51 protein-coding genes (1 of these 51 running past the window's edge) are annotated in these 57,671 nt (G+C 44.7%); 43 read left to right on the top strand and 8 right to left on the bottom strand.

Annotation, left to right across the window (positions count from 1 at the left end; all coding sequences use genetic code 11):
- Positions 1–142: 142 nt before the first annotated feature.
- Both GPK88_RS12760 and GPK88_RS12765 read right to left on the bottom strand, forming a co-directional pair.
- Positions 143–433, bottom strand: a complete 291-nt coding sequence (locus GPK88_RS12760; protein ID WP_148448778.1) for a BMC domain-containing protein — start codon at positions 431–433, stop codon at positions 143–145.
- A gap of 16 nt (positions 434–449) precedes the next feature.
- Positions 450–749: a BMC domain-containing protein gene (locus GPK88_RS12765; RefSeq protein WP_119238896.1), complete on the bottom strand. Its 300-nt coding sequence runs from the start codon at positions 747–749 to the stop codon at positions 450–452.
- Positions 750–984: 235 nt separating this feature from the next.
- Between GPK88_RS12765 and GPK88_RS12770 the strand changes: the two genes are divergently transcribed.
- The 6 genes from GPK88_RS12770 (at position 985) to yedF (ending at position 6,308) form a co-directional block, all read left to right on the top strand.
- Positions 985–2,379, top strand: coding sequence for an MATE family efflux transporter (locus GPK88_RS12770; protein ID WP_148448782.1), 1,395 nt, complete (start codon positions 985–987; stop codon positions 2,377–2,379).
- A 23-nt stretch (positions 2,380–2,402) separates the two neighbouring features.
- A complete protein-coding gene (gene bsh, locus GPK88_RS12775; protein WP_148448784.1) occupies positions 2,403–3,377 on the top strand; it encodes a choloylglycine hydrolase in 975 nt (324 codons plus the stop codon).
- Positions 3,378–3,467: 90 nt separating this feature from the next.
- A complete protein-coding gene (locus GPK88_RS12780) occupies positions 3,468–4,715 on the top strand; it encodes a DUF1015 domain-containing protein (protein ID WP_173761738.1) in 1,248 nt (415 codons plus the stop codon).
- A gap of 122 nt (positions 4,716–4,837) precedes the next feature.
- Positions 4,838–5,482, top strand: a complete 645-nt coding sequence (locus GPK88_RS12785) for a GTP pyrophosphokinase (protein ID WP_148448788.1) — start codon at positions 4,838–4,840, stop codon at positions 5,480–5,482.
- Positions 5,483–5,484: 2 nt separating this feature from the next.
- Positions 5,485–5,676, top strand: a complete 192-nt coding sequence (locus GPK88_RS12790; RefSeq protein ID WP_148448790.1) for a hypothetical protein — start codon at positions 5,485–5,487, stop codon at positions 5,674–5,676.
- Between the two features lie 20 nt (positions 5,677–5,696).
- On the top strand, positions 5,697–6,308 hold the full coding sequence (gene yedF / locus GPK88_RS12795) for a sulfurtransferase-like selenium metabolism protein YedF (protein ID WP_173771208.1): 612 nt from the start codon (positions 5,697–5,699) through the stop codon (positions 6,306–6,308).
- 55 nt (positions 6,309–6,363) lie between these two features.
- Here yedF and GPK88_RS12800 read toward each other — a convergent pair whose 3' ends face one another.
- Entirely contained in the window at positions 6,364–7,584 is a 1,221-nt protein-coding gene (locus GPK88_RS12800; protein WP_173761736.1) for a dicarboxylate/amino acid:cation symporter, read from the bottom strand.
- 81 nt (positions 7,585–7,665) lie between these two features.
- On the opposite strand from GPK88_RS12800, the gene GPK88_RS12805 reads away from it, so the two are divergent.
- The 3 genes from GPK88_RS12805 (at position 7,666) to GPK88_RS12815 (ending at position 10,455) form a co-directional block, all read left to right on the top strand.
- Entirely contained in the window at positions 7,666–8,820 is a 1,155-nt protein-coding gene (locus tag GPK88_RS12805; RefSeq protein WP_173761735.1) for an aminotransferase class V-fold PLP-dependent enzyme, read from the top strand.
- An 18-nt stretch (positions 8,821–8,838) separates the two neighbouring features.
- Positions 8,839–9,867 (top strand): XdhC family protein, encoded by a 1,029-nt coding sequence (locus tag GPK88_RS12810; protein WP_173761734.1) that lies wholly within the window; start codon positions 8,839–8,841, stop codon positions 9,865–9,867.
- A 99-nt stretch (positions 9,868–9,966) separates the two neighbouring features.
- The gene (locus tag GPK88_RS12815) at positions 9,967–10,455 is read left to right on the top strand and encodes an SH3 domain-containing protein (protein ID WP_173761733.1); all 489 of its coding nucleotides are present in this window, start codon (positions 9,967–9,969) and stop codon (positions 10,453–10,455) included.
- A 124-nt stretch (positions 10,456–10,579) separates the two neighbouring features.
- On the opposite strand, the gene GPK88_RS12820 is transcribed toward GPK88_RS12815, so the two are convergent.
- The gene (locus tag GPK88_RS12820; protein WP_173761732.1) at positions 10,580–11,059 is read right to left on the bottom strand and encodes an S-ribosylhomocysteine lyase; all 480 of its coding nucleotides are present in this window, start codon (positions 11,057–11,059) and stop codon (positions 10,580–10,582) included.
- 495 nt (positions 11,060–11,554) lie between these two features.
- Here GPK88_RS12820 and GPK88_RS12825 point away from each other — a divergent pair, with 495 nt between their 5' ends.
- The 4 genes from GPK88_RS12825 to GPK88_RS12840 all read left to right on the top strand — a co-directional run bounded on the left by GPK88_RS12825 (position 11,555) and on the right by GPK88_RS12840 (position 14,909).
- Entirely contained in the window at positions 11,555–12,172 is a 618-nt protein-coding gene (locus GPK88_RS12825) for a peptidylprolyl isomerase (protein ID WP_334297578.1), read from the top strand.
- 14 nt (positions 12,173–12,186) lie between these two features.
- A complete protein-coding gene (coaBC, locus tag GPK88_RS12830; protein WP_173761730.1) occupies positions 12,187–13,383 on the top strand; it encodes a bifunctional phosphopantothenoylcysteine decarboxylase/phosphopantothenate--cysteine ligase CoaBC in 1,197 nt (398 codons plus the stop codon).
- Between the two features lie 96 nt (positions 13,384–13,479).
- Complete coding sequence (locus GPK88_RS12835; protein ID WP_148448805.1) at positions 13,480–14,112, top strand: ECF transporter S component; 633 nt, start codon at positions 13,480–13,482, stop codon at positions 14,110–14,112.
- Between the two features lie 32 nt (positions 14,113–14,144).
- Positions 14,145–14,909 carry a type III pantothenate kinase gene (locus tag GPK88_RS12840; protein WP_148448807.1) on the top strand — a complete coding sequence of 255 codons (765 nt, stop codon included), beginning with the start codon at positions 14,145–14,147 and terminating at the stop codon, positions 14,907–14,909.
- Positions 14,910–15,003: 94 nt separating this feature from the next.
- Here GPK88_RS12840 and GPK88_RS12845 read toward each other — a convergent pair whose 3' ends face one another.
- Positions 15,004–15,897, bottom strand: coding sequence for an RluA family pseudouridine synthase (locus GPK88_RS12845; protein WP_173761729.1), 894 nt, complete (start codon positions 15,895–15,897; stop codon positions 15,004–15,006).
- A gap of 227 nt (positions 15,898–16,124) precedes the next feature.
- Between GPK88_RS12845 and GPK88_RS12850 the strand changes: the two genes are divergently transcribed.
- From GPK88_RS12850 to GPK88_RS12905, 12 genes are all read left to right on the top strand, one after another.
- Positions 16,125–17,465 carry an MATE family efflux transporter gene (locus GPK88_RS12850; protein ID WP_148448811.1) on the top strand — a complete coding sequence of 447 codons (1,341 nt, stop codon included), beginning with the start codon at positions 16,125–16,127 and terminating at the stop codon, positions 17,463–17,465.
- A gap of 628 nt (positions 17,466–18,093) precedes the next feature.
- A complete protein-coding gene (gene cbiD / locus GPK88_RS12855; protein WP_148448042.1) occupies positions 18,094–19,275 on the top strand; it encodes a cobalt-precorrin-5B (C(1))-methyltransferase CbiD in 1,182 nt (393 codons plus the stop codon).
- A gap of 73 nt (positions 19,276–19,348) precedes the next feature.
- The gene (cobI, locus tag GPK88_RS12860) at positions 19,349–20,050 is read left to right on the top strand and encodes a precorrin-2 C(20)-methyltransferase (protein WP_148448040.1); all 702 of its coding nucleotides are present in this window, start codon (positions 19,349–19,351) and stop codon (positions 20,048–20,050) included.
- Between the two features lie 2 nt (positions 20,051–20,052).
- Entirely contained in the window at positions 20,053–20,811 is a 759-nt protein-coding gene (gene cobM / locus GPK88_RS12865) for a precorrin-4 C(11)-methyltransferase (protein WP_148448038.1), read from the top strand.
- Between the two features lie 30 nt (positions 20,812–20,841).
- The gene (locus GPK88_RS12870; protein WP_252197772.1) at positions 20,842–21,903 is read left to right on the top strand and encodes a cobalt-precorrin 5A hydrolase; all 1,062 of its coding nucleotides are present in this window, start codon (positions 20,842–20,844) and stop codon (positions 21,901–21,903) included.
- On the top strand, positions 21,896–22,627 hold the full coding sequence (gene cobJ / locus GPK88_RS12875) for a precorrin-3B C(17)-methyltransferase (RefSeq protein ID WP_148448034.1): 732 nt from the start codon (positions 21,896–21,898) through the stop codon (positions 22,625–22,627). Before GPK88_RS12870 ends, cobJ begins: the two co-directional genes overlap by 8 nt.
- Positions 22,620–24,596 (top strand): precorrin-6A reductase, encoded by a 1,977-nt coding sequence (cobK, locus tag GPK88_RS12880; protein WP_148448032.1) that lies wholly within the window; start codon positions 22,620–22,622, stop codon positions 24,594–24,596. Before cobJ ends, cobK begins: the two co-directional genes overlap by 8 nt.
- Positions 24,593–25,996: a cobyrinic acid a,c-diamide synthase CobB gene (locus GPK88_RS12885; RefSeq protein ID WP_148448030.1), complete on the top strand. Its 1,404-nt coding sequence runs from the start codon at positions 24,593–24,595 to the stop codon at positions 25,994–25,996. Before cobK ends, GPK88_RS12885 begins: the two co-directional genes overlap by 4 nt.
- Positions 25,983–26,957 (top strand): adenosylcobinamide-phosphate synthase CbiB, encoded by a 975-nt coding sequence (cbiB, locus tag GPK88_RS12890; RefSeq protein WP_148448028.1) that lies wholly within the window; start codon positions 25,983–25,985, stop codon positions 26,955–26,957. The genes GPK88_RS12885 and cbiB overlap by 14 nt, the downstream gene beginning before the upstream one ends.
- A 65-nt stretch (positions 26,958–27,022) precedes the next feature.
- The gene (gene cobD, locus GPK88_RS12895; protein ID WP_148448026.1) at positions 27,023–28,075 is read left to right on the top strand and encodes a threonine-phosphate decarboxylase CobD; all 1,053 of its coding nucleotides are present in this window, start codon (positions 27,023–27,025) and stop codon (positions 28,073–28,075) included.
- Complete coding sequence (locus GPK88_RS12900) at positions 28,060–29,580, top strand: cobyric acid synthase (protein WP_148448024.1); 1,521 nt, start codon at positions 28,060–28,062, stop codon at positions 29,578–29,580. The genes cobD and GPK88_RS12900 overlap by 16 nt, the downstream gene beginning before the upstream one ends.
- A gap of 2 nt (positions 29,581–29,582) precedes the next feature.
- Positions 29,583–30,224 carry a precorrin-8X methylmutase gene (locus GPK88_RS12905; RefSeq protein ID WP_148448022.1) on the top strand — a complete coding sequence of 214 codons (642 nt, stop codon included), beginning with the start codon at positions 29,583–29,585 and terminating at the stop codon, positions 30,222–30,224.
- 25 nt (positions 30,225–30,249) lie between these two features.
- On the opposite strand, the gene pdxR is transcribed toward GPK88_RS12905, so the two are convergent.
- Positions 30,250–31,587 carry a MocR-like pyridoxine biosynthesis transcription factor PdxR gene (gene pdxR, locus GPK88_RS12910; protein ID WP_148448020.1) on the bottom strand — a complete coding sequence of 446 codons (1,338 nt, stop codon included), beginning with the start codon at positions 31,585–31,587 and terminating at the stop codon, positions 30,250–30,252.
- 89 nt (positions 31,588–31,676) lie between these two features.
- Between pdxR and GPK88_RS12915 the strand changes: the two genes are divergently transcribed.
- Both GPK88_RS12915 and GPK88_RS12920 read left to right on the top strand, forming a co-directional pair.
- Complete coding sequence (locus GPK88_RS12915) at positions 31,677–32,546, top strand: pyridoxamine kinase (RefSeq protein WP_243278968.1); 870 nt, start codon at positions 31,677–31,679, stop codon at positions 32,544–32,546.
- A gap of 20 nt (positions 32,547–32,566) precedes the next feature.
- Positions 32,567–33,340: an inositol monophosphatase family protein gene (locus tag GPK88_RS12920; RefSeq protein WP_148448017.1), complete on the top strand. Its 774-nt coding sequence runs from the start codon at positions 32,567–32,569 to the stop codon at positions 33,338–33,340.
- On the opposite strand, the gene GPK88_RS12925 is transcribed toward GPK88_RS12920, so the two are convergent.
- Both GPK88_RS12925 and GPK88_RS12930 read right to left on the bottom strand, forming a co-directional pair.
- Entirely contained in the window at positions 33,335–35,947 is a 2,613-nt protein-coding gene (locus tag GPK88_RS12925; RefSeq protein ID WP_173761728.1) for a YfhO family protein, read from the bottom strand. The genes GPK88_RS12920 and GPK88_RS12925 overlap by 6 nt on opposite strands.
- Before the next feature lie 38 nt (positions 35,948–35,985).
- Complete coding sequence (locus GPK88_RS12930) at positions 35,986–37,902, bottom strand: ABC-F family ATP-binding cassette domain-containing protein (protein ID WP_148448013.1); 1,917 nt, start codon at positions 37,900–37,902, stop codon at positions 35,986–35,988.
- Positions 37,903–38,116: 214 nt separating this feature from the next.
- On the opposite strand from GPK88_RS12930, the gene GPK88_RS12935 reads away from it, so the two are divergent.
- The 16 genes from GPK88_RS12935 to GPK88_RS13010 form a co-directional block, all read left to right on the top strand.
- Positions 38,117–38,764 carry a redox-sensing transcriptional repressor Rex gene (locus GPK88_RS12935; protein WP_148448011.1) on the top strand — a complete coding sequence of 216 codons (648 nt, stop codon included), beginning with the start codon at positions 38,117–38,119 and terminating at the stop codon, positions 38,762–38,764.
- Between the two features lie 60 nt (positions 38,765–38,824).
- Positions 38,825–40,342: an NAD(P)H-hydrate dehydratase gene (locus GPK88_RS12940; protein ID WP_173761727.1), complete on the top strand. Its 1,518-nt coding sequence runs from the start codon at positions 38,825–38,827 to the stop codon at positions 40,340–40,342.
- Entirely contained in the window at positions 40,339–41,508 is a 1,170-nt protein-coding gene (gene alr, locus GPK88_RS12945) for an alanine racemase (protein WP_173761726.1), read from the top strand. The genes GPK88_RS12940 and alr overlap by 4 nt, the downstream gene beginning before the upstream one ends.
- Positions 41,509–41,663: 155 nt before the next feature.
- The gene (locus GPK88_RS12950; protein ID WP_021977735.1) at positions 41,664–42,011 is read left to right on the top strand and encodes a type II toxin-antitoxin system PemK/MazF family toxin; all 348 of its coding nucleotides are present in this window, start codon (positions 41,664–41,666) and stop codon (positions 42,009–42,011) included.
- A gap of 158 nt (positions 42,012–42,169) precedes the next feature.
- Positions 42,170–42,913, top strand: a complete 744-nt coding sequence (locus GPK88_RS12955; RefSeq protein WP_118064285.1) for a YebC/PmpR family DNA-binding transcriptional regulator — start codon at positions 42,170–42,172, stop codon at positions 42,911–42,913.
- 66 nt (positions 42,914–42,979) lie between these two features.
- Positions 42,980–43,693: a ClpP family protease gene (locus GPK88_RS12960; RefSeq protein ID WP_173761725.1), complete on the top strand. Its 714-nt coding sequence runs from the start codon at positions 42,980–42,982 to the stop codon at positions 43,691–43,693.
- A gap of 165 nt (positions 43,694–43,858) precedes the next feature.
- Complete coding sequence (locus GPK88_RS12965; protein ID WP_148448001.1) at positions 43,859–44,746, top strand: sulfide/dihydroorotate dehydrogenase-like FAD/NAD-binding protein; 888 nt, start codon at positions 43,859–43,861, stop codon at positions 44,744–44,746.
- The gene (gltA, locus tag GPK88_RS12970) at positions 44,746–46,140 is read left to right on the top strand and encodes an NADPH-dependent glutamate synthase (protein WP_173761724.1); all 1,395 of its coding nucleotides are present in this window, start codon (positions 44,746–44,748) and stop codon (positions 46,138–46,140) included. Before GPK88_RS12965 ends, gltA begins: the two co-directional genes overlap by 1 nt.
- Before the next feature lie 188 nt (positions 46,141–46,328).
- The gene (locus tag GPK88_RS12975; protein WP_173761723.1) at positions 46,329–47,204 is read left to right on the top strand and encodes an undecaprenyl-diphosphate phosphatase; all 876 of its coding nucleotides are present in this window, start codon (positions 46,329–46,331) and stop codon (positions 47,202–47,204) included.
- 23 nt (positions 47,205–47,227) lie between these two features.
- The gene (locus GPK88_RS12980; protein ID WP_148447998.1) at positions 47,228–49,882 is read left to right on the top strand and encodes an FtsK/SpoIIIE family DNA translocase; all 2,655 of its coding nucleotides are present in this window, start codon (positions 47,228–47,230) and stop codon (positions 49,880–49,882) included.
- Positions 49,879–50,358 carry a 23S rRNA (pseudouridine(1915)-N(3))-methyltransferase RlmH gene (gene rlmH / locus GPK88_RS12985; protein ID WP_173761722.1) on the top strand — a complete coding sequence of 160 codons (480 nt, stop codon included), beginning with the start codon at positions 49,879–49,881 and terminating at the stop codon, positions 50,356–50,358. The genes GPK88_RS12980 and rlmH overlap by 4 nt, the downstream gene beginning before the upstream one ends.
- A 212-nt stretch (positions 50,359–50,570) precedes the next feature.
- Positions 50,571–53,570, top strand: a complete 3,000-nt coding sequence (locus tag GPK88_RS12990; RefSeq protein ID WP_215707862.1) for a GumC domain-containing protein — start codon at positions 50,571–50,573, stop codon at positions 53,568–53,570.
- A 146-nt stretch (positions 53,571–53,716) separates the two neighbouring features.
- Entirely contained in the window at positions 53,717–54,004 is a 288-nt protein-coding gene (groES, locus tag GPK88_RS12995; protein ID WP_148447992.1) for a co-chaperone GroES, read from the top strand.
- Complete coding sequence (locus GPK88_RS13000; RefSeq protein ID WP_173761720.1) at positions 54,004–55,344, top strand: MATE family efflux transporter; 1,341 nt, start codon at positions 54,004–54,006, stop codon at positions 55,342–55,344. The genes groES and GPK88_RS13000 overlap by 1 nt, the downstream gene beginning before the upstream one ends.
- A gap of 178 nt (positions 55,345–55,522) precedes the next feature.
- Positions 55,523–57,097 carry an ABC transporter substrate-binding protein gene (locus tag GPK88_RS13005; RefSeq protein ID WP_173761719.1) on the top strand — a complete coding sequence of 525 codons (1,575 nt, stop codon included), beginning with the start codon at positions 55,523–55,525 and terminating at the stop codon, positions 57,095–57,097.
- Positions 57,098–57,196: 99 nt separating this feature from the next.
- On the top strand, positions 57,197–57,671 hold the 5' portion of the coding sequence (locus GPK88_RS13010; protein ID WP_021977747.1) for an ABC transporter permease. 476 nt of this gene lie beyond the right edge of the window; 475 of the gene's 951 nt are visible here — the first part of the coding sequence; it begins with the start codon at positions 57,197–57,199; its stop codon lies off the right edge, out of view.

Consider the following 57,671-nt stretch of genomic DNA (forward strand, 5'->3'; position numbering starts at 1 on the left):
GTGAAAAGCCTAGTTTTTAAGCTACTCACCCTTTCTTATCATAGAAGAATCCTATTTACAGAGATTTTTTCATAGTCTCGCCTTTCCCGATACGCCAGGGCGGTTCCCTGCGTACGTCTATCATACTTTTATTTATTATTACTTACATAAAATGATTCCTAGCCGCCTCTTCCTCAGCCAACCGAACCGTCTCCTCAGAAGGATTGGAAATCACTGCAGAAGCCACAATCTCACAGGGAGGATTCCCCTTCACACTGTCTACAGCAGCAGTCACAGCAGAAACATCACCAGTCAGAAAAACAGTAGCGTGGCCACCACACTTCGTCTGCCATGTAAGAAAAGAAACATCAGAAGTCTTCAACATCTGATCGATCACAAGAATCGCATTGCTGCTGCCGACAACCTCAACTAAACCAAAAGCACCATAATTCATAAATCAGTCTCCCCCTTTACTTGTTGATCGTCATTTTCAGCGCAATCTCTGTATCCTCAGAAGGAGAAGCGATCACAGTATGAGAAACGACCTTACCAAGAGGCTTAGCTGCTTCCAGCGCAACCTCCATAGCTGCATTCACATCAGAGACAGAACCACGCATCTTTACGCAGGCACCGCTTTTCAGACGGTTACGTTCAACACTCTGAATCTTAACATTAGCTGCCTTGGAAGCAGCATCAAGGGCAACGAAACAGGCAACCAGGTTATCCAGCTCAAAGACACCTACGGCCATGCCGCTGTAATTATTATCCATAAAAATACCTCCGTTCGGGGTTGATTCTCCGTGGTGTGGTTTTTTGACCGATTGTACGTGGAATCATTTCCGTTTTTATGGTTTTATTATAAACGATTCCGTCACAAATAACAAGAAATAAATAAAAGAATCTGTCATAAGAAAACATTATGTCGGCAAAAAACGACAGGATATTTACATTGATTTTTATCTATAGTATAGTAAAAATATTAAAAATTACTGAGAAGGTGTAAAAATGCAAACGCATCAAACGGATTTTTCGAAAGGAAATGTATATCGCAATATCATGGAAGTGGCGGTACCGATGATCATCGCGCAGATACTGAATCTCCTATATAATATTGTAGATCGGATCTATATCGGAAGGATCCCGGAGATCGGGGCGACCGCACTGACTGGCGTGGGACTGTGTTTTCCCATCATAACACTGATCACAGCATTTACCTATCTGTTCGGAAATGGCGGTTCTCCACTTTGTTCCATGGAACGGGGAAGAGGCAATGAAAAAGAAGCAGAAATGCTGATGGGAAATACGTTTGTGATGCTGATTGGTACAGGCATGGCCCTTACCGTGATCGGGCTTGTTTTTTACAGGCCGATCCTTTATGCGTTCGGAGCCAGTGATGTTACGTTTCCCTATGCTGCCAGTTACATAAAGATCTATCTTTTGGGAACACTGTTTGTAATGATCACACTGGGAATGAATCCTTTTATCAACAGCCAGGGATTTGGAAATACAGGAATGTTTACGATTCTGATCGGAGCAGTATTAAATATCGTTCTGGACCCGTTATTTATCTTTGGATTACATATGGGAGTCCGAGGTGCGGCAGTGGCTACGATCATTTCACAGTTTTGTTCAGCTGTATGGGTATTAAGATTCCTCTGTGGGAAAAAGGCGGTTTTAAATCTCAAAAAAAGTGCCATGAAGATTTCCTGGAAAAGAGTGGCTGATATTGTAAGCCTTGGTATGTCCGGATTTTTTATGGCTTTTACCAACAGTCTTGTGCAGGTGGTCTGTAATGCAACACTTCAGACCTGGGGTGGAGATATCTATGTAGGTGTTATGACAGTCTTAAACTCTGTCAGGGACATTTTTACTATGCCAGTTCATGGACTGACCACGGGAGCGTCTCCGGTTATGAGTTTTAACTACGGGGAAAAGGCGTACGACAGGATCAAAAAGGCCATTAAATTTATCACAGTAGTCTGTATTGTTTATACAATGGCAGGCTGGGGAATCCTGAAAGTGATGCCGGAATTTTTTATCCGTATATTTAACAGCGATCCGGAACTTCTTGAAAAGGGTGTTCCGGCACTGCATATCTATTTTTTCGGATTCTGCTTTATGGCACTTCAGTTTACGGGACAGAGTGTATTTGTAGCACTTGGAAAAGCAAAAAAAGCGACCTTTTTCTCACTGTTTCGAAAAGCGATCATCGTCGTTCCCCTGACGATCCTGCTTCCCTATATGAGAGGACTGGGAACAGACGGTGTATTCTGGGCAGAACCGATTTCCAATCTGGTAGGCGGCTGTGCATGCTTTTTTACCATGCTGGCAACGGTTTTGCCGGAACTGAATGGAAAGCCGGGAACCGGGGAAAAACAAACTAACAGGCAGAAGATATAAAATAACAAAAAGGAGAACAGTTTATGTGTACAGCAGCAACTTATAAGACAAAAGACTTTTACTTCGGAAGAACACTGGATTACGAATTCTCTTATGGAGATGAGATCACCATCACACCGAGAAATTATACATTTGAGTTCCGGCATATGGAGAAACTTTCCAGCCATTATGCGATCATAGGCATGGCTCACGTAGCAGGAGATTATCCACTTTATTATGATGCTGTCAATGAAAAAGGCCTTGGAATGGCAGGCCTTAATTTTGTTGGAAACGCTGTATATAATGTGGTGGAAAATGGAAAAGAAAATGTGGCACAGTTTGAATTCATTCCTTGGATCCTTGGTAAATGTGCCACTGTGCAGGAGGCAAAAGATCTCCTGAAAAAGATCAATCTTGTAAAAACTCCCTTCAGTGAAATGCTTCCCTGTGCACAGCTTCACTGGATCATAGCGGATAAAGAAGAATCGATCACAGTGGAATCTATGGCGGACGGTCTTCACGTCTGGGATAATCCGGCAGGAGTCCTTACCAATAATCCGCCTTTTGACCAGCAGATGTTTATGCTGAATAATTATATGCATCTTTCTCCCAGACAGCCGGAAAATCATTTTTCTGAATCGCTGGGATTAAAAACCTACAGCCGTGGTATGGGAGCGCTGGGACTTCCGGGAGATCTTTCTTCTGCATCCAGGTTTGCAAGAGTAGCGTTTGTGAAAGACCATTCTTTTTCCGGAGATTCCGAGGAAGAAAGCGTCAGCCAGTTCTTTCATATCCTGGGGTCTGTTGACCAGCAGAGAGGATGCTGTGAGGTAGAACCAGGAAAATATGAGATTACTCTTTATACCTCCTGCTGTAACTGTGATAAAGGAATTTATTATTATACAACTTACGAAAATCATCAGATTTCTGCAGTTGATATGCACCATGAAGATCTGGATGGGACTGTGCCTGTGAGATATCCGGTTCTTCAGGGCGAAAAAATCTGTATGCAGAATTAAAATTGCAGAGTTTTTTTGTATGTGCTAGAATAAGCAGGATGATTTTATGACTGTCCGGGGAAAGCGGGCAGGAACGAGAGGAGAAGCACAATGGCTTTATTTCAGGCATTTCGGGCAGTGAGACCCGCTGAGGGAAAAGCAGAGAAAGTGGCAGCACTTCCCTATGACGTAGTAAGCAGAGAGGAAGCGCGTGAAATTGGAGAAAAAAATCCCTATTCTTTCCTCCATGTAGACAGAGCGGAAATGGATCTGGATCCGGAGACTGATCTTTATGATGCAGAAGTCTATCAGAAAGCAAAGGAAAATCTGGATCGTTTTCAGGCAGAGGGAACGCTGATACAGGATGAAAAACCGAATTATTATCTGTATGAACTGATCCGGAAAGGAAAATCCCAGACAGGAATTGTAGGTGTCAGCTCCATTGACGACTATATGAATGGCGTGATTAAGAAGCATGAGCTGACAAGAGAAGACAAAGAGCAGGACAGAATCCATCACGTGGATATCTGCGATGCCAATACAGGCCCGATCTTTCTTGCCTGCAGATATCCGGAAGAACTTCTTGTACTGATGGAAAACTGGAAAAACAGTCATGAACCGGTATATGATTTTACTTCAGAAGATGAAATTACACATCGGGTATGGATCGTGGATGAGGAGGAGAAAATTCAGAAAATCCACAGCCTTTTTGGCGGAATTTCTTCCATCTATATTGCAGACGGCCATCACAGAGCAGCGTCTGCCGTAAAAGTAGGACAGAAACGAAGAAAAGAACATCCCGATTATACAGGAAAAGAAGAGTTTAACTTTTTCCTGTCTGTGGTATTTCCCTGTGATCAGCTGACGATCCTTCCATATCACAGAATTGTAAAAGATCTTAAAGGTATGGAACCGAAAGCTTTCATCGGAAGTATGAAGTTTAATTTTGAACTGATGGCAATGCCGGGATTTCCATGCAAACCGGTAGAAAAGCATTGCTTTGGTCTTTATGTGGATGGGGAATGGTTTCATCTGAAAGCATATCCGGATATTTATGCCAAGAAAGACAGCGTAGGACAGTTGGATGTATCCATTCTTCAGGATAAGGTTCTGGGACCGGTACTTGGGATTGAAGATCCGCGTACAGATGAGAGAATCTGTTTTATGGGAGGAAATCACAAACTGAAAGATCTGGCTGCGGCTGCAGATGAAACGGGTGGCGCCGCTTTTGCTATGTATCCGACTTCGATGGAAGAACTGATGGCGATTGCAGATGAGGGAAAACTGATGCCGCCTAAGAGCACATGGTTTGAGCCGAAGCTTCGAAGTGGTCTTTTTATCCATAAACTTTCAGACTGACAACCGGTTTTTATAGAATTTTAATAAAATGGTCAGGAAAATCTTAGGAAATTACTACAGATTGCTCACATTTATTTTATAAGATATAAACCATGGTGAGCAAATGAGAAAGAGGGGTTTTCATGACAAACGAACAGTATTACGATTGTATCCAGCCATATCAGAATGCATGCCAGATCATGCGGGCCAAGCTGGAGGTGCTGAACGGAAGTCTGTACCAGAAGTCTTCCATATCTCCGATCCATAATATCCAGGAACGGATCAAAGCCAAAAAAAGCATCGAAAAGAAGCTTGAGAAGCTGGGACATTCGGACAGTGTGCAGAATGCCAAGGATTATCTCCGGGATATAGCCGGAATCCGTGTGATCTGCTATTTTATAGATGATATTTATAACCTTGTAAATGCGCTTAAGAGACAGAGTGAACTGATTTTTATCCGTGAGAAGGATTACATACAGAATCCGAAACCTAACGGGTACAGAAGTTATCATGTGATCATTGCCGTACCTGTCTATTATCTGGATACGATGGAATATTTTCCGGTGGAGATACAGCTGCGTACCATGACCATGGATCTGTGGGCAAGTATGGAGCACCGTGTCTGCTACAAGAAACTTCCGGAACACAGAGAAGAGCTGGCTGAGGCATTTTGTCAGTATGCAGATATCCTGGGAAAGATCGAAGAACAGTTTGAAGCGTATAATGAGACTGGAATGCTGGAGGAGATCACACCTTCTGAGGTTGTGGATGCTCCGGCAGAGGGATAGAAATGGAAATTGAAGAAGAATTTATCTCTGGATTCTGCCGCACTATGAATGGCGGAGAGACGGTATGCTGTGAGTATACACAGCGGGAAGACGGAAGCAGAGAGCTGACTTTTATGGACTGTGCACATGAACGATGTGTGAATACAGGGGCCTGCGAAATTTTCAGACAGGCACATGAACTGGAGCAGAAATAAATTTCAGGGAGGAAAGAAATATGAAACATACAGTAAATGCCATGGGCAAACAGTGCCCGATTCCTGTAGTAATGACCAAGAAGATCCTGGATAAAGCAGAACAGGGAGATGAGATCCAGGTTCTTGTGGATAATGAGACTGCAGTAAACAACTTAAGCAGACTTGCCGGAAGTACCGGATGCAGTTTTGTTTCCAGAAAGACGGATGGCGGTTATGAAATCCGTATGGTAGTGAAATCCGATGTACAGGCCAGAACTGCCGCAGAACCGGAAATTGTCTGCACACCTGTTGCACCACAGGGAGATTATACCGTGGCCATTACTTCCGATAAGATGGGAGACGGAGATCCGGAGCTTGGAGCAATCCTTATCAAAGGCTTTGTGTATGCTCTGACACAGCTTGAGACACCGCCGTCTGTAATGCTCTTTTACAATGGAGGAGCGAAGCTTACTGCTTCGGATTCCCCATGCATTGAAGATCTGAAAACTTTGCAGGAGCAGGGCTGTGAGATTCTGACCTGTGGAACCTGTGTGAACTTCTACGGGCTGAAAGAGCCGGCAGTGGGCACCGTGACAAACATGTATGACATTGCGGAGAAACTTACGAAAGCCGGTAAAGTAATCCGCCCATAAAATAGAATATGGAAATGCCGCAGATTTTTCGAAGTCTGCGGCATTTTTGAAATTTTTATAATTTAATATCAATATTCTGTTCTTCAATATTATGACGTTTTGCATAGCCGGTAAGCATCAACGTCAGGGCACCGTCTCCTGTTACATTACATGCAGTTCCAAAGCTGTCCTGCAATGCAAAAATAGTAAGCATCAGAGCAGTACCGGAACTGTCAAATTTCAATACGCCGGTAATGATACCAAGGGAAGCCATAACTGTTCCACCGGGAACGCCCGGAGCACCGATAGCGAATACTCCAAGGAGCAGGCAGAACAGAACCATAGTACCTGGCGTTGGAACAGAACCGTACAGGATCTTGGAAACAGCCATGCAGAAGAAAACTTCTGTAAGAACGGAACCGCAGAGATGGATATTTGCAAACAACGGGATTCCGAAATTTACCAGATCTTTACGAAGAGGTTTTGCCCTGGATGCACACTGAAGGGCTACTGCCAGTGTTGCGGCAGAAGACATGGTTCCTACAGCAGTCAGGTAAGCTGGTGCATAGTGTCGTACAACTTCCAGAGGATTTTCACCGGAGTAGATTCCGGCCAGGATGTACAGAAGCGCCATCCAGATGAAATGTCCGGCAAGAACCAGCACGATGATCTCCAGGAAAACAGGCAGCTGTCTGGTAATCGTACCTTCATAGGCAAGTCCGCAGAAAGTAGAACCGATGAACAGCGGAAGAATCGGAATGATGATCCTTGACACCAGAGCCAGAACGATTTTCTGGAACTCATCCAGAAGACCGGTGACCAGTTTCGCTTTTGTCCAGGTGGCAGCCAGGCCGATCATAACAGAAAAAACAAGAGCACTCATAACCGACATGATCTGCGGGATCTCCAACTCAAAAATTACTTCCGGCAGCTGTTTCAGTCCTGCAGTATAAGAATGAATGGACAGATGCGGAATAATCAAAAATCCGGACGCTGTAGAAAAAAGTGCCGCACCGATGGAAGAACCGTAGGCAAGGATCACAGCAACACCCAGCATTACGGAAGCATTTTTTCCAAGCTTGGTAATGGAGGGGGCAATAAAACCAAGAACGATCAGCGGAACGCAGAAGGTGATGATCTGGCCCAGAATGTACTTGACTGTGACAACAATATTGAGAACTGCCATGGAAATTCCGTTTGTGCTGTACCGGTTCAGAACAAGCCCGGCTAGGATACCCAGGATTACAGCAACAAGGAGTTTAAAAGGCAGACTTTTGAAAAAAGATCCTTTTTTCATTGGAAAACCTCCTCTGATAGTATAAAATAAAGCCAAAACCAATTATAAGATTTTTTTATAAAAAGCACAAGGAGATTTGACATGATTTATCTGGATAACGCTTCTACAAGTTTTCACAAACCGGACTGTGTGGCCAGGGCTGTGGTGGAAGCCATGCAGCAGGCAGGAAACAGTGGAAGAGGAAGCAGTGGAGAAGCTATGGAAGCTTCACGGATTATTTTTGATACAAGATGCAAAATTGCACAGTTATTTGATGTGGAAGGACCGGAATGTGTGGCATTTACCGCAAATGCCACAGAGGCGTTAAACACTGCACTGTTTGGAACTCTGCATCCGGAAAGAGAAAAAGTCCATGCGATCTGTACGGAAATGGACCATAACAGTGTGCTCCGGCCTCTTTACGCGTTGGAGAAAAGAGGTATGGATCTGACCATTCTTCCGGTAGATGGAAAAGGCAGGATTTCTGTAAATGATCTGGAAGCGGCAATCCGCCCGGAGACGAAAGCAATTGTATGTACGCATGCATCGAATCTTACCGGAAACTGTAATGATATCCGTTCCATAGGAGCGATTGCCAGGAAACAGAGAATTCTTTTTATTGTTGATGCTGCACAGACAGCAGGAGTTTTTCCTGTTTCCATGAAAATAGATCAGATTGATATTTTATGTTTTTCCGGACATAAAGGACTGATGGGGCCACAGGGAACGGGGGCCATCTGTGTGCGGCCAGGTGTTTTGGTGGAACCTCTGAAAGTGGGAGGAAGTGGAATTTTAACCTTTCAGAAAGAGCATCCGTCTGACATGCCGGAATCACTGGAAGCCGGCACCCTGAACAGCCACGGAATTGCAGGACTGAGGGCTTCTCTTGAATGGATACAGGAAACCGGAATCCACACAATCCGAAAAAGAGAACAGATGCTGATGTGGCGCTTTTATGACCAGGTAAAAAAAATTCCCGGAGTCGCCGTGTATGGGGATTTTTCCCAGGAAGACCGATCTCCGGTAGTAAGCTTGAATCTTGAAGGAGAAGGTTCCGCGGAAGTTGGGATGATTCTGGGAGAGGATTACGGAATCAGTGTACGTTCCGGCGGACACTGTGCGCCGCTTATGCATAAAGCCCTGGGTACAGAAAAAACAGGGGCTGTGAGGTTCAGTTTTTCCTATTTTAATACAGAGGAAGAAATTGACGCGGCAGCTGCGGCACTTGGAGAACTGGCAGCAGGGATCGAAGACTGAAAAGAAAGGACAGAATGTATGTACCAGAAAATATACGATGTGGTAGAAAAAAGAGGACGTGTAAAGACAGGAATTTTCCTGAACGGCGAGGAAACGGGGCTTAAGTATCTGGTAGAGGAGGACTGCTTTTTTTATCCCGATGGAAAAAAGGCGAAAGAAACAGCCGGAGAATTACTGAAAAAAACAGTGGCAGACGCGGTGGAGACCGGCGTTGTGAAAGTGGGGAATCAGGAAATTTTCGTGGAAACCTATGAGAAGAATCCAAGACTGGTTATTCTTGGCGGAGGACATGTATCTATTCCGGTAGCGGAGATCGGAAAGCTTCTGGGATTTCATATAACGGTGATGGACGACCGTGAGGATTTTGTAACGAAAGAACGTTTTCCGCAGGCAGACGAGAGGATTACCGGCGATTTTGAAACTTTACCGGAGAAAATTCCTCCTTACGAAAATGCCTGGTATGTAGTTGTGATAAGAGGCCATCTCGGGGATTCTGCCTGTGCAAGAGCAATTTTAAAAAGACCGTTTGCTTATTTTGGAATGATCGGAAGCAAAACAAAGGTGCGGATTACCCGGGAAAAACTTCTGGCAGAGGGTTTCACAGAAGATCAGGTGAACAGCATTCATGCTCCTATCGGCCTGCCAATTGGAGGACAGATGCCGGCAGAGATTGCGGTAAGTATTATGGCAGAAATTGTCCAGGAAAAAAACAGACATTTCCGCACTTACTGCGATGAAGAAGTGGAGGCGGCGATCCGCCTTGGAGCAGCAGGAACCATGGTTACTATTATTGAAAAAAAAGGATCTTCTCCACGCGGAACCGGAAGCAAGATGTTTGTATTCCGGGATGGAAGAACTGTTGGAAGTATCGGCGGTGGAAAAGTAGAATTTGAGGCCGGAAAATATGCGTCCCAGGTGCAGGCTGTGGAAACCAGGATTTATGAACTTGGACAGGGAAAAGGGGATCTAGGTATGATCTGCGGGGGAACGGTGAGAGTCCTTTTTGAGCCTGTGAATGCGGGGAAGAATATGCCGGGACTTGCATAATATGCCAAAATCGTGTATATTTGGAGATAATGTTATTGGACGAAATGCCGGGAGGAAAACCGTTTTCCGGTACCGGCGTATAAGGGAGGACCATAAACAATGAAGAAAAAATGTATTTTGGCTTTGATAGCAGCGGCAGCTTTTATGTCACAGGGATGTGGATTTACAGAAGGTACCGATGCAGTGGTAACGGTTGTAGACGCCACACCAACCCCGGAACCGACAGAGGCACCGGAAGCAACCGCAACTCCGACACCGGGAGCAGAAGCGGCGGCAGATTCTACAGCAGCGGCAGATTCTACAACACAGGCAGCAGCTACAGAGCAGACTCCAAGTGGCGTTAATGTGCAGGTTCAGGATGCGACCTACTATGCGGTTGAAGGCGTAAATCTGCGTTCAGATGCCAGTGCAGATGCGGAATTTGTGGCCGGAGTACTTTCCGGAGAAGCGCTGAAATGTACAGGTGTATGTGATAATGGATGGATTCGTGTAGATTATAATGGACAGACCTGTTATGCATCCGGTGATTATGTCAGCACAACACCGCCGGTAGGAGCGGCAACTGCAGATACGGCAGCAGCACAGTAAAAGAAAAAAGCAAAAAACAAAACCCGGTAACTGCGTTCTGGTAAGGAAACCAGAGCAGAGTACCGGGTTATTTATGTTCACAGACTGAGAATGTCTGCTTTATTTTCGTGAAATCTTCCGGGATTTATTCTGGATATACAAGACGATCCGGTTTGATGTCATAGAGAACTTCATTCAGGAATTTTTTTGCAAGGTATTTGGCCATGCCGAGATTCATATCAAGATAATTGCCGCAGTCTTTTGCAGACGCTCCTGGAATCTCACCTTCAAAATCACGGATGAATTCAAACATTTCGATCATAAGAGGTACGATGTCCTTGGATTCATAATCGCCCTTAAGAAGAAGATAGTTTCCTGTACGGCATCCCATAGGCCCCCAGTAAATGATCTTCGGTCCGAATTCCTTATGGTTACGGAGAAAAGTTGCTGCCAGATGTTCCATGGCATGAAGTTCTGCTGTATTCATGACCGGTTCCTCGTTTGGGGAAGTCATACGAATATCAAAGGTGGTGATTACCTGATCGCCTACCGGATCTTTTCGTGAAACATATACACCTGGCTGAAGCTTGATGTGGTCTATGGTAAAACTTGTGATTTTTTCCATGATAATTCCTCACTTTCTGATTCTGAAATAACTTTTGCAGTATTCTAAGCCCAGGTACCGCAGCTTTTATTTTAGCAGAGAACCTTTCGAGATACAAGGGAAGGACTGCGTAAAGTTGACTTTGTGAAAGGATAATGTTAAACTGAGGAAAGCTTACAGGGGGAGAGTAAAAAAACTCATCTGAGAACGTGAAAATCAACGGTTTCAGGATCTGATAAGGAGGATTTATAAATTATGAAACGCAAGGTTTTATCTGTATTGTTTGCGACCGTTCTTACAGCTGGCATGCTGTCAGGATGCGGAAGCAGCGGGAATACTTCTGAGAAGACATCCGACCAGAAGGAAGAATCTCTGGAGGAGGAGACAACACAGGGCCAGACTGCAGTAGATGAAGAGACTGCAGCGAAAGCCGTTTCCGAGGAAGAAGCAGAGAAGGCTGGGTTTACAGACCAGGAAGAAAGTACTGCGGAGGAAGAGAGCAGTTCGGATTCTACTTTGGAGGAAGATTCCACTTTGACAGAAAGTGAAGCAGACAGCACAGAAGAGAGATTTTCAGATGGTTCCGAGGACGCAAAAAAAGCAGGTACTGCAGTAATTGATACCAGCCAGCAGCTTACCGGAACTTATCATGCAGCAATCACAGTGAAAGATTACGGCGAGATTGATGTGGAACTGGATGCGGATACGGCACCTGTTACAGTAACAAATTTTGTAAAACTGGTACAGGAGAACTTTTATGACGGACTGACTTTCCATCGGATCATTGACGGATTTATGATTCAGGGTGGTGATCCCAAGGGCGATGGAACTGGTGGAGCGGATGAGACCATCAAAGGTGAATTTTCCAATAATGGTGTAAAAAATGATATTTCCCATGTAAGGGGAACGATTTCCATGGCAAGAAGTTCTGCTCCGGACAGCGCAAGTTCCCAGTTCTTTATTGTACAGTCTGATTCCACATATCTGGACGGGGATTATGCGGCATTTGGCCATGTGACTTCCGGAATGGATGTTGTAGATCAGATATGTAAGGATGTCACACCAACAGATGGCAATGGCAGTATAGCAAAAGATCAGCAGCCGGTAATCGAAAGTATTCGTATGACTGACTGACAGGAGGAAGAAGGATGCTAAAAGGGAAAACGGTGCTTCTCGGAGTGACAGGAAGCATTGCTGCATACAAAATAGCATATCTGGCCAGTGCATTACATAAGCTTCATGCAGATGTCCATGTACTGATGACAGAAAATGCCACGAATTTTATCAATCCTATTACGTTTGAGACGTTAACCGGAAACAAATGTCTGGTGGACACTTTTGACCGGAATTTTCAGTTCCAGGTAGAGCATGTTTCCATTGCAAAGAAAGCAGATGTGGTAATGATTGCACCGGCCAGTGCCAATGTAATTGGGAAAATTGCCAATGGCCTTGCCGATGATATGCTTACGACAACGGTTATGGCCTGCCGGTGCCAGAAGATTTTTGCGCCGGCCATGAATACTGCCATGTATGAAAATCCGATTGTACAGGATAATATCAGGAAACTTGTTTCCTATGGATATGAAGTGATTACTCCGGCCAGTGGTTATCTTGCCTGCGGAGATACAGGCGCAGGAAAAATGCCGGAACCGGAGACTCTTCTGGAATATATCCTGAAAGAAATTGCTTTTGAGAAAGATCTTTTCGGCAAAAAAGTGCTCGTCACTGCCGGGCCAACGCAGGAGGCGATAGATCCGGTTCGCTGTCTGACTAATCATTCTTCCGGAAAAATGGGATATGCCATTGCAAAAATGGCGATGCTTAGGGGCGCGGAGGTCACGCTGGTAAGCGGACCTACTGCGATTGCACCGCCACTTTTTGTGAAGGTAGTTCCTGTGACAACTGCAAGAGATATGTTTGAGGCAGTGACCACAAGAAGCGATCAGCAGGATATTATCATCAAGGCCGCGGCAGTGGCGGATTACCGTCCGAAACAGGTCAGTGATAACAAAGTTAAGAAAAAAGATGATCGGGTTTCCATAGAACTTGAAAGAACGGATGATATTCTGAAATATCTGGGTCAGCACAAAAAAGATGGTCAGTTCCTCTGCGGATTTTCCATGGAAACCCAGAATATGATCGGTAATTCCAGGGCCAAACTTGAGAAGAAAAATCTGGATATGGTGGCAGCCAACAATCTGAAGGTGGAAGGCGCCGGATTCCAGGGAGATACCAATGTTCTGACCCTGATTACACAGGATGAGGAAGTATCACTCCCACTTATGAGCAAGGAGGATGCAGCTCTTAAAATCCTGGATAAAATTAATTCACTTATTAATCATTAATAAGTCCATCACCGTATTGTATCCGTAAGGAAACTATGGAACAGGCTGTGTTTCCATGAAGTTTCCCGGACGGAACGGTAACAAGGAGGAGAAAAAATGAAAAACAACAGATTTACAACAGCACAGCTCACGTTACTTGGCCTGATGGCAGCAATTCTTCTGCTTATGGCTTACACACCCCTGGGATATCTGAATATCGGGCCACTGGCCATTTCTTTTAATGTGATTCCGGTAGCAATCAGTGCAGTGGTTCTCGGACCGGTAGGTGGAGCCGTGGCAGGTGCGATTTTCGGTCTGACCAGTTTTCTGCAGTGTATTGGCGTAGGAGGTTCCAGCGCAATGGGAGTTGTGCTCTTCGGCATTAATCCGGCATTCGCGTTTATTCAGCGTTTTGTGCCGCGTCTTCTGGATGGTATCTGCCTTGGATATATTTTCCGGGGAATGCGGAAAATCAGCAATACCTATGTAGCCTGTGCCGTAACAGGATTCTTTTCCGCATTTTTGAATACCCTGTTTTTTATGGCAGCGCTTGTAGGACTGTTCGGAAATACCGATTATGTGAAAAATCTGATGGGTGGTCATAACATTATTATCGGCTGCTGTCTGATGGTAGGAATCAATGCAGTATGTGAGATGATCTCTTCTACAGTAATTACAGGTGCAGTGGGAGCAGCACTTTCCAAGGCACATCTGATACCTGCAGCACAGATCAGCCGGGAAAAAGCATAAGTATTTTGTAAAAAAGACGGGAAAAGAAAATTATGATTTTAGCGATTGATATTGGAAATACCAACATTGTTGTGGGATGCATTGATGACAAAAAGACGTATTTTATTGAACGGCTTGCTACTGTGCGGACAAAGACAGAGCTGGAATACGCCGTTGATCTGAAAACAGTACTGGATATTTATCATATTAAAAAGACGGATATCGATGGATGTATCATCTCATCCGTTGTTCCGCAGATTACCAATATTGCAAAACTGGCGGCCGAGAAAATTCTGAAAAAAGAAGTCATGGTGCTTGGGCCTGGTGTAAAAACCGGTCTGAATATTATGATGGACAATCCTGGGCAGTTGGGAGCGGATCTTGTTGCGGATGCGGTAGCTGGTTTGAAGGAGTATTCGGTTCCGTTTATTGTAATTGATATGGGTACGGCAACTACAGTTTCAGTTGTCAACGGCAAGAAACAGTATATTGGCGGGATGATTCTTCCTGGTATTGGAATATCTCTGGATGCGTTAACTGCAAGAGCTTCCCAGTTAAGTGGAATCAGTATTGACGCACCAAAGCATGTTATCGGACGGAATACGATTGAGTGCATGAAGAGTGGTGTGCTTTACAGCAATGCGGCAGCCATTGACGGAATTATCGACCGTGTGGAAGAAGAACTGGGTGAGAAAGCAACGGTCATTGCAACCGGCGGTCTTGCAAAGAAGATTGTTTCCCACTGTAAGAAAGACATTATCCTGGATGAAGATCTTCTTCTTAAGGGATTGCTTATAATTTATGAAAAGAATAAATAATTAAGAAAAATGAGAAAAGAGCTGTCTGTATGCGGAAATCTGTATACAGACAGCTGTTTTTGCATTGTGAGAGGAATTTTCATTTGATAAATCTTCAGCTTCCGGTAAAGGCTTTCCGGAAGTCTTCCGGCACAGGTGCCAGAAACCGTAGTGGCTCTTTGGTAATGGGATGCTCGAATTCCAGTTGAAAAGAATGAAGTGCCTGTCTGCCAATCCGGTCAAATACCGGATGATAGAGAAAATCGCCGGGCAGAGGGCAGCCGATGTAGTTCATATGAACACGGATCTGATGTGTCCGGCCGGTTTCAAGATGGAGCTCAACAAGAGCGTATCCATTGCTGACTGCCAGACGCTCGTAATGCGTTACAGCAGGTTCGCTCCGTTCAAAATTGACTTCCCTGGTAATTACGGAGTCATTTACCCTTGCAATTGGTGCACGGACAGTCCCTTTTTCTGGTGGAATTCCGTCTGTAAGTGCAAGATACGTGCGGCGGATTCTGCGCTGTTTCATCTGAGTGGAAAGAAGAGCACCACTTAAAGGGTTTTTGGCCAGAACCAGCACTCCAGTTGTGTCCCGGTCCAGCCGGTTGATACAGCGGTATACAAACGTTTCTCCCTGCTGTCGGTAGTACCAGGCGACTCCGTTGGCCAGAGTGTTCTCGTAATTTCCGGCAGAAGGATGTACTGGCATGTCCGCCGGTTTATTGAGAACCAGAATATCTTCATCTTCATACAGAATATTCAGGGGTATTTTTACAGGAAGGATGGACTCTTCTGATCCGGCTTCTTCAGGAACGAGAATGCGAAGAACGTCCTGTTCTTTAAGCGCCGTTTTGGCAAAAGAGGGTTGTCCGTTAAGAAGAATGGCATGATCTGCGCGTTTCATGGTAGTCAGGATATGTTTGGAAAAACCGTTGTTCCGGAGAAAAGATAAAATTGAAATCCCGGAATCCTTCGGAGAAATGGTATACGTAATAATTCTCTGCATATAGAACATCCTTTTCTGAATTTTGGCAGCAGAAGCATGCGGGAATATGTTTCTGCTGATTTCTGTTACAGTATAGCATCGGAGACAGAGTTTGTATAGTTTTGCAGAAAAACACAGAAAATATATTGGAAAAAGTGCCGGAAAAGGGTATAATGTCAAAGATAGCAGAATTGATAAAATACAGACAAATAAAGGATAACTTTATAGACAGTGTGGGGGATGAAACAATGGAACAGCAGCATATGTTTACCAACCGGATGATCCGTAATCTTCTGGTTCCGGTTGTGCTGGAACAGATTCTGAATTCGATAATGGGAACCGCAGATACCATGATGGTCAGCAATGTGGGATCTGCGGCTCTTTCTGCGGTGTCTCTGGTAGACTCCATCAATATACTTCTGATCCAGGCCTTTTCGGCGCTGGCAGCAGGAGGTGCCATTGTATGTGCCCAGTATATCGGTCAGAAAAATTATGAGAAAGCAAACATGTCTGCAAGACAGGTGCTGTTTATTATCACTGCAATTTCGGTAGCGGTATCGGCAGTCTGTCTTATTTTTCAGAAACCTCTGCTGCGGTTTATTTTCGGAGCGGTAGAAGCAGATGTCATGCGTGCTTCGGAAACATATTTCTTTTTTACAGCACTGTCGTTTCCGTTTATAGCAGCATATGACTCTGCGGCTTCCATATTCCGTGCTCAGGAGAATACGAAGGGGCCCATGACGATTTCCATGATTTCCAATGTCATGAATATTGGGGGAAATGCGATTCTGATCTGGGTATTTCATCTTGGTGTTGCAGGTGCTGCGCTTTCCACACTGGTTTCCCGTATTTTCTGCGCTGTGGTAGTTCTTTATCAGCTGCGGAAAGACAGGCAGCCCATTGTTGTCCGTGATTATCTGAAGATCCGTCCGGATTGGGGTATGATCAAGCGAATTCTGGGACTGGGCATTCCATCCGGAGTAGAAAACAGTATGTTCCAGCTTGGAAAACTTGCGATTCAGTCAACCGTATCTACTCTGGGAACAACTGCCATTGCAGCCCAGGCGATGACTAATATTCTGGAGAACTTAAATGGAATTGCAGCTATCGGTGTCGGTGTCGGCTTGATGACGATTGTAGGGCAGTGCCTTGGAGCCGGACGGAAAGATGAGGCGGTCTATTACATAAAAAAACTCTGTGTCATTGCGGAATTTGTTATTATCGCAAGCTGTCTGGTCGTTTACATTCTGGCCAGACCGGTTACCATTCTGGGAGGTATGGAAAAAGAAAGTGCCGCAATGTGTATTCATATGATTACATGGATCACGATCGTAAAACCGCTTGTCTGGACAATGGGTTTTGTACCAGGATACGGCCTGCGTGCAGCCGGAGATGTAAAATTTTCCATGATTACCTCCTGCTGTACCATGTGGGCCTGCCGGTTTTGTCTCTGTGTATTTCTCATCCGCGTCCTGGGCTTTGGGCCAATGGGCGTATGGATCGGAATGTTTGCAGACTGGACAGTACGCGGAATCATATTTACATGGAGATTCCACAGCCGCAAGTGGTTGGAGCATAAGGTAATTTAGGAAATTGCCTTATGGGATCCCAAAGCCTTTGGGCGAGGGCGTTTTGGAAAACGGGAGGAAAACCGTGAGGGGGATCATCTCAGAGTTGCGAAGCCCGAAGATCCCCCTCACACTCCCCCTTCTTGGGCACGCAGAAAATTTCCGCATTGTGGCAATGTGAATTTGTCGAGAGGGTGGATGTATGATACTTTGTTGGATGTGTGAGTCTTAGCCGATCTGGGGAGGGACGGAAGGCGGCCTGCGTGGCAGGCCTGTTCCTGGATTACGGATGAGACTGTAAAAAGAGTGAAGGTGTATACATAGTGTAACATTGCCAGAAAATAAAAATTCAAGTTAAAAGTCAGGAACAATCTGCGAAGCAGATATGCTTTCCGTCCGGAGCGACTAATCGGCTCAGACTATCGGGACCGATATCGTGGAATCCATCGCCCCGCCATGGTGTATCATTTCCAATACCGTACGCCCAATTGCGTGGCCGGAGGGGAGGAGCGCGAGGAGGGGAAACGGCCTTCGCAACTCTGAGTGCTTCCCCTCCTCGCAAATTCCCACTGCTTAAAAAGCAACACCAAACGAAAAAACAAAAAATTTCCTACAAAAAATCTCATTTCCCAAAGGAGGCCCCAATAATTTGAATGGATTAGAAAACAAATACATCATAAAAAACAACAAACGCCTCCGCTACGGCTACACTACTGGTTCCTGTGCGGCAGGTGCAGCACGTGGTGCAGTCCGCATGCTGCTTTCCGGTGAATCCTTCTCGGAGGTCACCTTAAACACCCCAAAGGGAATCACTCTTACTCTGGCTCTTCATGACATCACCCGTGGGGAAGATTACGTCTCCTGTGCAGTCCAAAAAGACGCCGGTGACGATCCGGATACCACCAACGGAATTCTGGTCTATGTAAAAGCAGAAAAATTTTTTTCAGGAAATACAGAAAATTCCGGTACACATCCGCAGATTATTCTGGACGGCGGAATCGGTGTAGGCCGAGTTACCAAACCGGGGCTTTCCCAGAAGGTGGGAGAGGCTGCCATCAATCCGGTGCCCAAAGCCATGATTTTAAGAGAAGCCGAAGAGGCAGCCCAGGAATATAATTATGAAGGTGGACTGAAACTTACGGTATCTGTGCCGGAAGGAGAGGAGATTGCAAAAAAAACTTTCAATCCCCGGCTTGGTATCTTAGGTGGAATTTCCATTCTGGGAACCAGCGGAATTGTGGAACCCATGAGTGAAAAAGCACTGATTGAAAGCATCCACGTGGAAATGAAACAGCATTTCTGCCAGGGAGAGAACTACATACTGGTGACACCCGGAAATTATGGTGCAGATTATCTGCGGGAACATATGACCATTCCTTTTGAAAATAATATCAAATGCAGCAATTATGTAGGGGAAACCATTGATATGGCCATTGATATGGGAGTAAAAGGGATTCTTTTTGTGGCCCATATTGGAAAATTCGTGAAAGTTGCCGCAGGGATTATGAATACCCATTCCCACTGTGCAGACGGAAGAATGGAAGTTCTCTGTGCCGCAGCCATCCGTGCAGGAGGCACTCTGGAATGTGCCAAAGAAATTCTGGAAGCTGGAACTACAGATGAAGCGCTGGCGGTTCTTGAACGATATGGAATTCTGAAAGAAACCATGGCCATTGTAATGGAGAAAATCCAGTTTTATCTGGACCACCGTTCCTATGAACAGATTGTACTGGGCGCTGTGGTGTTTTCCAATGTATATGGACTGCTGGGACAGACACGGGATGCGGAAAAACTCATTACAGAAATAAAGAAACAATCCGAAAAATTATAAAAATTTTATTACAAAATAACAGGAACAGAAAAAAATCATTCTGTTAATAAATAGATTACAGGAGGAAAGAAAAATGGCAGGTAAATTATACGGTGTAGGTGTAGGACCAGGAGATCCCGAACTTCTTACCTTAAAAGCACTTCGACTTGTAAAAGAGGCAGAAGTAATTGCACTTCCAGGAGAGATTCCGGAAGATACGGTAGCATTTAAAATTGTAGAGGGTGCTTATCCGGAACTTGGAAAAAAAGAACTCCTTGCAGTTCCTTTTCCAATGTCAAAAGATCCAGAAGTCCTGAAAAGTTATCACGATGCAGGTGCCGAGAAAGTAAAAGCTGTCCTGGATCAGGGGAAAGATGTGGTATTTCTGACACTTGGAGATCCAACCGTTTATTCCACCTATCTCTATGTACATCACAGGCTTGTAGCGCAGGGGTATGACACAGAAATTGTCTGTGGAATCACATCCTTCTGTGCGGTTTCTGCACGTCTGAATACCGGACTTGTGGAAAAAGCAGAGCCTCTCCATGTAATTCCGGCTTCCTATCAGATTGAGGATGCACTGAAACTTCCGGGAACCAAGGTTCTTATGAAAGCCGGAAAGAAAATGAGAAATGTAAAAGAGCAGCTTCTCGCTCAGGGTGCGGAAGCCATGATGATTGAAAACTGCGGAATGCCGGATGAAAAAATCTACAGAAGTGTGGAAGAGATTCCGGAGGATGCGGGATATTATTCTCTGATTATCATTAAAGAAAATAAAGAAAGGACACAGGAATAGTTATGGTACATTTCGTAGGAGCAGGTCCGGGAGCGTCGGATCTTATCACAGTAAGAGGAAAACAGTATCTGGAGGAAGCAGATGTAATTATCTATGCAGGTTCTCTTGTAAATCCGCAGCTTCTGGAGTATTCCAAAGATGTCTGCACCATTCATAACAGTGCAAAGATGACTCTTGAGGAAGTGATTTCCGTTATGGAAAGAGCAGAAGCAGAAGGAAAAATGACCGTTCGTCTGCATACCGGTGACCCGTGTATTTACGGTGCAATCCGTGAGCAGATGGATATTCTGGATGAAAAGGGGATTCCTTATGATTCCTGTCCAGGTGTCAGTGCATTCTGCGGAGCAGCGTCAGCACTGAATCTGGAATATACTCTTCCGGATATTTCTCAGAGTGTAATTATTACCAGAATGGAAGGAAGAACACCGGTTCCGACAAAAGAAAGTATTCAGTCTTTTGCCGCACATAACGCAACAATGGTAATTTTCCTCAGTACAGGTATGCTGGAAGAACTGAGCCGCAGACTGGTAGAGGGCGGTTACCGGGAAGATACACCGGCAGCTATTGTTTATAAGGCAACCTGGCCGGATGAAAAGAAATTTATCTGTACAGTGGGAACTCTTGCACAGACAGCAAAGGAGAACAATATCACAAAGACAGCTCTGATGCTGGTGGGAGATGCAGTAAATGCGGCACATTATGACCGCTCCAAGCTTTATGATCCCGGATTTACAACAGAGTTCCGTGAGGCTACGAAATAGAACATGAATATTTCCGTTATTTGCTTCAGTATGACAGGACTGGAGACAGGGGAAAAACTTCAAAGGGCACTGGAAAAAGAAGGAGATCAGGTTACGCTGGCAAAAAAGAGCCGTTATCTTCCGGATTCGATTTCTGTATCTGTCTCAAAATGGGCAGAGGAGCAGTTTCAGTCCGGAAAAGACGGAGTGATTTTTGTAGGTGCCTGTGGAATTGCGGTTCGAAGCATTGCACCCTATATTGCAGGAAAAAAAACAGATCCTGCTGTGCTGGTAGTGGATGAATGTGGAAAATTCGTGATTTCACTTCTTTCCGGTCATTTGGGCGGAGCAAATGAACTGGCCATCCGATGTGCGAAGGATCTCCAGGCAGTACCTGTGGTAACTACAGCGACAGATCTTCACAGCCGTTTTGCGGTAGATGTTTTTGCAAAAAAAAACGGGTGTGCGATTTTTCATATGAAGGCTGCGAAAGAAGCGTCAGCAGCACTGCTTGCAGGAGAGACGGTTGGGTTTTACAGTGAGTTTCCATGGGAAGGCGAATTGCCGGAGGGACTGATGCTTTGCGGAAAAGACGGAAGCCCCTTAAATAAGAAAGAGGATCAGACAGCTTCAGAAACAGGCAAAGTGCCGGAAACCGGTATTGCGGTGACGTTTCATAAAAGCTGTCTGCCATTTAAAAATACCGTTCACGTAGTACCACCTGACGTAGTTCTGGGAATGGGATGCAGAAAGGGTAAAGATGCTGCAACAATCCAGGCAGCGGCGGAGAAATGTCTGGAAGAAGCAGATCTGTATAAAGAAGCACTGCAGGCGGTCACAAGTATTGATCTGAAAAAAGAGGAGCAAGGTTTACTGTCTTTGGCAGAAACCTGGAACCTTCCATTTCGGACTTTTACCGAAGAAGAGCTGAGAGCAGTAAAAGGAGATTTTACTCCATCAAAATTTGTCAAAAAAATAACAGGTGTAGACAATGTCTGTGAAAGAAGCGCGGTTCTGGGTTGCGGACAGGGTACCCTGATCAGAAAAAAAACAGGCCGGGACGGTGTAACCACCGCCCTTGCAGCCGGAAATCGGAGGATACGTTTTGAGTAAAATTTATGTTGTTGGAATTGGCCCGGGAGCATACGACCAGATGACTGGAAGAGCGATCCGTGCATTAAATGAAAGCGATGTGATCATTGGCTATACTGTATATGTGGATCTTGTAAAAGAATATTTTGCAGGAAAAGAATTTATGACCACCCCGATGAAGAAAGAGGTGGATCGCTGTGTACTTGCCTTTGAGGAAGCAAAAAAAGGAAAAACTGTTTCCATGATCTGCAGTGGAGATGCCGGTGTCTATGGCATGGCAGGTCTGATGTATGAAGTGGGAGAAAATTATCCGGATGTGGAGCTTAACATTATTCCAGGTGTAACAGCTGCAACCGGTGGGGCTGCAGTCCTGGGAGCACCGCTGATTCATGATTTCTGTCTGATCAGCTTAAGTGATCTTCTCACTCCATGGGAAAAAATTGAGGCAAGGCTTCTGGCAGCCGCACAGGCGGATTTTGTAGTATGCCTTTACAATCCATCCAGCAGAAAGCGCAAAGATTATCTTCAGAAAGCCTGTGACCTGATGATGAAATACAAGTCTCCGGATACAGTATGCGGTACAGTTGCTCAGATCGCAAGAGAGGGAGAAACCGCGCAGGTTATGACGTTAAGAGAACTTCGAGACACAGAAGTGGATATGTTTACTACTGTTTTTGTGGGAAATTCCCAGACAAAGAACATAGATGGCAAGATGGTAACGCCAAGAGGATATAAGAATGTATAAAGCCATTGTTTTTGCAGGTACCACAGAAGGTTATGCACTCTGTGAGTTTCTTGCGGAAAATAAAGTTTCGGTGTATGCCTGTGCAGCTACAGAGTACGGTGGCTCTCTTCTTAAAGAAAATGAGTTCCTTCATGTCAGTGCAGGAAGGCTGAAAACAGAAGATATGGAGGAACTTTTCCGAAAGGAAACACCGGAAATTGTTCTGGATGCCACACACCCTTATGCTGCGGAAGTAACAAAAAATATCCGGGCAGCCTGTGAAAATACGGGAGTTCGTTATCAGCGGGTTCTTCGTCCAGAGGGAGAAAAAAGTGAAACGGCAGTTTATGTGGAAAGTACGGAAAAAGCGGCAGAGTTTCTTTGCGGCACAGAAGGAAATATCTTTCTTACTACGGGAAGTAAGGAACTGGCCAAATTCACAGTAATTCCGGATTATAAAGAGAGGCTTTTTGCAAGGGTTCTCTCAATTCCTTCTGTAATCAGTGCCTGCGCGGAACTTGGAGTTGAGGGAAAACATCTCATCGGTATGCAGGGACCGTTTTCGACGGAAATCAATGAAGCAATGCTGCGCCAGTATCAGTGCAGTTATCTGGTGACGAAAGATACCGGGCTGGCGGGAGGATTTCCGGAAAAAATGGAGGCCTGCCGGCGCGCAGGTGTTATTCCGGTGATTATTGGAAGACCACTGAAGGAAGAAGGGCTCTCTCTTTTAGAAGCCAGGGTTTTTCTGGCAAAATTCTTCGGGGTGAGTCTGTCACAGAAGATTTCTCTTGTGGGAATCGGCATGGGGGCAGAAAAAACGCTGACTTTAGAGGGAAAGAAAGCTTTTGAGGAGGCGGAGCTTCTGATCGGAGCCAGACGTATGACGGAAGCCGTGCAGAAACCAGGCCAGGCGGTTCTTCATGAATACCGCAGCGAAAAGATTGCAGAATATATCAAAGCACATCCGGAATACCGGACGGTTGCCATTGCGCTTTCGGGGGATGTGGGATTCTACAGCGGAGCAAAAAAACTTCTGGATCTTCTGGGAGAGGAAGTTCAGGTGATCTGTGGAATTTCTTCTGTGGTATATTTTATGGCAAAAATCGGACTTTCCTGGGATGACGCAAAGATTGTCAGTGCCCACGGAAGAGACTGTAATCTGGTCTCTCTGATCCGGAACAATCGAAAAGTGTTTTCCATTCTTGGAACCGAGGATGGAGTGGCGGCACTTGCATCAAAACTGGTAGATTACAACATGGGGGATGTGACACTTTATGTAGGAGAGAATCTTTCCTATGACCAGGAGAAAATTTTTCACGATAAGGCAGAAAATCTTACGGAATACCATGGAGATGCATTAAGTGTGGTGACAGCGTATAACGAAAATGCCCGGCCTCTGCCGGCAGTTCATGGAATCCGAGATGAAGAATTTCAAAGGGGAAAGGCGCCGATGACAAAGGAAGAGGTACGGACCGTGTCTCTTTCCAAACTTCATCTGTCTGAAGACTCCATCTGTTATGATGTGGGGGCAGGAACAGGGTCTGTATCTGTTGAAATGGCTCTTCGTGCATGGAACGGAAAGGTCTATGCCATTGAGAAAAAAGAAGACGCCCTTGCACTTCTGAAAGAGAATAAACAGAAATTTGCGGTAGATAATCTGGAGATCATATCTGGAATGGCACCGGAGGCTATGATGGAACTGGAGGTTCCGACTCATGCATTTATCGGTGGTTCCTCCGGAAATATGGATGCAATTATAAAACTTCTTCTGGAAAAGAACCCGGAAGTACGTATTGTGATTAACTGTATTACTCTGGAAACGGTTACGGAAGCCATGGAAGCCATCCGCAAATTTGATCTGGAAGACGTGGATATTGTACAGCTTGGAGTTGCAAGATCCAAATCTGTTGGAAGATACCATATGATGATGGGAGAAAACCCGATTTATATTATTTCCTGCAGTGGAAGAGGGGAGGAACCAAAGTGAAAATTCCCAGAGTGCTTCTTGCGGCAGGTGCAAGCGGAAGTGGAAAAACCCTGATTACCTGCGGCCTTCTGCAGGCACTGGTAAACCGGAATTTAAAGACTGCCTCTTTTAAATGTGGACCAGATTATATTGATCCTATGTTCCACAGCCGGGTAATCGGTACGAAATCCAGGAATCTGGATACATTTTTTACAGATGAAAACAGGACCAGATACCTTCTGGCAAAAAATGCCGCAGACTGTGAGATTGCGGTGATGGAAGGTGTCATGGGTTATTATGATGGTGTGGGTGGAACGACATCCAGAGCCAGTGCCTATGATCTTGCAAAAACTACGGATACACCGGTGATTCTGATTGTAAACAGCCGTGGGATGAGTGTATCACTGGCTGCCTATGTGAAGGGATTTCTGGAATATAAGAAAGACAGCCATATCTGTGGAGTGATTTTTAATCAGATGTCTCCGATGTTGTATCCGAGGATGAAACAGCTTCTGGAAGAAGAGCTTTCCGTAAAAGTTCTGGGATATGTACCAAAAGTGGAAGACTGTGTTATTGAAAGCCGTCATCTGGGACTGGTGCTTCCGGAAGAAATTCCGGAACTGAAAAACCGTTTACAGAAACTTGCGGAAGTTTTGGAAAAGACACTGGATATTGACGGAATTCTGGAACTTGCCCAAACTGCACCGGAACTTCAGGCACCGGATTTGAAAAAGCTGATTCAGGAAGACGCTGCATTTGCCTATCATACAGAGGAAAAAGTACGGATTGGTGTGGCAGACGATGAAGCTTTCTGCTTTTTTTATGCGGATAATTTAAATCTTCTGGAACAGATGGGGGCAGAATTGGTAACGTTTTCTCCGATCCATGATGAAAAACTTCCGGAAGATCTGGATGGACTTCTTCTTTGCGGCGGATATCCGGAACTGAACGGAGAAGCGCTGGAAAAGAATCAGAAGATGTGTTTGGCGATTCGAAATGCGATGGAACAAGGAATGCCCTGCCTGGCAGAATGTGGCGGATTTATGTATCTTCATCAGGAGATGGAGGACATGGAAGGCCATTTCCGTAAGGTCTGCGGTGTAATCCGGGGAAGATCTTTTCGGACACCCAGACTTAACAGATTTGGATATATTACTCTTACAGAAAAAGAAAATACCGGACTTGGTGAAATACCTGCCCATGAGTTTCATTATTTTGATTCCACGGACTGTGGCGCCGCGTTCCATGCGTCAAAACCGGCATCCAAAAGAGGCTGGGACTGTATCCACAAAAAGGACCGCATGATGGCAGGATTTCCTCATCTTTATTATTATGGAAATCCGAAGGTTCCGGTGCGTTTTCTGACAGATGCGCTGGAATACAAGAAAGAACGGAGGATGAAGAAAGATGTTGAAATATAGTCTTCCTGCACTGGTTATGGGATTTGTCCTGGATCTTCTTATCGGAGATCCCAGATGGCTGTATCATCCTATCTGTGTCATCGGAAATCTGATTGCGTTGCTGGAAAAAGGAATTCGCAGAATTTTTCCGAAAAGTCATGGAGGGGAACTTGCCGGCGGTTTTGTGACTGTGGTGCTGATCTGTCTGTTCAGTGGCGGAGTACCATTTCTGGTTCTGCATTATCTCTACCGTTTTTCAACAGTGGCTGGATTTATACTGGAAACTTTCTGGTGTTACCAGCTTCTTGCCACCCGCTCCCTGAAAGATGAAAGCATGAAAGTCTATGACCGTCTGAAAAATGGAACATTGGATGAAGCGCGTTATGCGGTATCCATGATTGTCGGCCGTGATACAAAAGAACTTACGGAGATCGGTGTGACAAAAGCAGCAGTGGAAACCGTGGCAGAAAATGCATCAGACGGCGTAATTGCCCCTATGCTTTATATGGCTGTCGGCGGAGTACCGCTGATGTTTTTGTACAAGGGAATCAACACCATGGATTCCATGCTGGGTTATAAAAATGACAGATATCTGTATTTTGGACGAGTTGCCGCAAAGCTGGATGATGTGGCCAATTATATCCCCGCCAGAATTTCCGGCTGGCTGATGGTAGCGGGAACGGTTTTGATAGGAATGAACACAAAAAATGCAGCCAGGATCTATAAAAGAGACCGGAGAAACCATGCAAGCCCCAACTCCGCACAGACGGAAGCAGCTATGGCAGGTGCTCTGGAAGTACAGCTTGCGGGAAATGCGTATTATTTTGGAAAATTATATGAAAAACCTACGATTGGTGATCCGATCCGCCCGGTGGAGCCGGAGGATATCAAAAGAGCCAACCGTTTGATGTATGCGGCATCTGTGCTGGGAATTCTTATATTTTGTCTGATCAGTGCAGGCATTCGTATGTTGTTTTTCTGACCGGCGCAGAAACGTTCTGACCCGGAAAAGATGCAGATAATACATAACAGACAGGAGAGGAACCAATGACAAAACACGTACATGGAGGAGATGTATACAGACATAAAGACTGCCTTGATTTTTCAGCGAATCTGAATCCTCTGGGAACACCGGAAAGCGTAAAACAGGCGATTATCGGCAGTCTGGATCATATTGCACAGTATCCTCAGGTAGGCTGTGATCTTCTTCGGGAAAAGATTGCAGAATATGAAGGCGTAAAAAAAGAAGAAATTGTCTGTGGAAATGGTGCGGCAGAAGTGATTTTTACCCTCTGCCGTGCGGTAAAACCCAAAAAGGCGCTGCTTCCCGCGCCGACTTTTGCAGAATACGGACAGGCACTGGAGAGCACGGATTGTAAACTGGAATATTATATGCTGACGGAAAATGAAGGTTTTGTGCTGGGGGAGTCTTATCTGGATATTCTTCACAAAGGACTGGATATGGCATTTTTATGCAATCCGAATAATCCCACCGGTATGCTGATTCCTCACAGGCTTCTGAAACGGATTCTGGAAAAGTGCAGAAAACTTGGGATTCTTCTGGTGGTAGACGAATGTTTTTTGGATTTTGTGAAAGAACCGGAGGAATATTCTCTGAAACGGTCACTTTCGGGATTTAACAATCTTTTTATACTGAAAGCATTTACAAAGAGATATGCCATGGCCGGCGTGCGGCTGGGATATGGGCTTTGTTCCAACCGGAAACTGATGGAGAAAATGGAACTTCATGTTCAGCCCTGGAATGTTTCCACCATGGCGCAGGCTGCGGGAATCCAGGCACTGACAGAGACAAAATATGTAGAGGAAGGAAGACAGCTTGTTTTTCGGGAGTCACAATGGCTGAAAAATGAGATGACCCGCATTGGGTATAAAGTATTTCCGTCGGAAGCAAATTATATTTTCTTTAAAGGGCCGGAAGAACTGTATGAGTTCTGTCTTCGGAAACGCATCCTGATCCGGGACTGCAGCAATTATCCGGGGCTCACCAAAGGCTTTTACAGGATTGCGGTAAAGCGCCATGAGGAAAATGTAAAACTGATCCAGGTACTTGAGGGAGGTATATTATGGCAAAAGCAATAATGGTACAGGGAACCATGTCCAATGCCGGAAAAAGTCTGCTGGCAGCAGGGCTTTGCAGAATTTTTAAGCAGGATGGCTATAAAGTGGCTCCTTTTAAATCACAGAATATGGCCCTGAATTCTTTTATTACAGAGGATGGGCTTGAAATGGGACGTGCCCAGGTCATGCAGGCAGAAGCAGCCGGGATCAAGCCATCGGTACTGATGAATCCAATTCTTCTGAAGCCAACCAATGATGTAGGTTCCCAGGTAATTGTTAACGGAGAAGTTCTTGGAACCATGAGTGCCAGAGATTATTTTAAATATAAAAAGACACTGGTTCCGGATGTAATGAAAGCTTACAATGCCCTTGCGGCAGAAAATGATATCATTGTAATCGAAGGTGCGGGAAGTCCGGCAGAGATCAATCTCAAGGATGAGGACATTGTAAACATGGGAATGGCAAAGATGGCCAAGGCGCCGGTTCTTCTTGTAGGTGACATTGACCGTGGTGGCGTTTTCGCACAGCTGATCGGTACGGTGGAACTTCTGGAAGAAGATGAAAAGGCTATGGTGAAAGGCCTGATCATCAACAAATTCCGTGGGGATAAGACCATTCTGGATCCTGGTGTTGCGATGCTGGAAGAGAGAAGCAAAATTCCGGTTGTGGGAGTGGCTCCATATTTGGATATTCAGGTAGAAGATGAGGACAGCCTTACGGAACGCTTTGACAGAAAACAGGAAGCCGGTGTGATTGATATCGCGGTGATTCGAACTCCTAGGATTTCCAATTTCACAGATTTCAATCCTTTCGAAAGCATTCCGGGCGTTTCACTTCGCTATGTGAAACATCCAAGAGATCTCCATTCTCCGGATATGATTATTCTTCCGGGAACCAAGAACACGATGGGCGATCTGATCTGGATGAGGGAAAGCGGAATGGAAGCGGCAGTTCTGAAAGAGGCTTCCAGAGGAAAGCTGATTTTTGGTGTCTGTGGTGGTTATCAGATGCTGGGAGAAACTTTAAGCGATCCTCATGGAGTGGAAAATGGCGGCTCCATGAAGGGAATGGGCCTTCTTCCCATGGATACCATATTTGCGGAAAAGAAAACAAGGACAAGGGTTCACGGACAGTTTGGACAGCTTTCCGGTGTGTTTGCACCTCTTTCCGGAGCAGAAATTGAAGGTTATGAGATCCATATGGGAGAGAGTATTCGAAAGGAAGATGCGGGTACAGCCACAAAAATTACGGACAGTGTCAGTGGTGAGACCAAAGAGGAAGGCGCTTTTTCCGGAAATGTGTGCGGAACCTATATACATGGAGTCTTTGATAAAGAGGCATCTGCAGAGGCGATTATCCGTGTGATCGGTGAGAAAAAGGGCATTGATGTGGAAAATATGACAGGAGTGGATTTTGCCGCATTTAAAGAGCAGCAGTATGATATCCTGGCGGCAGAGCTTAGAAAACATCTGGATATGAAAAAAATCTATGAGATACTGGAAAACGGGATTACGGAGGACGAATAAAAATGAAAGTTGAGCTTGAAAATGTAAAACCCATGGAGATCGAAAAAAGAAGTTTTGAGATCATTACCGAAGAATTGGGAGACACTCCTCTGATTCCGGGAACAGAGCTGATTGTAAAACGCTGTATTCATACAAGTGCGGATTTTGATTATGCAAAAAATCTCTGTTTTTCTGAGGGTGCGGTAGAAAAGGCAATGGAAGCGATCCGAAATGGTGCGTGCATTGTTACAGATACGCAGATGGCAAAAGCAGGCATCAACAAACGTGCTCTTGCGCGTTACGGCGGTGAGGCATATTGTTTCATGTCCGATGAGGATGTGGCAGCTCTGGCAAAGAAAAACGGAACCACAAGAGCTACAGCCAGTATGGATAAAGCTGCCGAGATGGATGAGAAGCTGATTTTTGCTATTGGAAACGCACCAACTGCCCTGGTTCGTCTCTATGAACTGATTGAGGATGGAAAACTTTCTCCGGAACTGATTATTGGCGTACCGGTAGGCTTTGTAAATGTGGTACAGTCAAAGGAACTGATTATGCATGCAGATGTTCCGTATATTGTGGCAAAAGGACGAAAGGGTGGAAGCAATATTGCGGCGTGTATTGTAAATGCACTGCTTTATATGATTGATAACCGAAGAGATTAAGAATGTAAAAACGCCTCCGCAACTGTTAAAAACAGGCAGCGGAGGCGTTTTTTTCCACAACACTTTTCAGAAGCTGACATGCAGGCAGGAAATCTTTTACAGGAATGGAAGAACAGGAAAGAACCAGTGTGATATCTTCCGGGGTTTCCTTCAGAATTTCCAGACGGAGGCCTTTTTCACGTGCTTTTTTTTTCAGTTCGCTGCCTGAAATTGTGCAGGGAATGGTAAGAGCCAGACTGGTTCCGGCAGCCCCTGTTTTGATCTGGCAGTCTGTACCGAAGGTTTCCCGGACAGCAGTGGAGAGGGCTTTCAGTTTCTGTGCATACAGACGGCGGAGTTTTCTTGTCTGGGAAACCAGGTGGCCGTCACGGATAAACTGGCAGAGAGCAATCTGTTCTGCCTTGGAAGCAGTCTGGTTGTAAAAGTCTGCTTTTTTTTGGTACCGTTCCCGGAGGGTGGGCGGAAGTACCATAAAGCTGACACGGATGGATGGAAGAAGAAGTCTGGAAAAAGATCCGATGTATACAACGTTTTCGCCTCCGGAAAGACCGAAAAGAGATGGTGTTGGTTTCTGCAGATAAACGAATTCATTTTCAAAATCATCTTCAATGATCAGGTGGCCGTTGGCCTGTGCATGGTGAATCAGTTCCAGACGGCGTTTTACAGTCATGATTTCACCCCATTTGGTCATATGGGCAGGAGAAACATAGATTACATCACAGTTTTTATCCCTGTAGTGGACATCAAATCCATAATCTTCAAAAATGGTACTTCCCTGAATAAAGGATGGGGTGGGAAAAGAAACGGTTTTTTGTTCCAGAAGCAGAGGGCAGAGAATCTGGAGAAGACTCTGCAGGCCTGCGCCCACAACAATATCATCCGGAGAGCAGATCACATTTCTGCGTTCCCGGATATAATCGGCGAGAACTTCCCGGAAATCTTTTTCCCCCTGGGGTTCACCGTAGGAAAGCATACGGTCACCCTGACGGAGTGCACTTTTGATGTAACGCTGCCAGAGATCGAAGCGGAAACTTTCCCGGTCTACGCCGGAGGAGGCGAAATCATAAAGACAGGGAGGGACGTCTGCCGCATGTTTTTCCGGAGCAGGAGGATGCTGTTTGGTTGCAATATCGGTAACGTAATAACCGCTCTGTGCCCGGGCGATAATATAACCATCTGCCGCAAGCTGAAGATATGCGTTTTCGATGGTGGTACGGCTCAGCTTCAGCTCCTGGGCACATTTACGGAGTGAAGGCATCTTGCTGCCCGGGAGCAGACGGTTTTCCAGAATCAGCTTCCGGTAATAATGATAAACCTCCAGATAGAGGTGTTCTTTTTTGTGTTCTACGGATATATTCAACATAGGTATGGTAATTTCCTTCCAAAAATGATTGCGTAAACCTGACAATTCATTCTATAATAATACAGAAAAAAACACAAGACTGGAGAATTATGATGAAGAAAATAGCCGTGATCAATGATCTTTCCGGACTGGGAAAATGCTCGCTGACAGCAGCCATTCCAGTAATCTCCGTGATGGGAGTGCAGGCATGCCCGTTTCCTACCGCTGTTTTAAGTAATCAGACAGGATATGAAACTTATTTCTGCGAGGATCTTACTCGGCAGATGACGCCATATATGGAACAGTGGAAAAAGCGGGGATTTATCCCGGATGGAATTTATACAGGTTTTCTCTCGGATGAAAAGCAGGCAGATAAGATCCTGAAATTTATGGATCTGTTTGCCGGTGAGGAGACATTGATTCTTACTGATCCGGTAATGGGCGATGACGGGGAAGTCTACCCGATTTATACAGAGGGACTTCGAAGCCGTTTCCGCGAACTGGTCAGCCGTTCCTATGTAATTACCCCAAACCTTACAGAGGCATTGCTGCTCCTTTACGGAAAAGAAGAAATGGAGAAAAAATGGAAAGTTCTGGAAACTATGCCGGAGGCAGAAAGGCTGGAGAAAATCCAGGAGATCGGACAGCGCCTTGTTCTTGAATTTTCTCTTTCCGCAGTGGTGATTACAGGTGTGAGTTACCGAGAAAACAGCCAGACACCGAAAATGGGAAATCTTGTCCTGGAAAAAGAGAAGGTCTCCTGGGTATTTGCCGAAAAATCCGGTGGAAGTTATTCCGGAACCGGAGATCTTTTTGCGTCAGTGCTCAGTGCCGGGCTGGTGAAAGGATATTCTATGGAAACCTGTGCACATATGGCGGTGGAGTTTATTTCCACATCAATCAGAGACGCAGTATCAGAAGGAACAGACCGTAATGACGGGGTATGCTTTGAAGCGCATCTAGGTATGTTACTTTCATAATAAAGAAAAGGGGAAAAATCATGATTTCAGCAGAAGAACAGAAAAAAGTAATTGCTCTTGTAAAACAGACAAAAGAACTGATTTTAAAAGAGATGAATAACGAAGAAGTAATGGTAAAGGGAGCTGCTAACTATGTGACAAATGTGGATCTGGCCGTGCAGAACTTTCTGAAAGAGGAACTTGGAAAAGCATTTCCGGAGATTTCCCTGATCGCGGAAGAAAAAGAAAACCTGGGACTTTCCAGAGAAAAAACTTACTGGATTCTGGATCCTATTGACGGTACTACAAATCTTATTCTGGATTTTCATATGAGCGCAGTTGCATTGGGACTTTATGAAAACGGTGAGATTGTTTTCGGTATTGTATACAATCCGTTTTCCGATGAACTGTTCCACGGAGCCAAGGGAGAGGGCGCTTATCTCAATGGAAAGAGAATCCATGTATCCGATACCGAAGATTTTGGGGATGCGGTAATTTCCTATGGCTCCACTCCTTACACAAAAGAAGAAGCAAAAAATCTTTTTCCGATTTTTTATCACATCTTTATGAAATGTGCGGATTTCCGTCGTACCGGATCTGCAGAACTCGATATGTGTTATGTTGCCTGTGGAAGGGAGCATGGATATATTGAACGTGACCTGAAACCCTGGGATTATTCTGCGGGAACCATTATTCTTCGTGAAGCAGGCGGTATTGTGAAGAACTGGAAAGGCGAGGAACCGTCCTATCTGAAAAATGAGGACATCCTCGCCTGTGCGCCGCAGTTTGCGGAAATTCTTCTAAAAGAATTATAATTTATTTTTTTGTAACCGATTTTTGTGTTCAAAAAGGGAGATCAGCAGCGTGAGCAGGATTCCGGAAACAGAGAGAAGAATTCCGGCGCGGATTCCCGGGCAGATGTAACGAAGCTCGATCTGGTTTTTCCCTTCTGTCAGAGGAATAGAATACATGCAGTCATCCAGAAGGCCGGCAGTAATCTGCTGGCCGTTTCTGTATATTTTCCAGCCTTTGTCGTAAGGGATGGATAGATAAAGCAGGGAGCTGGAATCAGCAGCAGTACAGGAAACGGAAACATGCCCGTTTTCCAGCTGGAACTCTTCCACAGCTCTGCCTGAAATCTCCTTGGAAACAGCGGCAAGGGCATCCAGATCCAGCGCGTAAAACTGTTCGCCCCCATCCCGGATGAAATATCCATTGTCTGAATGGATGGAAACTTTTGCATAAGCGGCTTCGGAAGCTGCTGGAATATAAAAAGCTGAGGGACTGAGCCACCAGGAATAACGGCTGATATAGGAGTCATTTACATTTAAAGAAGCATTTTCCATAGGGGAATCCCAGGGTATGTTTCCATATAGTGCGTAATTTCCCTCTGGAACAGAAAGGGTGTATACCTGGTCAGTGCCGGAATCGGAATCTCCTTTGGAAGAACAGGTATAGGATAACGGCCGATACAGAGAAACCGGATGTCCGCACAGAATGCTGTACAGATAATTCTGGTATACAAACGGGTCATCGGTCTGCGGAGTCTGTATAGATTCCGAATTGTCATGATAGAGAAAAGCCATCGGCAGTGCAGACGGGTTACAGTATACGGACTTTCCGTTTTCCGCCTCTATAGAATCCAGTTTTGTCAGTCCGTTAACGGGATAGGCAGACAAGGTATATTTTACTCCCAGCAGAGCATCTGCAGCAATGACAGGAGAGTTGGTAATGTTCATATTCAGACCGTTTTCACGGTAACCGATACGTTCCAGAAATTCTCTCTGCGTATCGTCCGGGGAGGAAGTATAACCGGAAATGGAACGGTAATTATAAGCCAGAGCTTCGTTATAATTTGCAGTTGCACCGTCAGTGTACTGAATCTTTGTGGAAGTCTGTGAAATCCGGTAAATGGAACTGTCCGATTCCTTGATTTCGCCGATCTGTTTCTGGGAACCCAGAGAATAAGCGGTGTACTGGCTGTTTTCGTCAGCATGGTAATCATTCATCAGAAAGCTGGCGTTAACTGCCAGTTCTGAAAGGATGATTCCTGTACAAAGCAGAGTGATAACTGCTTTTTTCCATGATTTGAAATTCCGGCTGTACATAAAAAGTCTCACAGAAATCAAGGTAACTGCAGCGTAAAAAACGGTCAGATAGATTTTTGATGTATGTTCACCGGGGTGAATATTATCCAGAAAAAACAGAAGAACCGAAAAAATGATCCATCCTCTGGAAAGAAGAACTGCGGTATGGTCATCCAAGTAAATCAGATAAAAACAGGCAGCCAGAAAGATCAGAGCGGCAATTCCCACATAGGAATATCTGCACCAGTAACTTTCCACAGTTTTGAACAATGAAAATACCATATAAAAAGGTTTCCAGTAAAAAATCAGTGCTATGACAGCAAGAAAACAGGCCAGCATACTTTTTTTCTGTGCAGATAACGTAGAAGAAAGAAAAAGGGCAATAACCGCCAGGATTACCAGAGTACCACAGAACAGAGAAGTACTGTTTGGAGTACTGTGCGCGCCCAGGTGGTAACTTTCCAGAATGGTGGGAAGCTGTCCGACGAAAGAAAAATCCTTCAATGCTGCAAGGTCCAGAGAACCACGGTTGGAATTTCCCATGGCAAGTACAGTGGGTAAAAACAGAACCGCGCTGCACATAAGCCCCAGAAACATAGAGAGGCCATAACGGAATATCATGACCAGGGCTTTTCGTGGAATATGGCTGTATTTTCTTGATGATCCCAGAAAATATAAGGCAAGTTCAAAAAGAAACCACAGGGCGGAAAATACACAGTTGATACCACCGCTGTACCAGTTAAAAAGAATCGACAATGCCACCCAGACAGAAAGCTTCCAGATGGATGATCCATGTATGATCTGATAGGTTCCCAGAAGAATCAGCGGAAGAAGATAGACACCGTCAATCCACATGATATTACTGCTCTGGGCAATGGTATACTGGCAAAGACCGTAACAGCAGGATAAAAGGACAACAAAAAAAGTTCTTGCAGATTCCGTGTTTTCTGTCAGATATTTCCGGAAGCGGTTTACAAGAAAAATACTGAAGGTCATGGAAGCCAGAGATAATTTCAGCAGTACCAGGATGTCAAAAAATGAATGGAGATTTTCTTTTGGAAAAAAGACACTCAGAAGCATAAACGGGGAGGAAAGATAATAGCTGAAAACAGCGATATTGGTACCTCCCAGTGTTTTTCCAAATGTATAAAAAATGCTGTTTTTCTGCGCCAGAACATCCTTGAAATAAGCATAAAAATCCAGATACTGAATGCTGGCATCATCCACAGCCAGTGATTTGTTGCCAAAAGGGGCATAGCCACAGGTGATAAATAAAATCAGTAAAACTGCAAAAGTAAGACCAAATGCAGAAAAATAAATGCGCTTCTTTTTCACAGGTTCCTCCTCCGGGATGATTATAACAGAGCTGGCCGTCAGGCCAGCTCTTCCCATTTTTCATAAAGTTCTTCCAGTTCTTCCGAAATGGCAGCTTTTTCACGGCTTAATTTGGTACATTCTGCCACGTTGGTGCAGACATCCGGGAGAACCATGGTATCGTCAATTTCCTTATCTCTTGTTTCCAGTTCCTCAATGCGGGCTTCCACTTTTTTCAGTTCTGCTTCCCGTTTTCGTTTCTTCGCCTGTTCTTCTTTCATCTGCTGCCAGGAAAGTTTGTTTTCGGAAACCGTTTTTTCTTCCTGAGGGGCCTCGGGAGAATCAATTCCCGGAGCATAGGCGCTGGTCAGTTCTTCTTTTTTCTCCAGATAGTAATCATAATCGCCAATGTAATTGACCACAGCCTGATTGGTAAGTTCCATGATCCTGGTTGCGGTCTGATTGATGAAATAACGGTCATGGGAGACATAAAGGACAGTACCGGTGTAACTTACCAGTGCTTCTTCAAGGATTTCCTTGGAAGCGATATCCAGATGGTTGGTAGGCTCATCCAGAATCAGGAAATTGGCTTCGGAGAGCATCAGCTTGGCAAGGGAAACACGGCCTCGTTCTCCACCGGAAAGTGCGGAGATTTCTTTAAATACATCGTCTCCGGTAAAAAGAAATGCTGCAAGCATATTTCGGATTTCGGTCTCTGTAAGAGTCGGATACGTATCGGAAATCTCCTGGAAAATAGTCTTATCCATATGAAGAACATGATGTTCCTGGTCATAATAACCGATCTGCACCTTGGAACCAAGAGAAAATTTTCCGGCATCTGCTTCGAGAAGACCATTGATAATTTTCAGCATGGTAGTTTTGCCGGTTCCGTTGTTTCCGATCAGTGCCACACGTTCGCCACGTTTGATATCAAAAGAAATATCGGAGAACAGAGTCTGTCCCGGAAATGCCTTGGAGAGTTCCTCCACATGCAGGACATCGTTTCCACTTAATACACGGGGTTCCAGGGAAATCCGCATACGATCCTGAATTTCCAGAGGTTTTTCGATACGCTGTACACGATCCAGCATCTTCTCACGGCTTTCGGCACGTTTGATAGATTTTTCTCTGTTAAAGGACTTCAGTTTGGCAATGACTGCTTCCTGATGTTTGATGTCTCTCTGCTGATTTAAGTATGCCTTGTACTGGGCATCGCGTAGCTGGGCTTTTTTAAGAGCATAAGCAGAGTAGTTTCCACTGTAGACACGGGTCTGTCCGGCCTCAATTTCCACTACCTTTGTGACAACTTTATCAAGGAAATAACGGTCATGGGAGACAATAAATACAGCTCCCGGATAATTCAGAAGGTAGGTTTCCAGCCATGAGATACTTTCCATATCCAGGTGGTTGGTAGGCTCATCCAGAAGCAGGATATCCGGTTTGGAGAGAAGCATCTTGCCAAGGGCAACACGGGTTTTCTGCCCTCCGGAAAGCGTCTCGATCTGTTTGTCAAAATCCTCTTCTGTAAAACCAAGACCCTTTAAAACACCGGTCAGTTCACTTTTGTAGGCATAACCGTTTTCCAGTTCAAACTGATGGGTAAGACGGGTGTAAGTCTCCATCAGACGGTTCAGGTCCTCGCCCTGTACATGGTTCATTTCCTGCTCCAGATTACGGATGCGGCGTTCCATATCAATGATGTGCTGCTTGGTAGTAAGAAGTTCTTCATAAATTGTATGGTGCCCGTGAATGTCCTGATACTGGGCCAGATAGCCGATATTTTTGTCACGTGCAAGAACAACATTGCCGGAGTCAGCGGAAATTTCCTGCATGATGATCCGAAGAAGGGTTGTTTTTCCTGCACCATTGCATCCGATAAGGGCCGCTTTTTCCCGGTCTTCAATGTGGAAGGATGCGTCATTTAAAATTACTTTTTCGCCAAAGGCTTTGCATATATTCTGACATGATAAAATCATAAAAACTGTCCTCCTGTATAAAGAATTGTCTCTGTCTGGTCATAAAACAGGGAAAATCCTCCACCTATTATAACGGAAACCGCCAGGATTTCAAAGAAAAAATCATTTTTTTAAAAAAATATGAAGAAATTTGTACAGAACTCACAACTTTAATTGACAGGAAAATGTCAATTCGGTATAATTAACCTAGTGTAAGGTAAGGAGGAGAACTATCGTGGAGACAAAACAAATCTCGAAAGCGGTGATTAAGCGTCTGCCACGCTATTACCGCTACTTAGGAGAGCTGATGGAAGACAATGTGGAGCGTATTTCTTCCAATGAATTAAGTAAGAAGATGCATACCACAGCTTCCCAGATTCGTCAGGATCTCAATAATTTCGGCGGTTTCGGGCAGCAGGGGTATGGCTATAATGTACATTATCTTTATACGGAAATTGGTAAAATTCTCGGATTGGACATCGTTCATCCGATGATCATTTTAGGTGCCGGTAATCTGGGACAGGCACTTGCCAATTATGTGGACTTTGAGAAACGTGGCTTCAAACTGGTGGGAATTTTTGATGTAAATCCTGTGCTTGAGGGTATTGCAGTCCGCGGACTTGAGATTCAGATGCTCAGTGAACTTCCGTTTTTCCTGAGAGAAAATAATGTAGAGATTGCAATTCTCACTCTTCCGAAGAACAAAGCCAAAGAAATGGCAGATATTCTGGTGGAGAACGGAATCAAAGCAATCTGGAATTTTGCACATCTTGATCTGGAGACACCGGATGATGTAATTGTGGAGAACGTGCATCTTTCCGAAAGTCTTATGACACTGTCTTATAATCTGAGTAAATACAGGCAGGAGCATGTGGAAAAGTAGAAAGTGTTAAGCTGCCGGAAACGGCAGCTTTCTCTATTAAGAGGGGAGGCAGGGCACAGCATGAAAAAAATTGTTACCTGCGAGGAGATGAAGAAGCTGGATGGTGCCACCATTCATCATATCGGAGTGGCATCAGAAGTTCTGATGGAGCGGGCAGCACTGAAAGTAGTAGAAGAAATAGAGAAATATCTCGAAAAAAATGAAAGAATACTGGTTGTATGCGGAAGCGGCAATAACGGAGGCGATGGTATTGCCGTTGCCAGACTGCTTTATCTGAAGGGAATCCGGGCAGAATTCTGCATGGTCGGAAACAAAGACAAAATGACCAGAGAAACGGTGCTTCAGTATAAAATTGCCACAGGATATCAGGTCCCGGAAGTGAATAACCCGGACTGGAGTGAATATACTACTATAGTAGATGCCGTGTTTGGCGTAGGCCTGGTGCGTCCGATCGAGGGACATTATGCGGAAGTTATTCATGAGATGAACAGTGCCCGGGCAAAAAAGATCGCTGTTGACATCCCATCAGGAGTAAACGGAGATACAGGCCTGGAAATGGGAATTGCCTTCAGCGCGGATCTGACTGTTACGTTTGGTTACCGGAAAAGAGGACTTTGCTTTTATCCGGGCAGATTGTATGCAGGAAAGATTGTTACCGCTGATATCGGAATCTATGAGCAGGAAGCTGTAAAGGCATCTGCATGTTGTCTGGAGCAGGAAGACCTGAAACTGTTTCCGGAGCGTGATCCCGGCGGAAATAAGGGAACTTTTGGAAAAATTCTATTTGTTGCCGGAAGCGAGGGAATGTGCGGGGCTGCTTATTTAAGCGCCAGTGCTGCTCTTCATGCCGGGGCGGGAATGGTAAAAATTCAGACAGTAGAAGAAAACAGGATTCCATTGCAGATTCTTCTTCCGGAGGCTATGGTATGCACCCGGTTTGATGAGGAATCCAACGAACAGCTTCTTTCCTGGTGTGATATCCTTGTGATTGGACCGGGACTGGGAACATCGGGGGCCAGCCGTGAGAGAGAACAGTGGTTTCTTACGGCAGCCGCCCGGGAGAAAAAGCCACTGATTCTGGATGCAGACGGACTGAATCTTCTGGCAATGCATCCTCAGTGGAAGGAATTCCTGGGTGAAAATGTTATTCTGACGCCGCATATCGGTGAGATGAGCAGACTTTGTGTAAGAACCATATCGGAAATCCAGGGAACAATTGCACAGACCGCAGTGGACTATGCGAAAGAAACCGGTACCGTATGTGTCCTGAAAGATGCCTGTACAGTAATTACAGATGGGAAAGGCGATCTGTATTTGAACCTTTCCGGTAATTCCGGTATGGCAACTGCCGGAAGCGGAGATGTGCTTTCCGGGCTTCTGGCAGGAGTATTATGTATGTATCTGAAAACGGAGGAACATCCCTCCATGGTTTTAAAGGCCGCGTTAGGTGTTTATCTTCACGGACTTTGCGGCGATCTTGCAGCCGCTGAAAAAGGAAAGCGCAGTATGCTGGCAGGCGATATCATTGAATATCTGCCCCAGGCTTTAGCGATAGGTGAAGAGGAGTCAAAATCATGAAAAAATACGAGAGAGTCAAGGCACTGGTATCTCTGGATGCCATTGCTCATAATTTTGAGGAAATGCACAGAAATGTGAAAGAAGGAACAAAAATCATTGCAGTGATCAAGGCGGATGGCTATGGCCATGGTGCGAGAGCAATTGCACATCTGATTCACGATTATGATTATATCTGGGGTTTTGCCACAGCAACGGCAGAAGAAGCGCTGGAACTGCGTCATGCAGGCGTTACCAAACCAATCCTGATTCTTGGCATTGTATTCGAAGAATATTATGAGGAGCTGGCTGCCAATGACATCCGGATTACCATTTCAGATCTGAATACAGCAGTGGAATATGCGAAGGCAGGAGAGCGTATCGGAAAAAATGTACATATTCATCTGGCATTGGATACAGGAATGACAAGGATCGGATATGCGGATATTCCGGAAAATGCAGTAAAGATTGAAGCGGTTTCCAAAATTCCGAATCTTGTAATTGAAGGAATGTTTACGCATTTTGCCAGAGCAGATGAGTTTGACCGTTCTCCGGCACTTGTACAGCTTGACAGATATCTTCGTTTTGCGGATCTTCTGGAAAAGAGAGGAGTCCATATTCCGGTACGCCACTGTTCCAACAGTGCGGGAATTATCCGTGTGCCGGAGGCAAATCTTAACGTTGTCCGTGCGGGAATTACCATTTACGGTATTTATCCGTCGGAAGAGGTGGAACGGGATGTGATAAAACTGACACCAGCCATGGAACTGAAAAGCCATGTGTCCTATGTGAAAAATGTGGAACGTGGAACTGCGGTAAGTTATGGTGGAACTTTTGTTACAGAACGTTTTACCAGAATGGCAACCATTCCGGTAGGCTATGCGGACGGATATCCCAGACAGCTTTCCAATAAAGGATGGGTTCTGATCCATGGCAAAAAAGCTCCTATTCTTGGACGCGTATGTATGGATCAGTTTATGGTAGATGTTACGGATATTCCTGAGGTAAAAGCCGGAGATGAGGTAACACTGATGGGAAGAGACGGAGAAGAATTTATCAGTGTGGAAACACTGGGAGATCTTTCTGGAAGATTTTCCTACGAGTTTGTCTGTGAGATCAGCAAACGTGTTCCGAGGGTTTATATTAAAGACGGAAAAGAATGCGGAGAAGAAGAGAGCTTTTTTCAGTAAATCAGTAAATTTCGGGTGACAGAAAACCCGGATCAGGCGTAAGACCGATAAAAAAGTACCACTCATGGTATACACAAGGAAATTATGGAAATACTTATCTGTAAAAAGGAATACGGCTTATAAATAAGCCGGACCAGAATCGGAGTGTGAATTGTGTGGTTATAAAAAGAGGGGATATTTTTTATGCGGACTTAAGGCCTGTAGTAGGCAGTGAACAGGGCGGTATCCGGCCGGTACTGATTATTCAGAACGATGTGGGCAACCGGCACAGCCCTACTGTGATCTGCGCGGCCATTACATCAAAAATGAACAAGGCGAAACTGCCGACACATATTGAAATTGATGCATCTGCCTATGGAATTGAGAAGGATTCCGTAATTCTTCTGGAACAGCTTCGTACCATTGATAAGCGGCGGCTGAAAGATAAGGTGTGTCATCTGGACAGTGTCATGCTTGATAAGGTAAATCATGCACTTGAAATCAGCCTGGAGCTTACATTTTAGGGCAATTTCATGGGATTTTTGACAGGTTTGGATTCTGATTCTTGACGAAATCTTCCATAAGTGCTATATTTAACCGAGTTGCAATTATGTAAAACGGTACCTTTGTAACAGGCAGGGGCACGAAAGAAAATATACGGTAACAAGGAGAGGAAGATAACATGTCAGGACATTCAAAATTTGCCAACATCAAACATAAGAAAGAGAAAAATGATGCCAAGAAGGGTAAGATCTTCACAGTCATCGGCCGTGAGATCGTTATGGCAGTAAAGGCCGGCGGCCCGGATCCTGCAAACAACAGCAAACTTCGTGATGTCATTGCAAAAGCAAAAGCAAACAACATGCCGAACGATACCATCGACCGTGGAATCAAGAAGGCAGCAGGTGCTGACTCCGCAGACAGCTACGAGAAAGCTGTATACGAAGGATATGGCCCGAACGGTGTTGCCATTATCGTAGAGACTCTTACAGATAATAAGAACCGTACTGCAGGTAACGTACGTAACGCTTTTACCAAGGGTAACGGAAGCATCGGAACTCAGGGATGTGTATCCTTTATGTTCGATCAGAAAGGCCAGATCATCATCGACAAGGAAGAGCTTGAGGATGAGTGCGGCGAGATGGATGCGGACGAGCTGATGATGACAGCTCTGGATGCAGGTGCTGAGGACTTCAGCGAGGAAGAGGACAGCTTCGAGATCCTTACAGATCCGGATGATTTCAGCGCTGTACGTGAAGCTCTTGAGAAAGCCGGAATTCCGCTTATGGAAGCACAGATCGCCATGATTCCGCAGACTTACGTAGAACTTACCGACGACCAGGCTATCAAGGATCTCCACAGAACACTGGATCTTCTTGATGAGGATGATGACGTTACAGACGTATGGACAAACTGGGACGAGTGATCTTAGAATAGAAAATAATATTTTGCATATAATACCTCCAGAATTTTAGATTCCGGAGGTATTTTTATGGAAAAAAATAAAGAAGAGGGAAAACAGAAGGAACTGGATCGGGAAGAAAGCCAGGACAAGCAGATCCAGGAAACAGGACAGGTAGTGCTGGATGGAAATTCCCGGAAACATAAGGTGGAACTTCTGACGGTAATCGGGGAGATCGAAGGTCATGAATCGGCCCCGTCACACAGTAAAACCACCAAATATGAACATGTACTGCCAAAACTGGCTCTGATCGAGGATGATGAGGAAATTGAAGGACTTCTGATTCTTTTAAATACAGTTGGTGGCGATGTGGAAGCGGGGTTGGCGATTGCGGAAATGATCGCGTCTTTAAGTATTCCCACGGTTTCCCTTGTGCTGGGCGGCGGACATTCCATAGGCGTTCCCATGGCGGTTTCCGCGGACTATTCTTTTATCGTGCCAAGTGCTACCATGGTCATCCATCCGGTGAGGCAGAACGGGATGTTCATCGGTGTGGCACAGACGTACCGCAATATGGAGAAAATCCAGGACCGTATCACTGCCTTTGTATCGAAGCATTCTGATATAACCAAAGAACGGCTGGAAGAACTGATGCTGGATACTTCCCAACTGGTAAAAGATGTGGGAACCATGCTGGAAGGAGAGCAGGCAGTGAAGGAAGGTGTGATTGATGAAGTCGGCGGGATCCGGGATGCCCTGGACAAACTGTATGCCCTGATTGAAGAGAAAAAATCACAGAAATGATCGCTTTTTTATGTGGCTTTTGGTTATATTGGTTAAACATAACTAACGTGGTTACGCTGTGCTGTGGTAAAGAAAATCGACAGAAATTGTAAATCTCCCCTTGCCATATGCAGATTTTTAGCGTATTATTAATAGAGGTTTATAATTTGCGCGAGGAGGAAGACCATGTATAAGGTTTTAAAAGCTGAAACGTTGGCAGCTAAGATCCATCTTATGGTTGTGCATGCACCACGTGTGGCAAGCCACTGTCTGCCAGGACAATTTATCATTGTGAAACTTGACGAGAAGGGTGAGAGAATTCCTCTTACCATCTGCGATTACGATCGCGAGGCTGGAACAGTTACCATCGTATTCCAGGAGATCGGAGCATCTACAATTAAGATGTCCGCACTGAAAGAAGGAGATTCATTCCGTGACTTCGTAGGACCTCTCGGATGTCCATCTGAGTTCGTACACGAAGATATCGAAGAACTCAAGAAGAAGAAACTGGTATTCGTTGCCGGTGGTGTTGGTACCGCACCTGTTTATCCGCAGGTTAAATGGCTTCATGAGCACGGTATCACAGCAGATGTTATCCTTGGTTCCAAGACAAAGGATATGGTTATTCTTGAGAAAGAGCTCGGCGCTGTTTCCAATCTCTACGTCACAACTGATGATGGTTCTTATGGACGTTCTGGTATGGTAACCAAGACTCTTGAGGATCTTGTAACAAACGAAGGCAAACATTATGATGTCTGTGTAGCAATCGGACCGATGATCATGATGAAATTCGTCTGTCTTCTTACCAAGAAACTTGGTATCCACACAATTGTCAGCATGAACCCGATCATGGTTGACGGAACCGGTATGTGCGGCGCTTGTCGTCTTCAGGTCGGTGATGAGATTAAATTTGCCTGTGTAGACGGACCGGAGTTCGACGGACATCTCGTTGACTTTGATCAGGCTATGAAGAGAAGTCAGATGTATAAGACCCAGGAGGGACGTGCATTACTGAAACTTCAGGAAGGCGATACCCACCACGGTGGATGCGGACAGTGCGGAGGTGACAAGTAATGGCAGATGCAAAAATGTTAAAAAAAGTTCCTGTAAGAGAGCAGGATCCGAAGGTACGTGCGACAAACTTCGAGGAAGTATGTCTTGGATATAATCAGGAAGAGGCAATGGAAGAGGCACAGAGATGTCTCGGATGTAAGAAACCGAAATGTGTAGAGGGATGTCCGGTATCCATCAACATTCCTGGATTTATTGAACATATCAAAGAGGGCAACATGGAAGAAGCTTACAAAGTGATCGGATTATCTTCCGCACTTCCAGCTATCTGTGGCCGTGTCTGCCCACAGGAATCCCAGTGTGAGGGACAGTGTATCCGTGGTAAAAAAGGTGAGGCTGTTTCCATCGGTAAACTGGAGAGATTCGTTGCTGACTATGCTCTGGAGCATGACATCAAACCTGCAGGAGCAGAGGGTAAGAACGGACATAAAGTTGCAGTCATCGGTTCCGGTCCTTCCGGACTTACCTGTGCAGGTGACCTTGCAAAGGCAGGATACGATGTAACTGTATTCGAGGCTCTTCATGAGCTTGGCGGTGTTCTTGTTTATGGTATTCCGGAGTTCCGTCTTCCAAAACAGAAAGTCGTTAAGAAAGAGATCGAGAAAGTTAAAGAGCTTGGTGTTAAATTCGAGACAAACGTTGTCATCGGTAAATCTACAACCATCGACCAGCTGATCGAGGAAGAGGGATTTGAGGCCGTATTCATCGGTTCCGGTGCAGGTCTTCCGATGTTCATGGGTATCCCGGGTGAGAATGCAAGTGGTGTATTCTCCGCAAACGAGTACCTGACAAGAAGTAACCTCATGAAAGCATTCGATGATTCCTACGATACACCGATCGCAGCAGGCAAGAAAGTTGCAGTTGTCGGCGGTGGTAACGTTGCTATGGATGCTGCAAGAACAGCTCTGAGACTTGGCGCTGAGGTACATATCGTATACAGAAGAAGTGAGGCAGAGCTTCCTGCACGAGCAGAGGAAGTTCATCACGCTAAGGAAGAGGGTATCATCTTTGATCTTCTTACCAATCCGAAGGAGATCCTTGTAGATGAGAACGGCCATGTAAATGGTATGAAGGTTGTCAAGATGGAGCTTGGCGAGCCGGATGCTTCCGGAAGAAGACGCCCGGTAGAGATTCCTGGTTCCGAGTATGAGATGGACGTAGATACTGTTATCATGTCCCTTGGTACTTCACCGAACCCGCTGATCTCTTCCACAACAAAAGGCCTTGATATCAACAAGAGAAGATGTATCGTTGCCGAGGAAGAAACCGGTAAGACATCCAAGGACGGCGTATATGCCGGTGGTGATGCCGTTACAGGTGCAGCTACTGTAATCCTTGCTATGGGTGCAGGTAAAGCTGGTGCAAGAGGTATCGACGAATATCTGAAAAACAAATAAAAAGAAGATTCGTTTTTAGATCCAGGCTTCCGGTTGCTGATTCACAGTAACCGGAAGTTTTTTGTATATACAATTATAATTTTAAGAAAAAGAACATTTGTTTGAATGATTGCTTAAGTGTGGATTGTAAGTTTCCGGTAATTATGCTATAATGTGTTGGAAAAATTTTTAGAAAAGGAAATATCATTATGTCAGTGATACATGCGATTATATTGGGAATTCTTCAGGGAATTACAGAATTTTTGCCGGTGAGCAGTTTTGGACACCTTTGTGCAGCCCAGGATCTTCTTAACGGATCAAGAGGTTCCGGGGTGCTTTTTGAAGTAATGCTTCATCTGGGAACCATGGTAGCTCTGATTCTCGTTTTTCTGAAAGATATCAAAAAAATCGGAATCGAACTGATCGGAATGATTTTGGATCTGATCGGAAATGCCAATATTTTTCTTTATAACAGAAGAACCGGTAAAAATTTGACCTATGCAAAAATTGTGCACGGAACTTACCGGAAACTTACTGCTCTGATCCTTGTTTCAACAATTCCTACAGCATTAATTGGATATCAGTGTAAGCGCCTTGTTGTACGCAGTGCGTCTTCACATATGTTTTCGGGAATTGGAATTCTGCTTACAGGAGTAATTCTTCTTGTTGTGGATTACAGCAATATAAACGGGAACAAGGGTACAAGGGAAGTAAATTTCGGAGATGCCATGTGGATGGGAATCTGTCAGGGAATTTCAGTATTTCCCGGACTTTCCAGATTCGGACTTACACTGAGCGTTGGACTTTTCTGCGGACTGAGCCGGAAATTTGCGGTTAAGTATTCTCTTTTAATGAGTATACCGGCTGTGATTGGAGCTTTTTTTGTAGAAATGGGCGAGTTTACAGCGGTAAGTATGACGGTGGGAAAAGGATTTACCTATGTCCTTGGAATGTTGGTGGCCGGAATTACAGGGTATCTGGTAATCCGGTTCATGCTTAAGCTTTCGAATCAGGTCAGACTGCGTTATTTTGCATTTTATTCCTTTGCAGCCGGTATCCTTATTCTGGCAGCAAATTATATTTGATATCAACTGGAGGGAGTCTGACAATGGCAGCTTCAAAAACAACAAAAAAAAGAAAAGGGAAAACTGCGACAAAACAGCAGAGCGCTGGAAACCGATTTCAGACAGAAATACTGATTCTGGTTATGTTTGCAGCCTGCCTGATTCTGATGATCAGTGCGTTTGGCATGGGTGGTATCGTAGGAAATGCCATCAGCAGCATCTGTTTTGGAATCATGGGATTGTGTGCATATCTGTTTCCAGTAGTTTTGTTTGGGGGAGTTACGTTTCTGATTGTCAATAATAAGAACCGTCTTGCTTATAAGAAGATTTTTGCCGGAATTGTGTTTTTTGCCTTTTTATGCGGACTTTTACAGCTTCTTACAGAAGGTTACACACCAAGTACAACTTTTGCGGATTATTATGCACTCAGTTCGGAGTATCATACAGGAGGAGGCGTGATTGGAGGTGCAGTATGTATTTCCACAGCTTCCGCATTTGGTACAGTTGGAGGCGTGGTGATCATTGTACTGGTACTGATGGTTTCCATGATTATTATTACGCAGAGATCTTTTTTCGGGTTTATGAATAAAATTCTGGATCTGTTTGCAGATGCTGCCCGGGAGGGAAGAGAGGCATATCTGGAGGCACAGCCGGACAGAGAAAAGCAAAAAGAACTCCGAAGGAAAATCCGTGCTGAGAGAAGAGCAGAAAAGATCCGTCAGCTGGAAGAGGAATTGGAAGAGGAAGAATTGGCGTTTGCGGAAGAAACCACCAAGAAAACATCCAGAAAACGTAAAGGAAAATCAAAAAAAGAAGAAAATAAAAGACAGGCAGCTGTAAAAGCCAACCGAAAAGGGGAATTTAATCTGCCTTCTTTTCTGGATGAGGAGAAGGCTGCGCTTCCATCGGATACAGATTTGCCAGAAGCAGAGGAAACAGAGGGACAGGAGGAAATCCGGCCGGCTTCCCATGAGAACATGGAATTTCAGATTCACAGATCTCAGCCGCAGACAGTGACTGAAGAAGTGGAAGAACCAGATTTTGAAAAAGATATCCAGGAAGTCTCAGAAGATGAGTATGACGGTTATGAAGATGTTGCGGTTCCGGAAATGTCTCCGGTTCTGGAAACAGAAAAAAAAGCTTCCACAAATAACCCCAAATCTTCACAGAAAGAAATTGAACATGGGATCAAAAATATTCAGCATGAGATCAGTCAGAAGGAAGTTGCAGAGAAAAAACCATATCAGTATCCTCCACTGAAACTTCTGAAGCGAGGTGATGGCAGATCTCAGGGAGATTCTGATGCACACTTAAGAAAAACAGCTCAGAAGCTGCAGGAAACACTGCACAATTTTGGCGTAAATGTAACGATTACCAATGTCAGTTGCGGCCCGACAGTAACCCGTTATGAGCTGCAGCCGGAGATGGGTGTTAAAGTCAGCAAGATTGTAGGTCTTTCGGATGATATTAAACTGAATCTTGCAACACCGGATATTCGTATTGAGGCACCGATTCCCGGAAAAGCTGCTGTGGGAATTGAAGTTCCAAATAAAGAAAACAGTCCGGTTATGCTTCGAGATCTTCTGCAGTCTGAGGAGTTCAAAAATGCCAAGTCAAAGCTTTCTTTTGCGGCAGGTAAAGATATTGCAGGGAAACCGGTTGTGGCAGATATTGCAAAGATGCCGCATCTTCTGATCGCAGGAGCTACCGGTTCCGGTAAATCGGTATGCATCAATACTTTGATTATCAGTATTCTTTATAAGGCAACACCAGATGAAGTTCGTCTGATTATGATTGACCCGAAAGTTGTTGAATTAAGTGTATATAATGGAATTCCACATCTGTTTATTCCGGTAGTTACAGATCCGAAAAAAGCGGCCGGAGCACTGAACTGGGCGGTTTCAGAGATGACAAGCCGTTATAATGCTTTTGCGGAGTATGGTGTACGTAACCTTGGAGAATATAATAAAAAAGTTGCGAATATGCGTGTACCGGAAGGGGAAAAAGCACCCGAAAAGATGCCACAGATCGTAATTATTGTAGACGAGCTTGCGGATCTTATGATGGTAGCGCCGGGCGAAGTGGAAGATGCCATCTGCCGTCTGGCCCAGCTTGCACGTGCAGCCGGCATTCATCTGATTATTGCCACACAGAGACCTTCGGTTAATGTTATTACAGGACTGATTAAGGCAAATATGCCGTCCAGAATTGCATTTTCCGTATCTTCCGGTGTGGATTCCAGAACAATTCTTGACATGAACGGCGCAGAAAAACTTCTCGGAAAAGGTGATATGCTGTTTTATCCACAGGGATATCAGAAACCTGCCAGACTTCAGGGCGCCTTTGTGTCTGACGAGGAAGTCAGCGCTGTTGTGGAATATGTTTCCGACAAAAATCAGGGAGCGGTTTATGATACCGCCATTGAGAAGCAGGTAAATACTGCCACGGTTCCCGGAGGAGCAGGTGGCGGTGACAGAGACGTATATTTTACAGAAGCCGGCAAATTTATTATTGAGAAAGAGAAGGCCTCCATTGGCATGCTTCAGCGTATGTTTAAAATCGGTTTCAACCGTGCGGCCAGAATCATGGATCAGCTCTGCGATGCAGGAGTCGTAGGTCCGGAGGAAGGAACCAAACCAAGGAAAGTTCTGATGTCTGCGGAAGAATTTGAGAATTATCTGGAGGAGAATGGCGGATGAAAATAAGCGTTCTGACAGTAGGAAAAATAAAAGAGAAATATTTACGAGATGCCATTGCAGAGTATTCCAAACGTTTAAGCCGTTATTGCAAACTGGAGATTATAGAAGTATCTGATGAAAAAACACCGGATAATGCCAGCGAAACGGTAGAAGAGGCAATCAGAAATAAAGAGGGTGAGCGCCTTTTGAAATATATCCGGGACGATGCTTTTGTAATTACACTGGAAATTGCAGGAGAACAGCTGACATCTGAGAAATTTGCAGAGAAAATCAATACTCTTGGCATCCGGGGAACCAGCTATATCCAGTTTGTAATTGGAGGTTCCATTGGACTTGGAAAAGAGGTGCTGAAAAGATCCGATTATGGACTTAGCTTTTCAAAAATGACATTTCCTCATCAGCTGATGAGGGTGATTCTGCTGGAACAGATTTACCGGAGTTACCGGATCATAAGTGGAGAACCTTATCATAAATAAAATTAAAAAGGAAGCCTTTCACCATTACTTTTAAGTAACAGTGGAAGGCTTTTTATGTGTGGGAAATTTCGCAATATGGATGAAGAATCTGTACTGCATGAGAAATTTTACCGAATAAGTAAAAATTTGCAAAAAAGATTGACGAGACTAACTCATTATTGTATAACAAAGTTATAGAGATATAACAATTATAGCAGAGGGAGTTATCTGGTATGAAAAACAGAAAACGAAAATCAGCTGCTGCACTGGCGGCAGGGATGTCTGTACTCCTGGGGGCCGGTACAATTGCAGGTGCTACAGAACAGACGGATAATAACAAGATCAGCAGGGAAGAAACGGTATATGTAAATACAGAAGCAGATGGAACTGTAAAAGAAGTTACAGTTTCAGAGTGGCTGAAAAATGTAAAGGCAGCATCTGGCTCCACGCTTGCGGATGTTTCAGAATTAAGTGAAATCAAGAATACAAAAGGGGACGAGGAATTTACTCAGGATGGAAAAAATATTACCTGGGAAACCGATGGCAGGGATATCCATTATGAAGGAAAAACAGATAAGGAGCTTCCTGTAACCGTTACTTTTACCTATGAACTGGACGGTAAAGAAATAAAACCGGAAGATCTTGCAGGAAAAACCGGTCATCTGAAAATTCATGTAACCTATGAAAACCGTGCAGTTACCACAAAAAAAATTAATGGAAAAACAGAAAAATTATATTCTCCTTTTATGATGATTACAGGGATGATTCTGTCTACAGATAATTTTTCCAATGTAACGGTTGATAATGGCAAAGTAGTGGAAGATGATTCCAGAAATATTGTACTTGGAATTGCAATGCCCGGATTAAAGGAAAGCCTGGATCTTACGGAAGATGTGGAAAAGGATCTCAGCATTCCGGAAGATTTTACTGTGGAAGCAGATGTGACAGACTGTGAAATGAGTTCTTCTTTTACAGTGGCAATGACAGATGTGCTGGATGAAGTTGATCTGGATGATCTGGACAGTGTGGATGATCTGCAGGATTCCATAAAGAAGATGACAAAAGCAGCGTCAAAACTGGTAAAAGGAACAAAATCACTTTCAGAAGGTGTGAACACCCTTGATGAAAAATATAAAGAATTTGATGAGGGAATTGCCGCATTAAGTACCGGTGTTTCCGCACTGGAATCAGGGGCTGGGAAACTGGATGACGGAGTGGGAACTTTAAGTACCGGTGCTTTTGCTCTCAGCGAAGGCGCGTCGCAGCTGGCACAGGGAATTTCCGCTTATACTGCGGGAACCGGAACTCTTGCGACAGGACTGAAGCAGTACACCGGCGGAGTCGATACTGTCAGCGACAGTATGGATAAAGTTGCAAACGGAGTCAATTCCTATACAGAAGGGGTCGACAGTTATGTTTCCGGTGGAAGCAGTCTGTCAGACGGAACAATGGCATATGTAAACGGTGCTTCCACACTGACCGGTTATATGAAGAAATACATAGAGGGAAGTGATGCACTTACCGGAGGAATGCTTAAATATTTAAACGGTATACAGACACTGCTTTCCGGTATGGGTACCGTAATTCCGCAGACAGATGAGACAGTAAAAAGTGCAAAGACGGCTGTGGAAAAAATGAAAGCAATGGCAGATTCTCTGGACAGTGATACTTTGAACGATTTTTCCGGAAATATGGAAGAATATGCCGGAAAAGTTTCCGCTTATAATGTACAGATGCAGGAATATGTGGCCGGTGTAGAACAGCTTGGAGAGAAGATTACAGCACTTCGGGAACAGATCGCAAAGACAACAGATACAGAAAGTACAGAAGAGATAACATCCGACGTTCAGGAAGCGGCAGATACTCTGAAAAATAATGCAGATACCATGAATGCACAGGCGGATATCATAGAAAACTGGGCAGACAATGCCGGAGAAACAACGACAGATATGACTGCAATTGAAGAAGGCCTTTCCGGTGTGAAAAATAATCTTTCAGCAGCAGAAAATGCACTTTCGGGAATTGATTACAGTACCATGGATGAAGGAACCGCAGCGGCAGTTCAGGAAGCCCTTGGCGCTATCTCAGCAGCCAGAAGCGCGGCCGATGGAATAGATACTTCTTCTGCAAACGGACAGATGGCGGATACTTCAGCGTTGAAAAACGCGGCAGAAGCTTTACGCAGTTCGGCATCAGAAGCCGATGGTGCAAAACAGAAAGCAATGTCCGCAGTAGAAAATCTCACTGCGCTGAATCACACATCTGCTTCTGCGGGAAGTGCATTGTCAGATCTTCAGAAAGCAGTCAGTGAGCTGGAAGAAGATGTGAAGAATCTGACAGAAAAGGATCAGGATCTGAAAAATACAGGAAATACACTTTCTGATACCGGCAGACAATTATCAGACACGGCCCGGAATATGGACGATGCTTTTGGTAGCTTAAGTGAACAGATTCCGGAAATTCAGTCAGAGATCAATAAATTAAAGGATACGGCAGATGCTCTTTCCAGTGCAAATGAAACACTTCAGTCCGGTTATCAGCAGAATCTGACCAATGCAAATGAGCAGTTTCAGAAAAATTCCGAGGATCTGAATGCTATGGGAAGTGCTGTGAATTCCGGAATTACAGACCTTCAGGGAAAAAAGAATGCCAATGCCAGTGCACTGTTAAAAGGTGCAAAATCTCTGAAAAAAGCAGGAAAGACACTGACCGAGGGAAGCAGCCAGATACAGGAGGCAATTACACAGCTTAAAAAAGGCATTCAGACGATTTCCGCAAACAGCAGTGCACTTAACAATGGAGCGGATCAGCTGGTTTCTTCGGGTAGTCAGCTGGAACAGGGGGCAGGACAGCTCTTTGCAGGAAGTAGCACCCTTGCGTCCGGAACGCAGACTTTAAAAAGCGGAACTTCCGCTCTTGCATCTGGCGTAGGAACTCTGCAGAGCGGAGCGGATAAACTGAAAGAGGCCAGCGGACAGGTGCAGGAGGGAATCAGCAAACTTGCAGATGGCGCAAAGACATTAAGTGACGGTCAGAAAAAGTTCTATAAAGAAGGTGTGAAAAAACTGGACGATGCAGTAAACAAAGATCTGAAAAATGTGATAGACCGTTTCCGTGCACTGAAATCGGAGGCGGTTTCTTATGACAGTTTCACACAGCGTGCAGAGGATATGGATGGAAGTGTAAAATTTATTTATGAGACAGAAGCAATCGAAGTCAGCGAGGAAGAATAATGACCGGAATTCTGCCGGATAACAGCAGAGAGAGTCAGGCGGATTCCTGCAAATATCTTGACAATTTCCAGATTTGTAGTATGATAAGAAAAGAGTAGCACTCATAAGAAAAGAGTGCTAATAAATACAGAAAGAAGGAAATAAACATGGCATTAAAACCAGTTGCAGACAGAGTGATCGTGAAATATTTTGAGACAGAGGATAAGACAGCATCCGGTATCGTTCTTCCGGACAGCTCCAAGGAAAAGACACAGCAGGCAGAAGTTATTGCTGTTGGTTCCGGTAAGATTGTAGACGGAAAAGAAGTACCGGTACAGGTAAAACCTGGTGACCGTGTAATCTACGGAAAATACACAGGAACTGAGATCAAATACGAAGGTGAGAAATATCTGGTTATCAATGCGGATGATATTATTGCCATTGTAAAAGACTGATGAAGAATTTTTACCGTAATTTTCTGAAATTATGCTCCATGCTGGTTTTGCAGAATGTAGTAACGTTAAGTGTCAACCTTGCTGACAATATTATGCTTGGCGCATTTAGCGAGACTGCATTATCCGGAGTAACCACTGTAAATCAGGTACAGTTCGTCTTTCAGCAGCTACTTATGGCGCTGGGAGACGGACTTGTCATATTCGGAAGCCAGTACTGGGGAAAGAAAGAGACAAAACCGGTGAGAAAGATCAGTGCCTGGGCCATGTGCACAGGCATTTTTATTGCTCTCATTCTGTTTATCCTGGCAAGCTTTTTTCCGCGTCAGCTGCTGGGGCTTTTCACAACAGATCAGACAATTATTGAAGCCGGTCTTTCCTATCTTGCGATCATCCGTTTTACCTACTTTTTCTTTGCAGTGACACAGATTTTGCTGGCTACGCTGCGCTGTGTGGAAATCGCGGGGATCGCTTTCGGGCTTTCTGTCATGACTCTGATAATTAACTGCAGCATTAACTGGATTCTGATTTACGGACATTTTGGTGCGCCCAGGATGGGTGCGGCAGGAGCAGCGGTGGGAACACTGACGGCCCGTATTGCGGAGATCTGCGTACTGATCACTTATATTTCTAAAAAACAGAGCTGGATCGGTATCCGTATCCAGGATTATCTGCAGGCAGATTGGAAGTTCGGACGGAAATATTATAAAGTGGTATGCCCTCTGCTTGTGATCCAGGGACTTTGGGGTGTAAATACAGCGCTTCAGACAGCAATTCTGGGCCACATGACGGCAGCAGCCATTGCAGCCAACAGTGCAGCGTCCAATCTGTTTCTGATGGTAAAATCCGCAGCTGTGGGAGCTGCTTCCGCCGCATCGGTTACCATGGGAAAAACCATAGGTTCCGGAGATCTGAAGCTTGCAAAACTCTATTCCAAAAAACTTCAGAAACTTTTTGTAGTCATGGGAATTATCTGTGGTGTGCTGCTTTTCTTTATCCGTATTCCGGTCTTAAGCCTTTACCAGCTTTCTCCGGAAACCAGAGAAATGGCGAATACATTTCTTATTATCTTAAGCGTGGTGATGTTGGGAATGTCTTATCAGATGCCTACCAATGGAGGCATTATTCGGGGAAGTGGCAGTATTGCCTATTCCATGAAGGTGGATCTAATTAGTACCTGGGCGATTGTGATCCCGTTATCCATGTTCATGGCATTTGTGGTCAAAGCATCACCGGCCATCGTGGTGTGCTGCCTTAACGCAGATCAGATTTTTAAGTGTGTACCCGCATTTCTGAAATGCCATTACGGGCACTGGATCAAAACCATGACAAATATTTCTTGACGCCTATCCTCCCTGTAGGTAGAATAAAAGATAAGGTTTTATGTGCGAAAGGGAAATTCCGGATAGAATTTCAGGATAAGCTTGACAAAAATATGAGGATATAGTACCATCGTACATATATCATAGTAACTCAGTGGGAAAACGGGAATACCCGCTGAGCCAGAGGAGGAACAAAGAGATGAGAAAAAAAGTACTGGCAGCGCTTCTGGCAGCTGCAGTAGCAGGAACGACTGTTATGGCAGGAACAGCAGTATTTGCGGCAGAGAACACCGAAGGAGCCAAGGCTGCCGGCGGTAATATTACAATTGCAGAAACCACAGATCCTCAGAATATCAATCCACTGTATGTTGTGGATCAGACAAGTTTTGATATGATGCAGGCACTGTACAGCCCGTTTTTTGAGATAGTGAACGGAGAGATGTATTACGGAAACGGACTTTGTGAGAGCGTGACAGCCAATGAGGATGCCAGCGAGTTTACTCTGAAGCTGAAGGACGGACTGAAATGGCATGACGGTGAGCCGCTTACTGCTGATGATGTGGTATTTACCATGCAGGTTCTGGTAGATGAGAAACAGAATGTGCCATATTCTTCTTACGGATATGTGAATGATAAGGCAGTAGAGGCAGAAAAAATTGATGATCTTACTGTAAAACTTTCCCTTGGATCTTCTTCCGCAGGATTTCTTGGCGGTTTAAGCCAGGTTTACTGTATTCCGAAACACATTTATGAAGGTGTGGAGAATATCGGAGAGAGCGATCTGAACAATAAGCCGGTAGGAAACGGACCGTTTAAGTTCGAGGAGTACAAATCCGGTGAGTACCTTAAAGTAACAAAATTCGATGATTATTATGAAGATGTAAATCTGGATTCCATCACTTTCAAGATCGTTAAAGATTCCAGTTCCGCCAATGCGGCACTTGCAAGCGGTGATCTGGATGCACGTCTGATCAGCGCGGATGATTACGATACAGTCAGTGCATACGACAACGTAAATATCAATACCTACAATTCCGGACGTGTTAATGCCATGTTCATGAATGAGCTGAATGAAGATCTTCAGGATGTAAAGGTACGTCAGGCTATTGCATACGCACTGAATAAAGAGGAATTCTGTCAGTTTGCATTCATTTCCGAAGATTATGCAGAACCGGCGGATTCCCTGTTTACACCGGATACCCTTTATTATGCAAAACCGGACAATACTTATGACAATGATCCGGCCAAGGCACAGCAGCTTCTTTCCGAAGCAGGAAAGACATCTCTTTCTCTGAATCTGATGTATATCTCCACAGACAAGACTATGGAGAGTGAGGCCCTGTATGTACAGTCTGCACTTGCAAATGTGGGAATCACGGTAAATCTTGTTCCGACAGACGAATCAACATTCAAGAATAAAACCAAGGATCCGGAATGTACAGATTATGACCTGGTATTAAGCTTTTATACTTTAGGTGAGGAACCGAGTCTTTATGCGGATATGTGCTCTTCCGACAGCCGTTCCAACTACTCCAGAATCAAAGATACGGATCTGGATGCACTGTGGGAAAAAGGAAACAGTACAGCAGATGAGACAGAGCGCAGTGACATATATAAAGAAATTCAGAATACCATCAACGATAATATGTATATTTATCCGATCGCGTATTCCAATGGATTCTATGCGGTAAATAAGGATTTTGGCGGATTTGATGAATGTCTGTTAAAGACGATTTATTATGATTATTCGAAGATCTACACACTGGAGAAATAAAACACAAATTTATAAAAGATAATCACGGAAAGGAAGTGGCTGACGCGTTTTTCGCGCCAGCCGATTTCCTGTTTTCGGGGAAAATAAAGGAGGTACATTTTGAAGAAAATCGCAAACCGTCTGGTGCAGTGTATTCTGACACTGTTTATTGTCTCCGTTCTCTGTTTTGCACTGACAAAAGCAGCGCCCGGAGATCCGGTCCTGACTTATGTGGAGCCGAATATGAGTGAAGAATACATTCAGAATTTAAGGGAAAGCCTGGGTCTTACCAAGCCTCTTTATGAACAGTATTTTCTGTGGCTGGGAAGGATTTTTCACGGGAATTTCGGAAATTCCCTGATGAATAACCGTCCGGTACTGACACAGATGCTGGAGCGTCTTCCCGCAACAGTGATCCTGATGGGAACCAGTATGTTACTGGGATTTCTCATTGCCATTGTGCTGGGATTGTATTCCGGTAAGAATAAAAACGGAATTCTGGATAAAATCACCAGCCTTTTCTGCTATGTGGGAATTTCCATCCCTACTTTCTGGTTCGGTATCATGCTGATCTACCTGTTCAGTGTACATCTTC

The sequence above is a fragment of the Blautia sp. MCC269 genome, assembly GCF_018785655.1.
Classification (GTDB): domain Bacteria; phylum Bacillota; class Clostridia; order Lachnospirales; family Lachnospiraceae; genus Blautia_A.

Coding starts and splice junctions, on each gene's coding strand:
- bsh (WP_148448784.1), top strand. CDS start 2,403: ATGTGTACAGCAGCAACTTATAAGACAAAAGACTTTTACTTCGGAAGA.
- cobD (WP_148448026.1), top strand. CDS start 27,023: ATGACAAAACACGTACATGGAGGAGATGTATACAGACATAAAGACTGC.
- GPK88_RS12920 (WP_148448017.1), top strand. CDS start 32,567: ATGATTTCAGCAGAAGAACAGAAAAAAGTAATTGCTCTTGTAAAACAG.
- GPK88_RS12790 (WP_148448790.1), top strand. CDS start 5,485: ATGGAAATTGAAGAAGAATTTATCTCTGGATTCTGCCGCACTATGAAT.
- GPK88_RS12840 (WP_148448807.1), top strand. CDS start 14,145: ATGATTTTAGCGATTGATATTGGAAATACCAACATTGTTGTGGGATGC.
- groES (WP_148447992.1), top strand. CDS start 53,717: ATGGCATTAAAACCAGTTGCAGACAGAGTGATCGTGAAATATTTTGAG.
- pdxR (WP_148448020.1), bottom strand. CDS start 31,587: ATGTTGAATATATCCGTAGAACACAAAAAAGAACACCTCTATCTGGAG.
- GPK88_RS12960 (WP_173761725.1), top strand. CDS start 42,980: ATGGAAAAAAATAAAGAAGAGGGAAAACAGAAGGAACTGGATCGGGAA.
- GPK88_RS12965 (WP_148448001.1), top strand. CDS start 43,859: ATGTATAAGGTTTTAAAAGCTGAAACGTTGGCAGCTAAGATCCATCTT.
- GPK88_RS12760 (WP_148448778.1), bottom strand. CDS start 433: ATGAATTATGGTGCTTTTGGTTTAGTTGAGGTTGTCGGCAGCAGCAAT.
- cobM (WP_148448038.1), top strand. CDS start 20,053: ATGGTACATTTCGTAGGAGCAGGTCCGGGAGCGTCGGATCTTATCACA.
- alr (WP_173761726.1), top strand. CDS start 40,339: ATGAAAAAATACGAGAGAGTCAAGGCACTGGTATCTCTGGATGCCATT.
- GPK88_RS12835 (WP_148448805.1), top strand. CDS start 13,480: ATGAAAAACAACAGATTTACAACAGCACAGCTCACGTTACTTGGCCTG.
- GPK88_RS12990 (WP_215707862.1), top strand. CDS start 50,571: ATGAAAAACAGAAAACGAAAATCAGCTGCTGCACTGGCGGCAGGGATG.
- GPK88_RS12770 (WP_148448782.1), top strand. CDS start 985: ATGCAAACGCATCAAACGGATTTTTCGAAAGGAAATGTATATCGCAAT.
- cobK (WP_148448032.1), top strand. CDS start 22,620: ATGTATAAAGCCATTGTTTTTGCAGGTACCACAGAAGGTTATGCACTC.
- cbiB (WP_148448028.1), top strand. CDS start 25,983: ATGTTGAAATATAGTCTTCCTGCACTGGTTATGGGATTTGTCCTGGAT.
- GPK88_RS13000 (WP_173761720.1), top strand. CDS start 54,004: ATGAAGAATTTTTACCGTAATTTTCTGAAATTATGCTCCATGCTGGTT.
- GPK88_RS12800 (WP_173761736.1), bottom strand. CDS start 7,584: ATGAAAAAAGGATCTTTTTTCAAAAGTCTGCCTTTTAAACTCCTTGTT.
- GPK88_RS12955 (WP_118064285.1), top strand. CDS start 42,170: ATGTCAGGACATTCAAAATTTGCCAACATCAAACATAAGAAAGAGAAA.
- yedF (WP_173771208.1), top strand. CDS start 5,697: ATGAAACATACAGTAAATGCCATGGGCAAACAGTGCCCGATTCCTGTA.
- coaBC (WP_173761730.1), top strand. CDS start 12,187: ATGCTAAAAGGGAAAACGGTGCTTCTCGGAGTGACAGGAAGCATTGCT.
- GPK88_RS12785 (WP_148448788.1), top strand. CDS start 4,838: ATGACAAACGAACAGTATTACGATTGTATCCAGCCATATCAGAATGCA.
- GPK88_RS12980 (WP_148447998.1), top strand. CDS start 47,228: ATGGCAGCTTCAAAAACAACAAAAAAAAGAAAAGGGAAAACTGCGACA.
- GPK88_RS12765 (WP_119238896.1), bottom strand. CDS start 749: ATGGATAATAATTACAGCGGCATGGCCGTAGGTGTCTTTGAGCTGGAT.
- GPK88_RS12850 (WP_148448811.1), top strand. CDS start 16,125: ATGGAACAGCAGCATATGTTTACCAACCGGATGATCCGTAATCTTCTG.
- GPK88_RS12975 (WP_173761723.1), top strand. CDS start 46,329: ATGTCAGTGATACATGCGATTATATTGGGAATTCTTCAGGGAATTACA.
- GPK88_RS12815 (WP_173761733.1), top strand. CDS start 9,967: ATGAAGAAAAAATGTATTTTGGCTTTGATAGCAGCGGCAGCTTTTATG.
- GPK88_RS12805 (WP_173761735.1), top strand. CDS start 7,666: ATGATTTATCTGGATAACGCTTCTACAAGTTTTCACAAACCGGACTGT.
- gltA (WP_173761724.1), top strand. CDS start 44,746: ATGGCAGATGCAAAAATGTTAAAAAAAGTTCCTGTAAGAGAGCAGGAT.
- GPK88_RS12845 (WP_173761729.1), bottom strand. CDS start 15,897: ATGCAGAGAATTATTACGTATACCATTTCTCCGAAGGATTCCGGGATT.
- GPK88_RS13005 (WP_173761719.1), top strand. CDS start 55,523: ATGAGAAAAAAAGTACTGGCAGCGCTTCTGGCAGCTGCAGTAGCAGGA.
- cobI (WP_148448040.1), top strand. CDS start 19,349: ATGGCAGGTAAATTATACGGTGTAGGTGTAGGACCAGGAGATCCCGAA.
- GPK88_RS12940 (WP_173761727.1), top strand. CDS start 38,825: ATGAAAAAAATTGTTACCTGCGAGGAGATGAAGAAGCTGGATGGTGCC.
- GPK88_RS12870 (WP_252197772.1), top strand. CDS start 20,842: ATGACAGGACTGGAGACAGGGGAAAAACTTCAAAGGGCACTGGAAAAA.
- rlmH (WP_173761722.1), top strand. CDS start 49,879: ATGAAAATAAGCGTTCTGACAGTAGGAAAAATAAAAGAGAAATATTTA.
- GPK88_RS12810 (WP_173761734.1), top strand. CDS start 8,839: ATGTACCAGAAAATATACGATGTGGTAGAAAAAAGAGGACGTGTAAAG.
- GPK88_RS12905 (WP_148448022.1), top strand. CDS start 29,583: ATGAAAGTTGAGCTTGAAAATGTAAAACCCATGGAGATCGAAAAAAGA.
- GPK88_RS12820 (WP_173761732.1), bottom strand. CDS start 11,059: ATGGAAAAAATCACAAGTTTTACCATAGACCACATCAAGCTTCAGCCA.
- GPK88_RS12780 (WP_173761738.1), top strand. CDS start 3,468: ATGGCTTTATTTCAGGCATTTCGGGCAGTGAGACCCGCTGAGGGAAAA.
- GPK88_RS12915 (WP_243278968.1), top strand. CDS start 31,677: ATGATGAAGAAAATAGCCGTGATCAATGATCTTTCCGGACTGGGAAAA.
- GPK88_RS12930 (WP_148448013.1), bottom strand. CDS start 37,902: ATGATTTTATCATGTCAGAATATATGCAAAGCCTTTGGCGAAAAAGTA.
- GPK88_RS12900 (WP_148448024.1), top strand. CDS start 28,060: ATGGCAAAAGCAATAATGGTACAGGGAACCATGTCCAATGCCGGAAAA.